Raw genomic sequence first — 57,007 nt, forward strand, 5'->3', positions numbered from 1 at the left:
GTCGGCGCGGTCGTATCCACGGTGACGTTGAATGTGGCGGAAGCCGGGCTCTGGCCGCTCGCAGGCGCCGTTGCGACCGCGGTGAAGGCATGCGCGCCCTCGCCAAGTTCTCCGGTATCGAAGCTCCAGTCTCCCGCCCCGTCCGCCGTCGCCGTGCCGAGCGATACGCCGTTCCGGAAGATTTCCACCGTGGCATCTGCCGCGCTGGTGCCCGACAGCGTCAGGTTCGTATCGCCGGTGCGGAAGTCGCCAACCGTGCCGGTATCGTCGGTAAAGCCCGTGATGGCGGGTGCCGGCGTCGCCGGGACAGTGACGGTCACCTCAAAAGCATCGCTCGGATCCGAGACGTTGCCCGCCGCATCGGTCGCACGGGCGGTAAAGCTGTGGATCGCCTGCGCGAGTTCGCCCGTATCGAAGCTCCAGTAGCCTGCGCCGTCCGCCGTCACGGTGCCGAGGAGAGAGCCCTGGTCGAAGATGGCGATCCGCGCATCGGCCTCCGCCGTACCGGAGAGGGTCAACGTCGTGTCGGCGGTCATGCCGTCTCCCGCCGCTCCCGTATCGTCGCTGAAGCCTGTAATGACGGGCGCATCCGGCGCCGCGGTGTCGATGGTAACGTCGAGCGCCGCTGTCTTGCCGCTTTCATTGCCTGCGGCATCGCGCGCCGCCACGGTGAAACTGTGATCGCCGTCGCCGAGGTCCCCAGTGGCGAAATCCCAGCTTCCGCCGGCCGGGATCGCCGTTCCGATTTCCACGCCATTGTCGTAGATCGCGATGCGCGCGGCATCCGCGGGCGCGGTACCGGAAAGGGTGAGGTTCGCATCCGAAGTCACGTCGTCCGCCGCGCCCGTATCCTGCGAATAGCCGGTAATCGTCGGCACGTCCGGCGCCGCGGTGTCGATGATGACGATATAGGGATCGGAACTGCCGCTTCGGTTGCCCGCCTCGTCCGTGGCCCGCGCCGTGAAGCTCGCATAACCGTCGGTGATCGCGCTCGTCGTCGCGCTCCAGTTGCCGTCGCCATCCGCGACGCCCGTCGCCACGATGTTGCCTGCAAAATAGACGTTCACCGTCGCATTCGCTTCCGCCGTGCCGGTGAAGGTAAGCGTGTTGTCGCCCGTCTGCTGGTCGCCCGGCGTGCCCGTATCGGCGGAGAACCCGGCGATGACGGGCGCGGCCGGCGCGGCGTTGTCGAGCGTAACCGCCGCGTCCACCGTGCCGGAGCGGTTACCGGCCTGGTCCACCGCATAGGCCTCGACCGTGACACCGCCGTTCTGAAGTCCGGAGAGGTCGATCCCCGTTGCCGTCCACGTGCCCGCGCCGGTAACGACCGCCTCCCCGGTCGCGGTTGCCCCGCCTTCATCGGTAAAGGTGAGGAAGACGCGCTGGCCGCCCGCCGCCGTGCCGGACACGGAAAGCGAGCCGTCTTCCGCGGCATTGACAATGTTATCCACCGCGATTGGCGTCGTGATAACGATACCCGGCGGGGTGGTGTCGACGGACAGCGTCATGTTTGCGGAGGGACCGCGATTGCCTGCCTCGTCTACCACGCGCACGGTCAGGCTGTGAGATCCCTCCGCCAGGGTACCTGTCGTAAAACTCCAATTGCCGCTCCCGTCGACATTCGCCGTGCCAAGCAGCACCGCGCCATCGCGGATTTCCACCGTCCCGTTCGCCTCCGCCGTGCCGGCAAGCGTGGGCGTGGTGTCGCTGGTGCGGTTATCGCCGGGATTACCCGTATCGTCGGTAAAGCCTGTAATGACGGGTGCCGCGGGCATGACGTTGTCGAGCGTGACGGTCTCGTTGACCGTGCCCGACCGGTTGCCCGCCTGATCGACCGCATAGGCCTCGATCGTGATACCGCCGTTCTGAAGACCGGAAATATCGATCCCGTTCAGGGTCCATGTCCCCGTGCCCGAAACGGCCGCCTGTCCGGAAACGAAACCGCCCGCCCCGTCGGTCAGGGTCACGAAGACGCGCTGGCCGCCATCCGCCGTTCCGGAGAGGGTGAGCACATTGTCTTCACTCGCATTCACGAAGCCGTCGCCCGAAACCGGCGAGGCAAGCGTGACGCCCGGCGCAAGGGTGTCGACCTCGACATTATAGGAGAGGGAAGAAGGGCTCTTGTTGCCGGCCGCATCCTCCGCCCGTGCGGTAAAGGTGTGACTGCCGTCCGCGAGAGGCTGTGTCTCGAAGCTCCAGTTTCCGGCCCCATCCGCCGTCGCCGTCCCCAGAGAGGTCGCGCCGTCGAAGATCTCGACCGTCATGTTCGCTTCGGCCGTACCGGTGAGGGTCAGCGTGTCGTCGCTGGTATGGCCATCGTCCGGGGCACCGGTGTCGTCCGAGAAACCGGTGATCGCAGGCGTTCCGGGAGCAAGGCTGTCATGCGTGAAACTCGCGGTCGCCGTGCCGGAACGATTGCCTGCCTGGTCTTCCGCATAGGCCTCGACCGAGATCGTGCCTTCGTCGAGCCCGGACACGTCGACATGCTGCAGCAGCCAGTTGCCTGCGCCGTCCACGAAGGCAATGCCGTCGACTTCCGCGCCGCTGCCATCCGTAAACGTCACGAAGACGCGCTGACCGCCCGCCGCCGTGCCGGACACCGAAAGCGAACCGTCTTCCGAGGCATTGACGGCTCCATCGCCGGACAAGGGTGTCGAGATCGCGATGCCGGGGGCTTCCGTGTCGATGGTGAGCGCGAACGACGAAGAGGACGCGCTCTCGTTGCTCGCCGCGTCCCGCGCCGTGGCGGTCAGGCTGTGCAATCCGTCGGAGAGCGCGGCCGTCGTGAAGCTCCAGTCGCCGTTCCCGTCCGCCATTGCCGTTCCGAGAAGGGTATTGCCGTCATAAATCTCGATTTCGGCGCCCGCCTCTGCCGTGCCTGAGAGCGTGGGCGTCGCATCCGCGGTCAGACGGTCGGCCGGTCGGCCTGTGTCGTCCGCATAATCCGTAATGACGGGTGCCGCGGGCGCCACGTTGTCGAGTTCGAATGTTTCCGACGTTGTCGCCGAGCTGTTTCCCGCCGCATCGACGGCATAGGCCTCGACGGTGATCGTCCCGTTTTCAAGGCCCGAGATGTCGGCTCCCGAGATCGTCCAGTTGCCGTTGCCGTCGACATGCCCGCTCTCCGAGACGGTCGCACCGCTCCCGTCGCGAAAGGTCACGAAAACTTCGCTGCCGCCCGAAGACGTGCCGGAAAGCGTCAACGCCGCGTCGTCGGCACCGCTGACGATACCGTCGCCGAAGAGCGGCATCGCAATCGCGATGTCAGGGGCCTCCGTATCGACCGTGACATCGACCGGGCCGGAGGACGTCCCGGCGCCGCCTTCATTCTCCGCCGTCGCGGTAAAGCTGTGCGCTCCATCCGCGAGCGCGCCGGTGGTGAAACTCCAGTCTCCATTGGCATCCGCGGTCGCCGTACCGAGCCGTATAGCATCACCGTAAATCGTAACGGTTGCGCCTGCTTCCGCCGTTCCGGTCAGCGTGATCGTGTTGTCGGCGGTAATCCCGTCGCCCGGAAGCCCCGTATCGTCCGAGAAGGAGGAAATCGAGGGCGCATCGGGGGCGGACGCCAGGGAATCGTTCGAGCTGTCTAGCGGCGGCGGCGTATCGTCGGCGGCGGGCGAAGATTTTTGATGGCCGGTATCGCCGAAGGCGTTTCCGTTCGTACCGCCCTCGTCCGATGTGTCGGTCCAGCCGAAAAACCGAGCGAAACCCGCCGGCAGCGGCCCGTCGATCCCGATGCCGTCGATCGATGCCGCTTCGGCAAGGAAGTCGGCCCCGAACCCCGCAATGCGGATCGTTCCGCCGGAACCGCTCAGAACGAGTTCACCCGCCTCCACATGAAGATCCTTCACGCCGTCCAGCGAGACGATCTCCGCCGTCACACCATCGGGTATCGTGAAATTCTTCCCGGCCTCGACCGTGACAAGTTCCACGTTTCCGCCGACGCTCGTCAATTGAAGGACGATCTTCATCGCTTGTTACTCCGGTTGAGCCTTTTGCGCGTTCATCGGGCAGTTCTGGCGGGGGGCGGTCGAATTTCGGTCAATCGTCTCCGCTTGCGGCGGCGGGGGCGAGTTCGCCCATCGCCGCGACGACGCCGTAAGCGGATCGCAGTTTGTCGAAGCGTGCGTCGAGTTCGGCGCGGTTCGCCGCGCGTTCCTCGTTCAACACGAAGAAAAGGTCGAGAAGGTCTCGCTGGCCGCCGATGAACTGCGCGTCGTAAACACGAACGAGTTCGCTCGCCGCGGCCTTGCGGCGCAGCAGCACCTGATACGTATCCCGGGCGGAACGATAGTTTTCCAGCGCCTTCAGAACGCCGAGCCGCACGTCGCGCGCGACATCGTGAATGCGGATCGACGCCGCCTGCTCGCGATAACGGGCAGCACTCGCATCGTAGAAAGCAGCCCCGCCCGTCGCGAAATTGTAGGTCAGCCGGAGACCGACATAATAGTCGTCGTCGGGCCCGGAAATGCCTTCGATATTGCGCCCGTTCCGCGCCCGCGCCTCGGCATCCAGGCGAGGGTAGAAGCTGGCTTTGGCAGCGTCGTGCGAACCGTCCGCCGCCAGCGCGCGGGCGCGCGCCGCGGCGAGCGCCGGGTGATGCCGCTCCGCCCCGGCCACGGCTTCGTCGGGTGTCAGATCCACGATCTCCACAGGCTCCACCGGCGGTTCGAGCGCGTCCGGCGCCGCGCCGATCAGCTCTCGGTAGCGCGTTTCCGCTAGGACGAGTTCGCGTTCGGCGTTCATGACGAGATAGCGCGCTTCTTCCGTCTGGCTGCTGCCGACGACGGTGAGCGAACGAAGCCCCGGGTCCGCCTTCGCACGGCGCTCGATACGGTCGGCGATATTTCGCGCGCGTTTCTCATGATCTTTCAGTAGGGCCAGCCTCTGCCGCGCCTCGAGAACGGAGAGATAGGCATCCGCCGCGTCGAACGCGACATCGTTGAGCTTCGACTGGGCGGTGAGGGTCTCGGCCTCCGCATCCGCCTTCGCGGCGGAAACGCGAGCGGGCGTCCGCATACCGTCGAAAATCGGCTGCGTCACGGTCAGCGAATATTCCTTGGCCGTCAGGGTGCGCTCGAAGGTCGGACGATCCGTGTTCTCCCGCCGGATGGATCCGTCGAGCGAAACCGTGGGGAAATAGCCGGAACGCGCGGCCCCGACCTCCCGCTCCGCCGCCTTCGCCTCGAGCCGTGCCGCCTTGGCGCCCGGATGGTCGCTGATGGCAAGGCCCATCGCGTCATCGATTGTGAATGCCTGCCCGTTCGACGCGAAGACTGCCGTCGTACACAGCGTAACGATCATCCCGAGACCGGGGAGCGCACCGGCCCGCCGGCTGCCCCGCCGGACACATCTTCCACTCTTCATTTCGGGATTCCCTTTCAGCCGCCCTGTCTGCAAGAGCTGCATCAAAATGAGAATCCCCCCGATATTCAACGATTTTTATTGATAATGATTAATAAACGAGACTCAATTCATCGGGTTGATAACAAAATCATGGCAATAGATATTATATTCAATTTATGAATACTTACAATTCATGCCATGAATGAACCCATACTTTCGGTCTACCCGGACCAAAATGAAAAATGCATGCAAGATGCGGTTTTTGAGGTCGCGATTTTATGTATGGTGACCGCTGTTTGATGCGAGGCTTCGGGAGCTACGACGCGTGAATATCCGTGAACTGGATCTGAACCTGCTGCTCGTTTTCGATGCGATCTATATTGAGCGAAGCATCAGCAAGGCCGCGGCCAAACTGGGCATGTCTCAGCCCGCCGTCAGCAATGCGCTGCGGCGCCTCCGCCACTTCACAGGCGACACCCTGTTCTACAAGGCAGGAACCGGCGTCGCCCCCACCCGCACCGCCATGACACTGGCCGTCCCCATCGGCCACGCGCTCGACACCGTGGAGCGCGGGTTGTCGTCGGTGCGCAGTTTCGATCCGGCCACCTCGACACGCACGTTCCGCATCGGCGTGAACGATGTCGTTCACAATACGCTGGTGCCGGCCCTGGTGGGGCTTACGCGCCGGGAAGCCCCGCATATCATGCTCGAATTCGTGTTGCAGGACAGCGACCGCGCGGCCGATTCCCTGAAGGGCGGCGAACTCGATATCGCGCTGCTTCCCGGCTTCGTCATCGGCAACGACCTCGCCTCGCAGAAAGTGTGGGAAGAGAGATTCGCCATCATCATGTCCCGCTCCCACCCTTTCGCCAATCGGGACCGGCTCACCAAGGACGATCTGCGCGAATTGAATTTCGTGGCGACGACGCATGTCAAACGCCTGCGCGGCTTCCTCGACGAGGTGTTCCGGCAGAACGGTGTCGAACGGACGGTCGCCTGCGCCGTTGCCGACACGCAGAACCTTTATCCCCTGGTCGCCGTATCGGATCTCGTCGCGTTGGTCGGCGTCTATTTCGCGGAGCAATACAACACGGATGGCAGCCTAGTGATGTTCGATACGCCCTTCCCGGTTCCGAATATCGACGCCCATATCGCCTGGACCAGCGAGGCGGATGCCGATGAAGGGCATAAGTGGATCCGCGACCATGTCATCGACATCCTCATCACCGGCTCCAGAATGCGCGACAGGGCAAGGCCGGCCGACCTCCTCGGGTAGCTCCCGTAAACGCGCGCCAACGCATATGTGAAGCAGGCGCCGCCCCAACCCGAAAATCCGAGTAAATTACTGCGACTATCTGCGAGCGGCCCTTTCCGCCGACGGGAAAGCCCCCGAAGCGGCTGCTTTCTGCCGAACGGGACGGGCATATCGAATGAAGGAAAGGGATTGGCTGGGGCGGCAGGATTCGAACCTGCGCATGACGGGATCAAAACCCGTTGCCTTACCACTTGGCTACGCCCCAAAAAGAGGGCCGGAACATAGCCTCATGGCATCGGCCGCGCAAGCGGCGGCGCGCCGCCCGAGGCGCGGAAAAGCTCGGAATCCGGCCTTGCAGCGCGCGCGCGCAGGCGATATAACCCCGCCTCCAGAGAACGTCGGAGTGTAGCGCAGCCTGGTAGCGCACCTCGTTCGGGACGAGGGGGTCGGAGGTTCGAATCCTCTCACTCCGACCATTCTCTGATTTCCCCCTCTCCCTGCCTGAAATTTGCCTGCCCCCTCGCGCAGATGTGTCTTTGCATCCCCTGCCGCGATGTGGATCATGTCGCCCATGGCAATCCGCGCAAACAAGCGGCCTTCAGGGAGAACATCATGAAACCCGTCCTTTACGACTACACCGCCGCGCCGAGCCCGCGCCGGGCGCGCATCCTGCTGGCGGAAAAAGGCATCGAGCACGAAAACGTTCAGGTGGACCTTGCCAGGGGCGAACAGCTTTCCGACGACTACAAGAAGATCAATCCGGCCTGTACCGTCCCGGCGCTGAAGCTCGAAAGCGGGACGATTCTCACCGAAAATCTCGGCATCGCGGCCTGGGCGGAGGCGGTGAAGCCCGAGCCCCCGCTTCTGGGCACCACGCCGGAGGAAAAAGGCCTGGTGCTGGGCTGGAATGCGCGGATCGAGTTCGAAGGCTTCATGCCCATCGCCGAGGTGCTGCGCAACACCTCCAAGGGCATGGCGGACCGCGCCCTTCCCGGCCCCGTCAATCTTGCGCAGATTCCCGAACTGGCAGAGCGCGGCGCGGTGCGCCTCACCCGGTTCTTCGACGTTTTGAACGAGCGCCTGAAAGGCCGGAACTATATCGCCATCGACGGCTATTCCCTCGCCGACATCACGGCGCTTGTCTGTGTGGATTTCGCCAAATGGGTGAAGCACGAGCCGAAACCCGAGCATGAAGACCTCAAGCGCTGGCACGCAGCGGTTTCGGCCCGGCCCAGCGCCAGGGCATAATCGTCGGCCTCAAACGAGCGTGTACCGTCGCGATGATCGAAACAGCCCGGACAAGACTTAGGCAGTGGCGAGAATCGGACCGGGACGCGTTCGCCGCCCTCAACGCTCATCCGGAGGTCATGCGGGATCTGGGCGGCCCTATCGGCAGGCGTTCGAGCGATGAAAAGTTTGATCGCTATGCCGAGGCCTATGAAACGCACGGCTTCACCCGCTGGGCGATTGAAACCTTCACGGGAAAGTTTCTCGGTTATGCGGGCATCATGCCGTCGCGTCCCGGACACCCTCTCGGCCCGCATACCGAGATCGGCTGGCGGTTGCGGCGCGAGGCATGGGGGCACGGATATGCCACGGAAGCCGCCGCTGCCGCGCTTGTGGACGGCTTTGAACGCTGCGGGCTGACGAAAATATTCGCCTATACCGCTCCCGACAATGTGCGGTCGCAGGCGGTGATGGACCGGCTCGGCCTCGTTCGCTCCGTCTCGCTCGACTATGAGGAACCCCATAATGGCGGCTTGTGGCGGGGGCTTGTGTGGGTCGCCGAGCACCGGCCCTCAATTGACACCTAGAACCGCGCCCCTATAGTGCCGCTCGCTTTTATGGTTCTTCCCGTATGTCGGAAACGGCAAGGAAGAGGCAAGAGGGAACAGGGTGCGGCGCGCCGAAGCGCGTCAAGTCCCTGGCTGCCCCCGCAACTGTGAGCGGCGAGGCCGCGTTTCATGACATGCCACTGGCCGTTGGTCCGGATTTCCGGATCGGCCGGGAAGGCGAGACGCCGCCGACGACCCGCAAGCCAGGAGACCTGCCAGAAAGCGCGTCATCTGCCGGTGGCCGGGGTGTGCCAGCGGGGCGGTGATTTCCGCTGATGGTGACGCGTCGGGTCGATGCGCGTCGCCGGAGCCTTTTCCCGGCAGACCATTGCCTGCCGCGTTTCCCGACAAGCGGCACTCTCTCGCTTCCCGTATATGCGCCTCCCCGCCGGTTCCTGCGGCCCGGGGTTTGCCGCGATCATGTTACGGGGGTTCACCCATGTTGAAATTCGAGCGGCGTTCCATCGCCCTTCTCGCCGTCGCAGCCTGTGCCGCGACAACGACCGCCACCTACGCCCATGCCGAAACGGACGCGATTTCCGACGGCATCCTGATTACCGGCGGCCTCGAACCGCTTCCCACGAAGGAAGTCACTTCGAGCTATACGATCATCACTGCGAAAGACATTGAAGAGCATCAGTACCGCACAGTAACGGAAGCTCTGCGCGCGGTGCCCGGTATCCATGCCGTACAGCAGGGTGGCCAGGGCACCATCACCAGTGCCTTCCTGCGCGGCGCCAATTCCAACTAAACGCTTGTGATGATCAACGGCCAGCCGGTCAACGATCCTTCATCGCCGACCAACGCTTTCAATTTCGCCGACCTCACGACGGAGAATGTCGAGCGCATCGAAATTATGCGCGGTCCGCAGTCTGCTCTTTACGGCAGCCAGGCCATGGGTGGTGTCATCAACATCATCACCAAGAAAGGCGCTGCTGCGCCAGGCGGAAGCCTCCGCCTCGAAGCGGGTACGCGCGGCCGCTTCAATGCGGCGGGCACGAGCGGCGGCAGCTTCGGAAGCCTGTCCTATTTCGCCTCTCTGTCCCGCCAATACACGCATGGCACCGACATAACGCCCGGCAAATACCGTTTCGGCGTACCGCGTGAGCGCGACGGCTATGAAAACATTACCGGCTCGCTACGCCTCGACAACAGGTTCGGCGAAAACCTGAGGGGCACGCTCTTCACGCAGTTCAGCGACACCGATACCGATCTCGACAATTTCGGCGAGGATATCAACTACAGGGGACGGACATGGCAGTTCACCAGCAATGGTTCGCTGTCAGGTTCCTATTTCGGCGGCAAGGTGCGCCCCACCCTGTCGGCCTCCTTCATGCAGATACGCCGCAATGACGAGAACCCGCCGGACACGTATGCGCCGACGACCAATGTGAACACCACCTATTTCGGACGACGCTATACGGCCAGCATCGACACTGCGATCGACCTGCTCGAATGGAACACGTTGGTCGTCGGCGCCAAATGGTCCCGGGACGAACTCGACTCCACCGGCTTTTCCAATAGCTCCTGGTCGTCCGCAGTGCAGAATTCCCACGCACGCGAAAATGCCACAGCCGTCTACGCCACCGAAAATCTGAATTTCGGCGAGCGCGTCTTCGCACTTCTGAGTGTGCGTTACGACATGCCGGAGAAATTCGACAATCAGGCCACGTTCACCATCGCGCCCGGCTACTACCACCCGGAAACGGACACACGCATCACGCTGAGCTACGGCACGGGCTTCAAAACACCGTCTCTCTATCAGCGTTTCGGATTCACGCCGGATTCTCTCACGAGCGGCGCATTCACCGGCAACCCGAACCTTTCTCCAGAGCGGAGCCAGGGATGGGAAGTCTCCGTCGATCAGGGCCTGTTTGCCGAACGGGTCCGCGTCGGCGTCACTTATTTCATGAACCGGGTCAAGGATCCGATCATCACCCAGTACGATACCTTCTATATCAACTCGACATCCGTGAACGGACCCGACTTCCGCAGCCATGGAATCGAGAGCGAAGTCGATGCCCAGATCCTCGACAATCTGTCGGCGACCCTCTCCTATACCTTCACGGTGATGGAGCCGGGCAACACCAATGCCACATCCCGTCGGCCGCGCCACAAGCTCTCCTTCTCGGCGAACTGGGCACCGGACGAGCGCACCACGGTTGCGACGGATGTCAATTTTGTCGATGTCTATGCCGATCCGGGGTTTTATGGCGGCATTGTCAATCCGACACCCTATACAACGGTCGACGTCGCCGTGACGCGCAAACTCACCGACATGATTTCAGTGTCCGGCAAGGTGTCGAACCTGCTTGACCGCACCTACTACCCCGCCGACGGCTATGAGGCCCCCGGCTTCGAAGCACTCGCGGGCGTGACCGTCTCGTTCTGACGGCACGCGCGGTAAAACGTAAGATGCCCGCTCCTTCCGGGGAGCGGGCATTTTTTTGCGCGTCGACCGCTTCTTCCTCAGCGGCCGGTGAAGTTCGCCGCGCGCTTTTCCACGAAATGCGCGACGCCTTCCTTGAAGTCCTCGCTCGCAAAACTCTTCTGCATCTCATCGTCGCCGATGGCGAGCGCTGTGTTGAAGTCCTGGAACATCGCCTTCCAGACCTGCCGCTTCATCACCGTCATGGAACGCGGCGACACGCTTGTGGCCAGCATGCGGGCATAATCCATCACATTGTCCATGAAATGCTCGGCGTCGAAGCTGCGATTGACGAGACCGATACGCTCGGCCTCGCGCCCGTCGAATTTGCGCGCCGACATCAGCAGGTCCATCGCGTGGGCGGGCCCCACCAGATGCGGCAACAACCATGAAACGCCATGCTCGGCCACGAGCCCGCGGCTCGCAAAGGCGGTGGTGAATTTCGCATCCGTCGCGGCGAAACGCATATCGGCATAAAGCGCCACGACAAGGCCGAGCCCGGCGGCGGGTCCGTTGATCGCGGCGATGACGGGCTTGGGCACGTCCATCAGGAAGCCGAAGCGCCCGCCATAGGCGCCTTCGAGATCGGGGCCGGCGGCGGCCCTGAACGCGGCCTCCGCATTTTTTTCGTCGGACACTTCGCGCTTTTCGCCGCCCTCCGCCTCGATCTTCTGGAGAAGGTCCATATCGGCACCGGCGCAGAAACCGCGCCCGGCTCCGGTCAGCACGATCACGCGCACTTTCTCGTCGGCGCTGGCCTCGGCCATGGCGGCCTTTACGCTCTTCTCCATCGCGCCGGTCCAGGCATTCAGCTTGTCCGGCCGGTTGAGCGTGACCACGGCCACGCTGTCCTCCACCGCATAGAGGACATCCTCATAAGCGCTCATTGTCGTTCCTCCCTCGTCCCGTTCCAGTAAGGAGGACTATAGCGCTCAAGGCGGGGGCCCGCGAAAGGGGCTTTCGGGCGCGGATTATTCGGCGTCGGTTTGCGCGGCAGGCGCCTTGTCGTTTTGCTGCCGGCGCACCTGCCAGGCATCCTTCAGCGCAGCGCGGCAAGGTTCGGAAAACTGCGAAGCGTTGTCGCGCACGCAGTTGCGCATCTTCTCTTTTCCGCCGCCGATCGCGGACTGGCAATATTGCTGAATGTCCTGACCGCAACTCTGGCGGACCTGGGCGCGCGTGTCGGCCTTGCCGGCGCTCACGGCGGCCAGCACCAAAAAGAAACCGGCTATTACGGATATCGTGGATTTGCTGAGCAGGGATGTCATCGCCGTACCCCGAAAATGGTTGCCGTGCCTGTGTCTGCTACGGCCGGAGAGGGTGTTTCCGTCGCACCGTCCTATCTCTTTGCGCGTCGGACAGCGTCCTGTTTGAGCGCCAATCGCGGCAAAAGGCGGGCGGGTCCAAGGCCATTCCGGGGAAATCCGGGAAGCGCGCGCCAGGAATGTGAACCATATTCACGCTTTTGTTGCCGCATGCGCCGCCCGCCCTCATAATCGGCGCGAACAAAATCCTGAATACAGAGGGGAACTGGGACATGCGAATGCCCGAACATGGAACCGCCTGGGACGTGCTGCGCCAGGAGATGCTGGAGCGCGGCAGGAACGACGTGAAATGGCGCGAGGGCAAGACCGCGGTCTATGTGTTCAATGCCGGCGAGGACGTGGCGCAGGTCCAGAAGGAGGCCTACACCATGTATATGTCGGAGAACGGCCTCGGCCCGCTCGCCTTTCCCAGCCTGAAGCAGATGGAAGACGAAGTCATCGCCATGGGGCTCGGCCTGCTGCACGGGCCGGACGGCGCGGTCGGCAACATCACCTCGGGCGGCACCGACAGCATCAACATGGCGGTCAAGGCGGCGCGCGACTATGGCCGCCAGGTGAAGGGCATGACCGGCACCCTGAACATCGTCGCCCCCTGGTCGGCGCATCCCGCCTTCGACAAGGCGGCGAAGATGATGGAACTGGAAATCCGCCGCGTGCCGGTCGGCGACGACCTCAAGGCCGATGTGGCGGCCATGGCCGAAAAGATCGACGGCAGCACCATCATGCTCGTCGGTTCCGCTCCCTGCTTCCCCTACGGCCTCATCGACCCCATCGAGGCGCTCGGCAAGCTCGCCGAGGAAAAGGATGTCTGGATGCATGTCGATGCCTGTGTCGGCGGCTATATCGCACCTTTCGTGCGCATGAATGGCGGCGACGTCCCGCCTTTCGACTTCGAGGTGCCGGGCGTCAAATCCATGTCGGCGGATCTGCACAAATACGGCTATTGCGCCAAGGGCGCCTCGACCGTTCTTTACCGCTCCGAAGAGCTGCGGTCCTACATGATCTTCGACTGCGACAACTGGCCGGGCGGGCGCATGGTCACGCCCACGCTGGCCGGCACCCGGCCCGGCGGCGCCATCGCGGCGGCCTGGGCCGTGATGAATTTCCTCGGCGTCGAGGGCTACCGCGCCAAGCACAAGCTCGTCACCGATGCACGCAAGAAGATCGAAGCGGGCGTGAAGAAGCTCGGCTTCCATATTCTCGGGCACCCCCAGCTCGGCATCGTCGCCTTCGGCCATGACGAGGTCGACCCGATGGCCGTCTGGGGCAAGATGTTCGAGCGCGGCTGGTTCACTTCCGTGTCGACCAAGCCCGCTGGCCTTCACCTGATGCTCTCTCCCTTCCATGCGCAGGTGGCCGACACCTATCTTGCGGACATCGAATGGGCGCTCGGCGAGGTAAAAACCGGCAATAAGGGCGAAAAGCGCGAAGCCCGCTACAGCTGACCCTGCGGCACCCCCTTTTCGGCATTCTTCCGCCTGCTACACTCCTCCCAAAGACATAACCATCGAACTTTGGGAGGAGACGATGGGCACGAAAGTAAGGTCCGGCTCGCGGGCCGTGGAGGTGACGTCCGTTCAGGAACGGGCCGCGCGCGCGGCGAGCGGTTTCAAGAGTCTCGGCATCGGCAAGGGCGATGTCGTCGCGGTCTATCTCAGAAACGACTTTCCCTTTTTCGAGGCTTCCGTTGCGGCAGGTCTTTGCGGCGCCTACAACACGCCGGTGAACTGGCACTACACGCCGGAGGAAGCGCGCTACATCTTTTCCAACTCCGGCGCCAAGGCGATCGTGATTCATGCCGATCTTTATCGCGGCATCGAAAGCGCGCTGCCGGCGGATGTGCCGGTCTTCGTCGTCGAAACCCCGCCCGAAATCTGCGCCGCCTATGGCCTCGACCCGGCGCAGGGCTCACTTCCGGAGGGAACGACCGAATGGGGCGCCTGGCTTGAGGGCTTCGATCCCGTCGCCGCGCCGCCCGACGAACCGCCGGGCTCGATGATCTACACCTCCGGCACGACCGGCCATCCCAAGGGCGTGCGGCGCAATCCGCCCACCGCGGACCAAGCGGTCGTCTGGCAGGAAATCATCGGCAAGGTGATGGGCTTCAGCGCCGATGTCGCCTCGCCCGACGAGTCGGTCACCGTGGTCACCGGGCCGATGTATCACTCCGCGCCGAATGCCTATGGGCTCTTTGCGCTTCGCTATGGCGCCAACATCATCCTGGAGCCGCGTTTCGATCCGGAAGAGCTTTTGCAGTTCATCGACCGCGAGCGCGTCACCCATCTCCATATGGTGCCGACCATGTTCGTCCGTCTGCTGAAGCTGCCCGACGAGGTGAAGGCGAAATACGACCTCTCCTCACTGCGCTTCGTGGTGCATGCGGCCGCGCCCTGCCCCGTCCATGTCAAACAGGCCATGATCGAATGGTGGGGGCCGGTGATCTACGAATATTACGGCGGCACGGAAACCGGCGCCGTGGTCTTCTGCGATTCCGCAGAATGGCTCGCGCATCTCGGCACGGTCGGCAAGTCGTTCAACGGCGCCGACATCCGCGTGCTGGACGATGACGGCAAGGAACTTTCCCAGGGGGCGACCGGGGAAATCGTCTGCCGCATGCACAGCATTCCCGATTTCACCTATCACGGCGACGACGAGAAGCGTCGGCGCTCGGAGAAAAGCGGCCTGATCGCGCTGGGCGATATCGGCTATCTCGACGATGACGGCTTTCTCTATCTCTGCGACCGCGCCAAGGACATGGTGATTTCCGGCGGTGTGAACATCTATCCCGCGGAGATCGAGGCGGAGCTTCACAAGATGCCGGGCGTGGAAGACTGCGCCGTCTTCGGCATCCCGAACGAGGAGTTCGGCGAAGCGCTTTGCGCGGTGGTTCAGCGCCGGACGGGCGCCGATATCGGCGAGGACGATGTGCGGGCCTTTCTGCGCGAGCGCGTGGCCGGCTTCAAGGTGCCGCGCACCGTGGAATTCAAAACCGAACTGCCGCGCGAGGATTCCGGGAAGATATTCAAGCGCAAGCTGCGCGAACCCTATTGGGAGGCGGCCGGGCGGCAGATTTAGCGCCGATTTCTGCGACATTCAGCCTCATGTTGCATTGCAAAAATATTTGCGCTGACATCTTGTCAGTTTGTGCAATGCAACATATCTTTTGATCGAACGAGGCCGATGGCGATTCGCCCTGAGGCCACCCGACGGAAACCTGCAGGACAGGCTACGCCAACCGTTTGATCCAAGAGGTTCAGAATGTCTACCGCTCAAGAAATCGCCAATCAGGCCGCGTCCCGGATGGGCTCTGTGGGCCATGACATTGCCGCCAGGGCTCAGAAGGCGCTCGACTCGGGCAAGCAGATCGCCCGCGACAAGGCCGGCATCAAAGTCGATCAGGCTGTGATCGCCGGGGGTTATGCCATCCTGTCGCTCTACGCGATTGCCATTGTTATTCAGGTGCTTAGCAACTTCTAAGCCCCTCTGAACGGCTCGCCGATCACGTCGCGAGGCCCTTGAACCGGCCTCGCGATTTTTTTACTGCCATTAGTAAGCTACTTATATTATATCTCCTGCACTCGATAACAATGATGGCAAAGTTCTCCTATGGACAGCCCCAATCCACACCGCAGCCTCGGTTTCCTGCTCAGTGAGTGCAGCAGCCTGATCCGGCGCATCTTCTATGACCGTCACAATGCCGGCTCCATGACGCAAGCCCAGTGGCGCGCGCTCGCCTATATCTCCCGCCATCAGGGGATCAACCAGGTCGGCCTGTCCCAGTTGCTGGAAGTGCAGCCGATCACGGTCGCGCGGTTTATCGACCGGCTTGCCGAGCTGGGTCTGGTCGAGCGGCGTCAGGACCCCTCGGACCGGCGCGCGCAGAAGCTCTACCTCACCGAAAAGGCGATGCCGAGCATCGACCAGATGTGGGAGACGTCCGAAGAGCTCTACCAGATCGCCTTTCGCGGATTTACCGAAGAAGAAGCCATGCAGCTTATGAATGCGCTTGTTCGCATTCGCGCCAATTTCGCCCAGGAAACGCCGCGCCATCCGAGCGCCCAGGCCCCGGATGAAGACGCGCTGGCCCTTGGACAGCGTCAAGAATCCTGAACCACCAAAGGCAAAAACAATGTCGGATAGTACAAATGGCGGGAGCGAGACCCGGCCAGGCTGGCTGCGATCCATCCCCCCCGGGCGCATGCGCACGGCCCTCTTCCTCGGCCTGCCCGCGCTCCTTCTCCTTGCCGGCGGCGCCATCTATTTCCTGTCGGGCCGCTATGTGAGCACCGACAATGCCTATGTGAAGGCCGACATGGTGACCGTCAGCCCTGAAGTGGCGGGCAAGATCGCGCAGGTCTTCGTGCATGAAAACCAGCAGGTCGCGAAAGGCGATCCGCTTTTCAAGATCGATCCGGAAAACTACCGCATTGCGCTTCAGGAGGCCGATTCCCAGCTGAAGCAGGCCGCGGCGACGGTGAAGGGGCAGCAGGCCCGCTATCGCATGACGCTGGAGCAGATCGATCTGTCCAGAAGCAGCGCGGAATATTACCAGCGCGAATTCGACCGGCAGAGCAAGCTGGCGCGGCATGATTATGCAAGCCAGCAAAAACTCGACGAGGCCCGGCACAACCTCGATACGGCGCAGCATCTGGCCAAGGTGCTGGCGGCCAGCATGGGTCAGATCGTCGCCAGTCTCGACGATGCGCCCGAAGCGCCGGTGGAGGAACATTCCGCCTATCGATCCGCCAGGGCTGCGCGCGACAATGCGGCCCTCAATCTGAAACGCACAACGGTGCGCGCGCCCTTTGCCGGAATTCTCGGCAGGAAACCGCAGGTCGGCGACGCGGTTGCGCAAGGCGCGCCCGTGGTTTCGCTGATTTCCACCTCCGATGTCTGGGTCGAAGCGAACTTCAAGGAAACCCAGCTCACCGATGTCCGCCCCGGACAGGACGCCGTCGTGACCATCGACACCTATCCCGGCCGGGAATGGCACGGCCATGTGGCCTCCATCGCGCAGGGCACCGGATCGGAATTTTCGGTGCTGCCCGCGCAGAATGCGACCGGCAACTGGGTGAAGGTGGTGCAGCGCATTCCGGTGCGCATCGAGATCGAGCATGAGAAGAACGATCCGCCGATCCGCGCGGGCATGAGCTGCGAAGTCGAAATCGACACCGCTTCCGGAAACGGCACCGGACTGCACTCATGAGCGAACAGGACGCCCCTCTTGCACTGGACGGGATGCAGCGCAAGGTCGTGACGGGCTCGATCATGGTCGCCACGATCATGCAGACGCTCGACTCCACGATCGCCAATGTGGCGCTGCCTCATATGCAGGGCTCCTTTTCCTCCACCCAGGAGCAGACGGCCTGGGTGCTGACCTCCTATATCGTGGCGGCGGCCATCGCCACGCCTGCGACCGGCTGGCTGGCCGGGCGCTTCGGCCGCAAGAACCTGCTCGCCTTCGCGGTTGTGGGGTTCACCCTGTCCTCCATGCTTTGCGGCGCCGCCACGTCGCTTGAAGAAATGGTGCTGTTTCGCGTCTTGCAGGGGCTTTCGGGCGCCGCTTTCGTTCCGCTTGCCCAGTCGATCCTGCTCGACATCTATCCTTTCGAGCAGCGCGCCTCCGCCATGGCGATGTGGGGCGTGGGCGTCATGGTCGGCCCCATTGTCGGCCCCGCTCTGGGGGGCTACCTGACCGACGTCTACAACTGGCGCTGGGTCTTCTACATCAACGTCCCCTTCGGCATCGCCGCGCTGATCGGCATTCTGGCGAGCGTTCCCACCACCGATCTCGACCGGACGCGACGCTTCGACTGGTTCGGCTTCGCCTTCCTCAGTCTCGGCATCGGCGCGCTGCAGATCATGCTCGACCGCGGCAATCATCAGGACTGGTTTTCCTCCACGGAAATCGTCCTGGAAGCGACCTTTGCCGTGGTCGGGTTCTATCTCTTCGTCTATCACGCGGCGACCGTCAAAAACCCGTTCGTGGAGTTGCGCATTTTCAAGGACCGGAACCTGACCATCGGCCTCGTCATCATTTTCATCGTCGGCATGATCCTCTATGCGACGATGGCGCTGCTACCGCCCTTCCTCGAAACGCTGATGGGATACCCGGTGACGCTGGCCGGGCTCGTGCTCGCCCCGCGCGGCGCGGGCACCATGCTCGCCATGCTGATTGCCGGGCGCATCGCCAGCAAGGTCGATATGCGGCTGATGATCGCCTTCGGGCTTTCCCTGGCAAGCCTCTCGCTGTGGGAAATGGCTCAGTTCAATCTCGAGGTCAGTCAGTGGACGATCATCGAAACGGGTATCGTTCAGGGGTTCGGTCTCGGCTTCATCTTCGCCCCGTTGACGACGATCACCTTTGCCACCCTGCCCCCGGACCTGCGAACAGAAGGCACGAGTTTCTTCAGCCTTTTGCGGAATGTCGGGTCCAGTGTCGGCATCTCGATTTCCGAAACCTTCATCGCCTATATGACGCAATACAATCACGCGGAACTTGCGGCCCATGTGTCGCCGCTCAATCCGGCGATACGGGATACGTCGAACCCGATCTGGAGCCTGACCACGCCGGAATCGCTCGCCATGGTCAATGGGGAAGTGACGCGGCAGGCGGCGGCGATCGCCTATCTGAACGACTTCCGGATGATGATGTATATGACGCTGCTGGCTCTCCCCCTGCTCTTTTTCCTGCGCACCAAACCGCATGATGGCGACGAGGTGGCCGAACAGGAAAACGAAATGGCGGAAGTGATGCACTGACACCGCTCGGCAGATGTACCTTGCACCGGGGCCGCGCTCGCGCCATGTTCGGTGAAAAGGGAGGACATCTTGGCCGTTCAGATACCATTCGTGCGCGACATCACCTTCGAATATGGCGAATGCGACGAGTTGTCGCCGCTCATCCGCCGCGTCGTCGCGCGCAACCCCTCCGCTTTCACCTATCTCGGCACGGGCACCTATATTATCGGCCGGGGCAATGTCGCAGTGGTCGATCCCGGCCCGTTGGTCGAAGAGCATATCGATGCGCTGATGAAGGCGCTTGAGGGCGAGACCGTTACCCATATCCTCATTACCCATACGCATACGGATCATTCGCCCGCCGCGGCGCCGCTGAAAAAGCTCACCGGTGCCGAAACCTACGCCTTCGGACCGCACGGATCCGGCGGCGGCGCGGAAGTGAAAGTGGAAGAAGACGGCGATACGGATTTCGTGCCGGACGTAATGGTCGCGCATGGCGACATCATCGAGGGCGATGGCTGGACCATCGAATGCGTGCATACGCCCGGCCACACCTCCAACCATATGTGTTTCGCGCTGCGGGAAGAGAAGGTTCTCTTCTCCGGCGATCACGTCATGGGCTGGTCCACCAGCGTCGTCAGCCCGCCCGACGGCAACATGAAACAATATATGGATTCATTGAAGCTGCTGCTGGCGCGCGACGACGAGGTCTACTGGCCGACGCACGGTCCCGCCATCACCGACCCGAAGCCTTTCGTGCAGGCCTTCATCGCCCATCGCGAGGACCGCGAAAAGCAGATCGTCGAGCAGTTGAAGGCCGGCCATCGCACCATCGCCGAGATGGTACCGGTGATGTATGCGGCCGTGGACAAGCGGCTGCACCCGGCCGCCGCGCGGTCGGTCTTTGCGCATATGGAGCATCTGGTGGAAACGGGAAAGGTCGTTTGCGAGGGCGAGCCCAAGCTCTCCAGCGTTTACTCGCTCGCCTGACACTCAAAACCGTCATGCCCCGGACAAGCCGGGGCATGACGAGTGAGATTGACCTACTTCTCGAAGCCGAGCTTCTGCTTCAGCGCCACCATGAAGGTGCGGATACGGTTGGCGTTGGCGCCGAGATCGCTTTGGCCCACGCGCGAGACCGAACGCATATCGACCGCGCTGCCGCCCTCCTGCGTTTGGGAAACGCGGATCGCCACATCGTCCCGGAACTGCATGACGAGCGTCGTCGCCGTCGCCTCGATGCGCCCGGCATCGGGATCGGTGTCGACGATCTCCCAGCCCATATCGCGGGCGGTGGCCAGCGCGGCGTCGAACACCCTGGCCGGGGCCATGTTGATCGTCACCGTCCGGATGTCGGGATAGGCCGTTTCCTGCAATGCCGCGAGGTCGGCGGGCGCGGTCCGGTCGAGCGGATTGGCGTAGTCGCCGCGATTGCCTTTCAGCGCCGCGAATTGCGGCGGGTCGGCCAGGTCGGTCGTGATGTCGTGAATGCGCGGGACCTGCGATCCCACGATCACGCCCTGTGCCACCGGCGCGGCGATGCCAAGTCCGAGCACGAGGCCGACAATCGCCTTGCGCGCGCCCTTTCGTCCGGTAACGAGAGCCATCAGCAGTCCGGCGGCGGAGACAAGGATCGCCAGCACGCCCACCACCGCGCCGAACGCGACGGCGCCCAGCGCAATCTGGAAGGAGGCCGGGGCCATGCGGCTGACCGCCACGCCCGCCGCCGCGAGAACGAGCCCGAGAATGCCCAGGCGAAACCCCCAGGCCGCCATTGCCGAACGCGCCGCCATATCCGATGCCTTTCCGTTTGAGGGAGACGCGGCGGACAGGCCCGCCGCGTTATCCTGCAATGAGACCGGCGTTGCCCTGCCCGGCGCGCCTTTCTATTCGGCGGCCTGCGCGGTGGGCAAGGTGTAGTCCTTGAACATCTTGCGCAGTTCGAGCTTCTGGATCTTTCCGGTCGCCGTATGCGGAATTTCCTCGACGAAGGCCACATCGTCCGGCATCCACCATTTGGCGATCTTGCCTTCCATATATTCGAGGATGTCTTCCTTGGTGACGTCCTCTCCCTCGTTTTTCACGATGATGAGCAGCGGACGTTCGTCCCATTTGGGATGCGCGATGCCGATGACCGCCGCTTCCGCCACCTTGGGATGGCCGACGGCGAGATTTTCGAGTTCGATCGACGAAATCCATTCGCCGCCGGACTTGATCACGTCCTTGGCGCGGTCGGTGATCTGCATGTAACCGGACTCGTCGATGGTGGCGACGTCGCCGGTATCGAACCAGCCATCCTCATCCAGAATGTTGCCGCCCTCGCCCTTCAGATAGGCTCCGGCAATGGCCGGCCCGCGGACCATCAGATGGCCGAAGGCTTCGCCGTCGCAGGGCAGCTCGTTGCCGTCATCGTCGGTGATCTTCATTTCCACCGTATAGATGGCGCGGCCCTGCTTGACCTTCACGTCGATCTGCTTGTCGAGCGGCCAGTCTTCCATGCCCGCCTTCAGGCTGCCCAGCGTACCCATGGGCGACATTTCCGTCATGCCCCAGGCGTGGAACACCTGTACGCCGTATTCCTTCTCGAAGACCTCGATCATCGAACGCGGCGCGGCGGAGCCGCCGATCACCACGCGCTCGAGATGCGGCAGGTCGAGCTTGTTCTTCTGCAGGTGCTGGAGAAGCATCAGCCAGACGGTCGGCACCGCCGCCGTCGCCGTCACATTCTCGGTGCTGAGAAGTTCATAGATGCTTTCGCCGTCCATGTTCGCGCCCGGCATGACGAGCTTTGCGCCCACCGCCGGCCCGGCGAAGGAAATGCCCCAGGCATTGGCATGGAACATCGGCACCACCGGCAGCATCGCATCCGTCGACTTCATGCCGAGCGCATCGCCCATATTCACGGCCAGCGCATGCAGCACGTTGGAGCGATGCGAATAGAGAACGCCCTTCGGGTTGCCCGTCGTGCCGGAGGTGTAGCAAAGGCCGCAAGCATCGTTCTCGTCGCCTTCGGCCCATTTGAAGTCGCCGTTCTCCGCCTCGACGATTTCCTCGTAGCAGAGCGCATTGGGCAGGCTCGTCTCGGGCATATGCTCCCGGTCCGTCATCACCACATAGGCCTTCACCTTCGGCAGCTCGTCCTTGATGCCTTCCAGGATCGGCACGAAGGTGAGGTCGAGGAAGATGACCTTATCCTCGGCGTGATTGATGATGTAGACGAGCTGTTCGGCGAAGAGGCGCGGGTTCAGCGTATGGCAGACCGCGCCGAGCCCCATGATGCCGTACCAGGCTTCCAGATGGCGGGCCGTGTTCCAGGCCATGGTCGCCACCACATCGCCCTTTTCGACGCCGAGCTTTTGCAGCGCCTGCGCCACCTTGCGCGCGCGCAGGTGAATTTCCGAATAGGTGGTCCGCGCAATCGGCCCCTCGATGGTCCGCGTCACGACTTCCCGGTCGCCATGGAACCGCGCAGCATGATCGATAATGGTCGTCACGCGCAGCGGCCAGTCCTGCATCAAGCCCTTCATGGATGTTCCTCTCTCATTCCCCGTTAACCGGCTGTCGCCGGCTTGCTCCCGGCCTCTATCGTTCGATGGGCCAGCTTCTTCATTTGCGCGAAGTCTAGTGGGAAAGGCGCAATCTCACAATATTTTCCCCCTGCGCGCTTCCCAAAAAACCCCGGCCGACGCTGGGTTTTTGTCCGCCCGCCTTTCGCTTGCCTTGGGGGCCGCCACCGCCGTCTAATGTCGGCAAAGCAATCGAAACTAAAAGGGGGATTCCATGGAGGAGCTTCATTTCCGCTCCGCATCCGAACTCGGCCGGATGCTGCGCGCCCGCGAGATCGGCTCGGCGGAACTGACCGAACATTTCATTTCGCGCATCGAAACCCACAATCCGCGGATCAACGCGGTGGTGGCGACGGATTTCGACGGCGCGCGGGCGGCGGCGAAAGAGGCGGACGAAGCCCTGGCAAAGGGCGAGGACAAGGGTCCGCTTCACGGCCTCCCCTTCACCATCAAGGATGCCTATGAGGTCGAAGGCATGGTCTCCACCGGCGGCGTGCCGGAATGGAAAGACCATGTGCCCGCGGCGAGCGCCGATCCGATCCGGCGTTTGCAGGATGCGGGCGCCATCGTGATGGGAAAGACCAATGTGCCTTTCATGTCGGCGGATCTTCAGAGCTATAACGACATTTACGGCACCACTAACAATCCCTGGAACCTCGAATGCGGTCCCGGCGGGTCGTCGGGCGGGTCGGCGGCTTCGCTGGCGGCGGGCTTCACCGCGGCCGAGTTCGGCTCCGACATCGGCGGCTCCATCCGCACGCCCGCGCATCTTTGCGGCGTTTTCGGCCACAAGCCCACTTACGGCATCGTGCCCAAGCGCGGCCATCTGGGGCCGCCGCCCGGCTGGCTTTCGGAGGGCGACCTTTCGGTTGCCGGGCCGCTTGCCCGCAGCGCGGAAGACCTGCAGATGCTGCTCGACATCGCAGCGGGCCCCAACTGGACCGGCACACCGGGCTGGAAGCTCGACCTGCCCCCCGCCCGCGCGAAAACGGCGAAAGACCTGCGCGTTGCCGTCTGGATCGACGAGCCCTTCTGCGACATCGACCGGGAGATGGCCGCCCTGCTGACGGGCGCCGCCCATGCGCTGGAAGACGCAGGCGCGAAAGTGGACTGGAAGGCCCGGCCCGGCTTCAGCTTTGCCGAAAGCACCGAGGTCTATCTGATGCTGCTCCATTCCCAGACCGGCGCCGGTATGCCGGACAAGGTCAAGGACCGCTGGCGGAGCATGAAGGAGGCCGCGTCGCCCGACGACAAGTCCCACGCCATCCTCCAGGCGCGGGGCGGCACGATGACCGTCGCCGAACGCCTCCAGTGGAAAGAACGTCAGGCGCAGCTCCGGTACAAATGGGCCGAGTTCTTCAAGGATTACGACGTGGTGCTGTCGCCCGTGCTGTTACGCGCCGCCTTCAAGCACGACCAGCAGTCCAACTGGTCGAAGCGCGTGCTGACGGTGAACGGCGTCGAGCGGGAATATATGGACGTGCTGCTCTGGGCGGGCCCGGCGGTCGTCTCCTATCTCCCCGCCAGCGTCGCCCCGGTGGGCATCACCTCCGAAGGCCTGCCGGTGGGCATCCAGATCATCGGCCCGCATCTGGAGGACAGGACGCCCATCGCGGTCGCGGGCATGCTGGAAGAAATCCTCGGCGGGTTCCGCGCCCCGCCAGGGTGGTGATCGCCTAATCGTCATTGCGAGGAGGTCGCAGACCGACGAAGCAATCCAGCGGCGACGGCGCAAGAACTGGATTGCTTCGCTTCGCTCGCAATGACGACCAAAACCGGCTTTGACTTCCCCCGAGGCCCAGCCGCATTATGCGGCATCCGCTCACACCTACCCATTCTAGGAGCGCTCCCATGTCGAGCCTGTCCAACGCCGCCGTTCGCGATATCGAAACGGTCATCCATCCCTATACCAATCTCGAAACCTTCCGCGAGACGGGGCCGATGATCCTCGAGCGCGGCGAGGGCATCTATGTCTATGACAGCCATGGCAAGCAGTACATCGAGGGCATGGCCGGGCTCTGGTGCACTTCTCTGGGCTATAACGAGAAGGAACTGATCGACGCGGCGACGGAGCAGCTCGAGCGCCTGCCCTTCACCCATGTGTTCGGCGGCAAGAGCCATGAGCGCGCGGCGGAGCTGGCCGAAAAGCTGAAGGCCATCGCGCCGCATCCCGCCTCCAAGGTGCTGTTCTGCGGTTCGGGCTCGGAAGCGAACGACCAGCAGGTGAAGCTCGTCTGGTACTACAACAATGCGCGCGGCAAGCCTGAGAAGAAGAAATTCATCTCCCGCATCCGCGCCTATCACGGCGTGACGGTGGCGTCGGCCTCGCTCACCGGCCTGCCTGCCAACCATCGCGATTTCGACCTGCCTATCGAGGGCGTGCTCCATACCGACTGCCCGCATTACTACCGCTATGCGGAGCCGGGCGAGACGGAAGACGAGTTCACCACGCGGCTGGCGAAGAACCTCGAAGACCTCATCGTCAAGGAAGGCCCGGACACGGTCGCCGCCTTCATCGCCGAGCCCATCATGGGCGCGGGCGGCGTCATCATGCCGCCGGACGGTTATTTCGAAAAAATCCAGGCCGTCCTGCAGAAATACGATGTCTATTTCATCGCCGACGAGGTGATCTGCGGCTTCGGGCGCACCGGCAACATGTTCGGGTCGGAAACCTTCAACATGAAGCCGGACAGCATCTCCGTCGCCAAGGCGCTCTCCTCCGCCTATGTGCCCATCGGCGCCGTCACGGTCGGCGAAGACATGTATCAGGCGATGCTGGATGAAAGCCGCAAGATCGGCACCTTCGGCCATGGCTTCACCTATACGGCGCATCCGCTGGCCGCCGCCGTCGCCTCCAAGACGCTCGACATCTACAAGGAGCGCGACATCGTCGGCCATGTGCGCGCGCAGCAACCCAAATTCGAAGGCCATGTGCATCGCCTTGCCGACCATCCGCTGGTCGGCCATGTCCGCGCCAAGGGACTTATCGGCGCACTGGAACTCGTCGCCCAAAAGGACTCCAAGGAGAGCTTCGATCCGGGCGCGGGCATCGGCGCGAAGGTCGTGGCGGCCAGCGAGAAGCGCGGCCTCATCCTGCGTCCGCTGGCCGGCGACATCATCGCCATCTGCCCGCCCCTCATCGTCACCGAGAGCCAGGTCGACGAGATCTTCAAGACCCTTGAAGAAGCGCTGGACGAAGTGACGGCCCATGCCCGCAAGGAAGGGCTGATGAAGTGAGCGGAACGCAGGGATGACACGCGAAATCCGCTTCCAGATCGAGCTCACCGGCAAGGCCTCGCCCGAGGATGCCATGGGCGAGCGCATGAATATCGAGACTTCCGCCGTGCTGCCGCCGGATTTCGATCCGGCGCTGGCCGGCGACGGCCTCAAGGTTTCATGCGAGGCGCAAGTCGCAAATGACGAGTTCGGCGGGTTCAGCGAAAGCGGTACGCTCGCTTTTGGCGGCGGCACGCTTTCCTATGAAAGCGTGCGCGAAGGCTATCTCGGCGAGACGGCGGACCCGAGAACGCAGCTCGGCCATGTCGTTTTTCAGGTGACGGGCGGCACAGGCGGCTTTACCGGCGCCAGCGGCTTCATCGTTTCAGCCTTCACCGTGAACGAGGATGCACAAGTCCGCGACAGCCAGAGCGCGGTGTTGTTTTTGCCCTGAACGATCCGTCATTGCGAGCGAAGCGAAGCAATCCATCCTTCGAGACGGCCCTTCGGGCCTCCTCAGGATGAGGCTCGCATATCAACAAACCTCATGCTGAGGAGCGGCGAAGCCGCATCTCGAAGCATGGCGCCTGCCCTCAAACGTGCTGGCCGCCATTGATCTGGATTTCGGTGCCGTTGATGTAGCTCGACTGGTCCGTGCACAGAAAATAGATCACCCGTGCCACTTCCTCGGGCGTGCCGAGGCGGTGCATGGGGATTTCTTCCACGATCTTTTCCGTGCCCGGCGAAAGGATCGCCGTGTCGATTTCGCCCGGCGCGATGGCGTTCACGCGCACATTGAGCGGCCCGAACTCGGCGGCCATTTCCCGCGTCAGCGCCTTGAGGGCGGCCTTGGAAGTCGCATAGGCGCTGCCTGCGAAGGGATGTACGCGCTCGCCCGCGATGGACGAGACGTTGACGACGGACCCGCTCGCCGCCTTCAGCTCTTCCACCAGCCCGCGCGCCAGAATGACGGGGGCGAAGAAGTTCACCTGAAAGACCTTGTACCAGAGCTCCTGGCTGGTATCGAAAACACCGAGCCGCGAGCCCCCCTCGCCCTTGGGCGAGATGGCGGCATTATTGACGAGCGCATTGAGACGCCCGCCCTGGTCCTTCAGCCGCTCGTGGATTTCCTCGATCGCCGCGGCGGTATTGTCCGGATCGGCCAGATCGACCTGGATATGGTCTTCCGGCCCCGCTTCCCAGGGGCAGTCCTCGGGAAAAGCGTGGCGCGAACAGGTAATCACGCGCCAGCCCGCGCTCGAGAAGCGCTTCACCGTCGCATGTCCGATGCCCCGGCTGGCGCCGGTCAGCAGCAATGTCTTTCGTTCCGCATTGGGGATCTGTGCCATGGGCGCAATCTACTGAAATGCGGGGCGGAGAGCCAGCGCGCATTCACAGGGGGCAAGGGTCAGTCTCCTGCGACCAATTCCCCCGCCCGGGCGGCGATGCCGTCCGGCGTTCCGGCCGCGTCGAGCCGGTGCCAGTCCAACGCGCCGAGATCATAGGCGAGCTGGCGGCGCAGCACGGCCACATCGGCATCGGAGGCATCGTCGGCCTTCTCGGAGCGGGCGCGCACCCGCGCCTCCAGCACCGCCGGATCGGCCTCGAGCCAGATTCCGGTAAAGGGCACGCCCCTCTCCCTTGCCAGCGCGGCGGCCCGGTCGCGTTCCTCCGCCTGCGCGAAAACGGCGTCGGTCACCACGCTGACGCCCGCCTCCAAAGCATGACCCGCCAGGCGAAACATCTCCGCATAGACGCGCGCGCCCACGTCCGGCGCATAGGCCTCTTCGGGCAGGCGCTCCAGCGGACCGACATTGAAAAGGCGCTTGCGGATGATGTCGGTCCTGAGATGCAGCGCGCCCGCGGGCCGTCCGAGGCCCGGCGCGAGCTTCTTCGCCACGGTGGATTTGCCCGTACCGGACAGGCCACCGATGGCGACGAGGCGCGGCCCGCCCGTTTCAAAGGACGCCATGGCGAAATCGAAAAAAGCGCGAGCCCTTTCCCTGAGCCCGGCGTCGCCGCCCTGCTCCACCTGCATCGCCGTGACCTTGGCGCGGACCACGGCGCGCACCGCCACGAAGAGCGGCAGCAGCGGCAGGCCGCCGATCATGTCGTCGATATCCGCCTCGACGATATGGTCGAAATAGGCGTTCAGGGCGCGGTTGGCGAGGAACGTCTCGTCCCCCTCCCGGAAGGCAAGGTCCATCAGCAGGAAAGCGAGATCGTAAAGCACATCGATACAGGCGATGTCCTCATTGAACTCGATGCAATCGAAGATGACCGGCTTGCCGTCGATCTCCACCACATTGCCCAGATGCAGGTCGCCATGGCAGCGGCGCACCCAGCCCGCATCGCGGCGACTGTCCATGAGCCCGCGATGCCGTTCGATCAATGTGTCGCACAGCGCTCTCATGCGCTCGGCTTCTTCGCGCGAAAAGGTGCTGCCCGCCTTTTCCAGCATGTCATGGGCATTGTCGGCGACGATCCTCGCAAAGGCGGTGGCACCGCCGAAATCCCGCGTCACTTCGGCATCGGCATGGAAACGCGCGACACGCGCGGCCAGATCTTCCACGAGTCCGGTTTTCAACCGGCCTTCGTCTTCCTGCCGCGCCAGAAGCCCGGCATTGTCGAAGCGCTTCATCTCGACGAGCCAGTCCACCGTGCCATCCGGGGCTTTCGCGCCCGGTTCCACCGGCACGAGCCGGAAACCGTCCTCGCCCTTCGTCACGGCCGCGAGCCCCAGATAGAGTTCGGGCGCGGTCCGGCGGTTGAGCGCCAGTTCGGACTCGCAGGCTTCGCGGCGCTTTTGCGGGGTCGAGAAATCCAGAAAGCTGAAACGGATCGGCTTTTTCATCTTCCGGGCGAAATCGCCCGCCAGAAAGATGTGGTTCGCATGGGTTTCGATATGGTCGACGGCCTCCCCCGCCCCAAGCCCGTAGGCGTCGGGCCGGGAGAGAAAGCCGATCGTTTCCTGTGTGTCGGTTTCGGAGGTCAAAACGTCCTTGTGCTCATACGCGTTCGAGACGGCTCAGCGGTTCCAGCCCCGCCGGATCCTGATGGATCAGCACTTCGGAGCCGGGAAATTCCTTCATGATCTCGTCTTCCACCTCGTCCGAAATCCGGTGCGCCTTGGTCAGCGTGATTTCGGGATCGAGTTCGAGGTGGAACTGGATGAAGCTCAGCACGCCGGAAGTTCTCGTGCGAAGGTCGTGGATGTTGATGACATCCGGATGAGAGAGCGCCACCGTCTTGATGCGCTCGCGCTCGTCCTCCGACAATTCGCGGTCCATCAGCTGGTCGAATGCGTTGGAGGCGATCTGCGCCGCCGCCCAGGCGATAAGCCCGGCAATAAGAATGCCGAAAACCGGATCCGTCCACTCCCAGCCGAGGAAACCGGACAGAACCAGCGCTGCGATCACCGAGAGGTTCATCAACAGGTCGCCGCGATAGTGGATGGAATCCGCCTCGATGGCGAGCGACCTCGTGCGGCTCACGACATGGCGCTGGAAGGCGACGAGGCCCAGCGTCATCCCAATGGCGATCACCGTCACGACGATGCCCCATGCCGAATGCGACACGGGCTGGGGCGTCATGATGCGCTCGACCGATTCATAAACGATATAGCCCGCCGATCCGAAGATGAAGAACGACTGGCCGAGCCCCGCCAAAGCCTCCGCCTTGCCATGGCCGAAACGGTGTTCCTGGTCGGCGGGCGTCAGCGCATGGCGCACCGCGACGAGGTTCAGAAGCGAGGCCGAGCCGTCCAGCAGGCTGTCGAGCAGCGTGCCCAGCATGGCAACCGATCCGGTGAACCAGAGCGCGCCGGCCTTGAGAACCACGAGCAACACGGCCACGCATACCGCGGCATAGGTTGCCCGCTTCATCAGGGTGGCGTTCTCCGCCGCCGTCTTCGCGTCCAGTGGCATGCATCCGCCTTACGGGAAAAGCCGCATCGTCTTCCACGCCGCCGAAGGGTCGTCGCGGTGGAAGACAAGGCGATCGTGCAGGCGGAACGGGCGGTCGCGCCAGAACTCGATACGGACCGGCGCGATGCGGAAGCCGGACCAGTGTTCGGGGCGCGGCACCTTGCCGAGCCCGAATTTGGCGGCGTAGCGCGCCACTTCCTTTTCCAGCTCGAAGCGGCCTTCCAGCGGGCGCGACTGGCGCGAGGCCCAGGCGCCGATCTGGCTGTCGCGGTGGCGGCTGGCGAAATACTCGTCCGCCTCTTCCGGGCTCACCGGCGACACGACGCCGCGCACGCGCACCTGTCGGCGCTGCGACTTCCAGTGAAAACAGAGCGCAGCGCGCATATTGGCCTGCAGTTCGCGGCCCTTGTCGCTTTCGAGATTGGTGTAGAAAACGAAACCGCGTTCGTCGACATCCTTCAAGAGCACCATGCGCACATCGGGAAAGCCTTGCGCATCGGCCGTCGACAGCGCCATGGCATTGGGGTCGTTCGGCTCGCTGGTGGCGGCCTTTTCCAGCCATTCCCTGAAGAGCTGGAACGGATTGTCCGAGGTGAAGACATCCTCCGTCGTTTCGGTGCCGGCGGCTTCGTCAGTCATGCTCCAGATGGCCTTCCAGATCGAAAAAGGGGCCGAAAACGGCTCGTTTTCGCGGCAATGAGCGGGCTTTGACGCTGCTCAATTCTTGCCACAATCGGTTCCTTATATAGTTACCAGAAATCGATTTGTCGCGTCCCGCGCCTAGGGGCCGGGACGGAAATCACGCTTCCTCCGGGAAGCAGAAAAGACAGGAAAGCGCATGAAACTCCTCAAAGCACTTGCAATTGCCGGTATCGGTCTGTCGCTGGCGGCCTGCGATCAGGGCATCTACAATGGCGGCATGGGCGGTATGGGTCCCAAGCAAACGGTCGGCACGGGCGCCGGCGCGCTGGCGGGCGGTGTGATCGGCTCGCAATTCGGCGGCGGCGAAGGCCGGCTCTGGGCCACGGGTGCCGGCGTGCTGATCGGTGCGCTCATGGGCAGCGAAATCGGCAAGTCGCTCGACCGCGCCGACCGCGCCTATATGGGCCGCACCACCTACAGTGCGCTGGAAAACAACCCCTCGGGCCAGTCCTCGCGCTGGAACAATCCCGATAGCGGCCATTACGGCACGGTCACGCCGCAGCCGGCCTATACGACGTCTTCCGGCCGCCCCTGCCGCGAATACACGCAGACGATTTATATCGACGGTCGCAGCCAGCAGGCGCATGGTACGGCCTGCCGGATGCCGGACGGGTCCTGGCAGATCCAGAACTGATTTCGACGACGCGAAGACGGACAAGCCGAGTGAAAAAAGACCTTCCCAGCTATGTCCGCCTGATTCTGGCGTCCGCCGCCTTTGCCGCGGCGGGCGTCTTTCTCGTGCCGCCCGCGGCACAGGCCGAAGGGCTCACCGTCAAGGAAGCCATCGAGAATTCCCCGGGCCGCCGCAGCGGGCCGGACGAGGCCCGCTTCCAGCGGGGCGTGAAAGCCTATGACGAGGGCGACTACGCCGCCGCCTTCAGGGACTGGCTGCCGCTGGCCCAGCGGGACGATCTGGCTGCCATGCGCAATGTCGCCCTGCTGCTGCGCAAGGGGCTCGGCACTGAGCGCGATCCGGAACGCGCGCTCTATTTCTACGAGCGCGCGGCGGAGGCGGGGTTCGCTCCCGCCCAGCTCAACGCCGCCTTCATGTATCTGGAAGGCGACGGCATTCCCCGCGACTACAAGAAGGCCAGCTTCTGGCTGCATCTCTCCGCGGTCGCGGGCGCACCCATCGCGCAATACAATCTCGGCGTGATGTTCGAGAAGGGCCTTGGCGTCTCGCGCGACCTTCCCCGCGCCATGGGCTGGTATGCGCTGGCGGCAAGGCAGGGCCACAGCATGGCGCTCGGCCGGCTGGCGCAGCTCGTGCCGACGCTTCCGCCGCCCAATCCGGCACCCGGCGAGGCCGCCGCCAAAGCCGTGAAACCGGCACCGGCGCCGCCGCCCGTGCACATCATGCTCCCGGATACCGATATTCATGCGGATATGGATGCGGGCGACGGGCTGCGCGCGCCCGACGCCTCCATCCAGCCGCCGGACAAGGCGCCGCCGGCGGATCCGGCCCCCTGAGCGCAACTTTGGCTTAACGGTTTCGTAGAGGGGCGCACCCTATCCTGCCTGCCCTGTCCTGCGGCATCGGGAGAGAGGCCGGTTGCGCGATCCGTATGAAACCCTGGGCGTCGAGCCCCATGTGAGCCTGGCCGAGATCAAGGCGGCCTACAGGCGGCTTGCGCGCAAACTCCACCCCGATGCGCTGAGCGGCGCGGCGGCCCCGGACCGGCGGCGCGCGGAGACGCATTTTCAGGAAGTCACCGCGGCCTACAATCTGCTGAAGGACACCGATGCGCGGCGGCGCTATGACGCCCTCCGCCACGCCGCCGCCAGACCGAATTTCGAAAAGGCCGCCGCCCATGGCGCGGGCGCGCGGGCCAATGGCGCGAAAGCCCGGGCCGGAACCGGCTCGAAGGCGGAAGACGCGACATTCAAACCGGCCTCCAGCGCCGCGAGGGGCGCTGAGAAACCCCGCTCCGACCCTTCCGGCCTCAACAGGGAACCTCTCAAGGCCCGCCCGCTCACCGAAGAAGAGCAGGAAGGGGTCTTCAGCGAGTTTTACGAAGGCCTTCGCGATGCCGGGCGCCGGGTTTTCCGGGGGCGCGGGCGCGATGTCGCCTATGCGCTGGAAATCCCCTTCGTCGACGCCGCGAAAGGCGGTATGCGCCGGGTCTCGCTGGGGCCCAGGACGCTCGATATCCGCATCCCCGCCGGCCTGGAGACGGGCCGTCAGATCCGGCTGCGCGGCCAGGGCGAGGCGGGCAGCGGCGGCGCGCCCGCGGGCGATGCGTTTCTGGAGGTCCATGTCCTCCCGCATCCCTCTTTCCGGCGCGAAGGCAACGACATTCACCTCACCCTGCCCGTCACGCTTGCCGAGGCCGTCATCGGCGGCAAGGTGGATGTGCCCACGCTTTCCGGCGCGGTCAGCCTTACCGTCCCGGCCGGGTCGAACAGCGGTACGCAGCTTCGGCTCCGGGGCAAGGGGATAGCCCCGGAGGACCGCAAAGACGCGCCGGGCGACCAGTATGTGACGCTTTCCATCACCCTGCCCGAAAAGCCCGACCGGGCGCTTCGGGACTTCGCCGCGGGCTGGGCGCAAGGCCTCGCCTCGAGTGTGAGGCAGCATCTTTTCAAGGGGTGACATATCGCTACGGAATCTCCCAAGTTTCGGAGAATGCTGGGATTTTTCGTGGACCGGGTGTGCCTTTTATGCAAAATGCGCCACTGTTCGGGTCGCCCGCCCGGAGCGACATTTCGAGGGGATAGAAAATAATGAGTGAAGCCGCCAGCAACGCCAATACCGCACAGGGTGGCTCCAACCTCATGGCCGGCAAGCGCGGCCTCATCATGGGGGTTGCCAACAACCGGTCCATCGCCTGGGGCATCGCCAAGGCCTGCGCCGCCCATGGCGCGGAGCTTGCCTTCACCTATCAGGGCGACGCGCTGCTCAAGCGCATCACGCCGCTTGCCGAATCCATCGGCACCGACACCGATCTCATCATGCCCTGCGACGTGACCGATGCGGCCAGCATGGATGCCGTCTTCGACACGCTGAAAGAGAAATGGGGCAAGATCGACTTCTTCGTCCATGCCATCGCCTATTCCGACAAGTCGGAACTGGACGGACGTTATGTCGACACCTCGCTCGACAATTTCACCGCCTCCATGGCGATCTCCTGCTATTCCTTCGTCGCGCTCTGTCAGCGCGCGGAAAAGCTGATGACGGATGGCGGCTCCATCGTCACCCTCACCTATTACGGCTCCGAGAAGGTGATCCCGCACTACAATGTGATGGGCGTCGCCAAGGCCGCGCTGGAAGCCAGCGTGCGCTATCTCGCCGTCGATCTCGGCCGCGACAATATCCGCGTCAACGCCGTGTCCGCCGGTCCGATCAAGACGCTGGCGGCGTCGGGCATCGGCGATTTCCGCTACATCCTGAAGTGGAACGAACTCAATTCGCCGCTGAAGCGCGTCGTCTCCATCGAGGAAGTGGGCAATACCGCGCTCTATCTCCTCTCCGATCTCGGCTCCGGCGTTACCGGCGAGGTGCATCACGTCGATGCGGGCTATCACGTCGTCGGCATGAAGGCCGAAGACGCGCCGGATATGAGCATCGTCTGATTTCCGCTATGGTCGCTTTCAGACCTGCCCCGGCGCAGGCGCGGAGTGATTCCGGCAAACGAATTTAGGTCATGTCGCACAACACATTCGGCCATCTGTTCCGCGTGACGACCTGGGGCGAAAGCCACGGGCCGGCGCTCGGCTGCGTGGTCGACGGCGTGCCGCCGCGCATTCCCGTCACGGCTGAGGAAATCCAGACCTGGCTCGACCGCCGCCGGCCGGGCACCTCGCGCTTCACCACGCAGCGCCGCGAACCGGATCAGGTGAAGATCCTTTCCGGCACCTTCTTCGACGACGATGCGCAGCGGGAGCTGACCACCGGCACGCCGATCTCGCTGATGATCGAGAATGTCGATCAGCGCTCCAAGGATTACGGGGACATCAAGGACAAGTTCCGCCCCGGCCATGCGGATTTCACCTATCTGTCGAAATACGGCATTCGCGACTATCGCGGCGGCGGACGTTCTTCCGCGCGTGAAACGGCGGCGCGCGTGGCGGCCGGCGGCATTGCGCGCAAGGTGCTGCCGGGCATTTCCATTCGCGGCGCGCTGGTGCAGGTCGGCCCGCACAAGGTCGACCGCGACAACTGGGACTGGGCCGAAACGGAAAACAATCCCTTCTGGTGCCCGGACGCCAAGGCCGCCGCCGAGTGGGAAACCTATCTCGACGGCGTGCGCAAGGCGGGCTCGTCCTGCGGCGCGATCATCGAGGTGGTGGCCGAGGGCGTGCCCGTCGGGCTCGGCGCGCCCATCTATGGCAAGCTCGATTCCGACCTTGCCGCGGCGATGATGAGCATCAACGCGGTAAAGGGCGTCGAGATCGGCGAGGGCTTCGCCTCCGCCGCGCTCACCGGCGAGGAAAACGCCGACGAGATGCGCATGGGCAATGAAGGTCCGGCCTTCGCCTCCAATCACGCAGGCGGCATTCTGGGCGGCATTTCCACCGGCCAGCCCGTCGTGGTGCGTTTCGCGGTGAAACCTACCTCCTCCATCCTGCAGCCGCGCAAGACGGTGTCGCGGCAGGGAGAGGATGCGGAGATCGTCACCAAGGGCCGTCACGATCCTTGCGTGGGCATTCGTGCCGTGCCCGTGGGCGAAGCCATGATGGCCTGCGTCCTTGCCGACCACCTGCTGCGCCACCGTGGCCAGACGGGCGGCACCTGAAGGAACCCGACATGACCGATGAGATTTCCATCCCTCCCGGCGCCACGGTGACGGCGCGCTACAGCCGGGAAAAGGGACAGGCCATCGTCTATGGCGGCTTGCTGATCGGCGTGGGGCTCATCCTTCTGGTCACGCCGCGTATCGGACACGCCGCTCTCTTCCTCGCAGCGATCTCCTTCGCCGTGGCCGCGTTTCACTGGCCCTTCGTCGCACGCAACAATGAAGCGCTGAAGATCGGCCCTGCGGGCATCGAGGTCGGCGGACTGGGCCGTTTCCCCTGGCCGGATATCGGCGAGGTCGCCATCCATGACAGCTTCGTGCGCAACATCCGCAATGCGGAACTGCGCATCGCCCTGTCCCGCAGCGTGGAGGAAGCGGCGGTCCCGCCGGAAAATCCGCAGGCCGTGTGGCGCCAGTATATGTACAGGTGCTGGCGCCAGGTGGGCGGCAATGGCGTGCATGTGAAGCTCGGTATTCTGAACCTGTCGCCCGAACTGGTCGCCAAAGCGATCGCGCAATATCGCAGCATCGACATCCCCACCCCGCCGGAAAAGCCGGGCATGGGCGTCTGAGCGGCCGTTCAGTCCCGCGAAAAGATCCCCACCAGCTCCACATGGGCGGACCAGAGAAACTGGTCCACCGGCGTCACCGATACCAGCCTGTATCCGCCATCCAGCAATATACGCGCATCGCGGGCGAAACTCGCCGGACTGCATGACACGAAAGCGATGCGCGGCAGGCGCGATTTCGCCAGTTCGGCGGCCTGCGCCTGCGCGCCCGCGCGGGGCGGATCGAGGACCGCCGCATCGTATCTATCGAGTTCGCTTGCCAGCAGCGGACGGCGGAAAAGATCGCGCCGTTCCGTGGTCAGCGGTTTCAGCTTGAGCCCCGGCCCCTGATCGCGCACCGCGCGCTCCAGCCGTTTCAGCGCTTCCGCATCGTTCTCCACCGCGTGAACGGCGGCGGTCTCGGCCAGCGATGCCGCGAACGTGCCGGCACCTGCGAAGAGGTCGACAACGTGGCGTGCCTCCCCCACCGCCGCCGCGACGCGGGAGGAAAGTGCCGTCTCGCCGTCTTGCGTCGCTTGCAGAAAACCGCCCGGCGGTAGCGAGATGTCGAGCTTGCCGAGCCGGATCATGGGCGGGCGGCGCTCCGCGACGATCTCGCCCTCCCAGCTCAGCCGGGCCAGGTCCATCTCGTCGGCGCCCTGCGCGAGCTTTGCACGCAGCCCGCTGTCCTCCGCATCGTCCAGCGCCTTGGCGCCCGTCACCGACACGTCGAGCCCGCTTCGCGTTGCCGTGACGGCGATGGCCGCGCGCCCCTTGCGCGACAGGCCGGGCGCAACCAGGGCGGCAAGCCCCGTCAATGCGCTTTCGATCTCGGGCGCGACGAGCGGACATTGCTCGACGCCGACGATGTTGTGCGTACCGCGCGCGTAATAGCCCAGCGTCACCGCCTTCTTCGTGCGGGTCGCCGCGAATGTCGCACGGCGGCGGCTATGCGGTTGCGCACCGACAAGCGGCTCGATTTCCGCGTCGATCCCGCGATGGGCAAGCGCTGTCTCCACAAGACCGCGTTTCCAGCCGCGATAGCTCTCCCCGTCCAGATGCTGGATCGAGCAGCCGCCGCATTGGCCGAAATGGCGGCAGGGCGGTTTCACGCGATGCGGCGACGGCGTGACGATCCGCTTCAGCGCCGCGCGGCCGGCCTCCAAAGGTTCCACATCCACCGTTTCGCCCGGCAGCGCATAGGCCACATAGAGCGGACCGCTCTCCGTTTGCGCGATGCCGTCACCCTGCGCACCCAGCGCCTCTATGTCGATCCGCATGTCAGTCATGATGAGCCGCGATCAGAAATTCCCTGTTGCCGTCGCCGCCTTCGATGGGGCTCGGCGTGATGCCCGTCACCGTCCAGCCCGGCAGAGCGGACAGCCATTCGGCGATATCGGCGCATACTTCCTCATGCAGGCCTTCCTCCTTCACAACGCCGCCCCTGCCGAGCCTGCCCTTGCCGACCTCGAATTGCGGCTTGATGAGGGCGATGAGATCGGCGCCGGATGGCGCGAGCGACAAGGCTGCGGGCAGCGCCTTTTTCAGACTGATGAAACTGAGATCGCAGACGATGAGATCGAACGGTTCGCTCACGGTCTCCGCGCCGATATCTTTCGTATTGAGCCCTTCGATTGCCGTCACGCGCGGATCGCGCCGCAGGCTTTCATCGAGCTGACCGTGCCCCACATCGATGGCGATCACATGGGCCGCATCGCGCTCCAGCAAAACTTGCGTAAAACCGCCCGTCGAGGCCCCGAGATCGAGCGCATGGCGCCCCGCGACCGCGACAGCGAAACGGTCGAGCCCGTGCACGAGCTTCAGCGCCGCGCGCGAGACGTAAGGATGTTCGAGACCGCTGAGATCGATCTCGTCCGACGGCAGCGCCTGCGCGGCGGGTTTTACGACGGTCCGGCCGTTCACCGATACATGCCCGGCCCTGATCGCGCCTTGCGCGCGAGCCCGGCTCGGTGCGAGACCCCGCTCGACCAGCGCCTGATCGAGGCGGCATTTTTCGGTCTGCATGGGAAATCAGGCGCGCCCTGGTGCGAGCGCGGCGTCGGAGAGGTCGCGCGCCTTCGCCTCGAGCCCCAGCGCCGCGAGCGCCGTTTCGACGATCTGCGGCGCATTGAGCCGCGCCAGATCGTACATCTTTTCTGGCTTGTCCTGATCGATGAAGAAATCGGGCAGCGTCATGGGCCGCACCTTGAGCCCGCCGTCGAGAAGCCCCGCGCGCGCCATGAAATCGAGCACATGGCTGCCGAAACCGCCGACCGAACCTTCCTCGATGGTGATGAGCACTTCATGCTCGCGCGCCAGACGGGCAATCAATTCCTCGTCCAGCGGCTTGGCGAAACGCGCATCCGCCACGGTCGCGGAAAGGCCCAGCGCGCCGAGCTGTTCAGCCGCCTTCAGCGCTTCCTGCAACCGCGTCCCGAGCGAGAGGATCGCGACCTTGCTGCCCTCGCGGACGATGCGTCCCTTGCCGATTTCGAGCGGGATGCCGCGTTCGGGCATGTCGACGCCCACGCCCTCGCCGCGCGGATAGCGGAAGGCGGAGGGCCGGTCGTCGATGGCCACGGAGGTCGCCACCATATGCTTCAGTTCCGCCTCGTCGGCCGCCGCCATGACGACGAAATCCGGCAGGCAGGTGAGATAGGTCACGTCGAAGGAGCCGGCATGCGTCGCCCCGTCCGCGCCGACAAGTCCCGCCCGGTCGATGGCGAAACGCACCGGCAGTTTCTGGATCGCCACGTCATGCACGACCTGGTCGTAGCCGCGCTGCAGGAAGGTCGAATAGATGGTCGCGAACGGCTTGTAGCCTTCGGTGGCAAGGCCCGCCGCGAAGGTCACGGCGTGCTGCTCGGCGATGCCGACATCGAAGGTGCGCTCGGGAAAGGCCTTGCCGAACAGGTCGAGCCCGGTGCCCGACGGCATGGCGCCGGTAATCGCGACGATCTTGTCGTCGCGTTCGGCTTCCTGAATGAGCGATTGCGCGAAGACCTTGGTATAGGCGGGCGCATTGGCGGGCGCCTTGGACTGCGCGCCGGTGATGACGTCGAATTTGGAGACGCCGTGATATTTGTCCTCGGCGGCCTCGGCGGGCGCATAGCCCTTGCCCTTCTGCGTCACGCAGTGAACGAGGATCGGCCCCTCGCCCGCGTCGCGCACATTCTTCAGCACGGGCAGCAGATGTTCCAGATTATGGCCGTCGATGGGACCGACATAATACATGCCGAGTTCCTCGAACAGGGTGCCGCCGGTCGCCATGCCGCGGGCGAATTCCTCGGCGCGGCGCGCGCGTTCCTCGAAGCTCTTGGGCAGCAGGCGCGCCAGCTCCTTGGCGATATGGCGCACCGAGCGATAGGTGCCGCCCGACAGCAGCCGTGCGAGATAGGCGCTCATCGCGCCCACGGGCGGCGCGATGGACATGTCGTTGTCGTTCAGGATGATGATGAGGCGGCTGTCCATGGAGCCCGCATTGTTCATCGCCTCATAGGCCATGCCGGCGCTCATCGCGCCGTCGCCGATCACCGAGATCACATTGTTGGTGCCGCCGGACAGGTCCCGCGCCACTGCCATGCCCAGCCCCGCCGAAATGGAGGTGGAGCTGTGCGCGGCGCCGAAGGGGTCGTATTCGCTCTCCGCGCGCTTGGTGAAACCGGAGAGCCCGCCGCCCTGCCTCAGGGTGCGGATACGGTCGCGCCGCCCGGTCAGGATCTTGTGCGGATAGCACTGATGGCCGACATCCCAGATCAGCCGGTCGTCGGGCGTGTTGAACACATAATGGAGCGCCACGGTCAGCTCCACTACGCCGAGCCCCGCGCCCAGATGGCCGCCCGTCTGCGACACGGCGTCGATCGTCTCCGCCCTCAGCTCATCGGCGAGCTGACGCAGGTCGGATTCGTCGAATTGGCGCAGATCGGCGGGCGTTTTGACCCGGTCGAGCAGGGGTGTGTCAGGCTTAGTGCTCAATACAAACCTCGGCAAATGTGCCGGCCGGAACGGAACGCGATAAAATCCGGCGGAAAACGGCGCGCCAGCTCAAGGCGGCGGCCTAGCTGCGGCGGTTTATAACGAAAACGGCCGCCTCCCGCAAAAGGTCGGCCTTTTGGTCGAACAAATCAAGGTGGCGGACCGCCTGCTCGGCCAGCATGGCCGCCTGGGCCCGGGCCCGTTCGGGGCCCAGAATGGACACGAAAGTGGCCTTTCCCGCCGCTTCGTCCTTGCCCGGCGTCTTGCCGAGATCGGCGGAATTTCCTTCCACATCGAGGAGATCGTCGGCGATCTGGAAGGCCAGCCCCATATCGTGTGCATAGGCGTGAAGCGCGTGGAGCGCAGCCGCCGAGGCATGGCCCAGCACGCCGCCCGCCTCGCAGGAAAAGGCGATCAGCGCGCCCGTTTTCAGCTGCTGGAGCCGCGTGATGGCGTTCATCTCGAGCGGCTGGCCCTCGCTGCCAAGATCGATCATCTGGCCGCCCACCATGCCGTGCCCGCCAATGGCCAGCGCCAGACGCCGGGTCAGCTCGCAGCGCACCCGGGCATCCTCATGCGTCGCCTCGTCGGCGATCAGCTCGAAGGCGAGCGATTGCAGCGCATCGCCCGCCAGCACCGCCGTCGCCTCGTCGAAGGCCTTGTGGACGGTCGGCTTGCCCCGGCGCAGATCGTCGTCGTCCATGCAGGGCAGATCGTCATGAACCAGCGAATAGGTATGGATGCATTCCACCGCCACGCCGGTGCGCAGCGCCGCTTCCTCATGCACGTCGAAGAGTTTCGCGCTTTCCCTCACCAGAAAGGGGCGGAAGCGCTTGCCGCCGGCCATCAGCGCATAGCGCATCGCCTCGAAAACACGGGCCTCGGGGCCTTCCGGCGAGGGGACCAGACGGTCCAGCGCATCGGCGACCTCAAGCGCGCATGCCTCCATCGCGCCGTCTATGGCCCGAACCTCGCGAGGGTGGTCTGCCATGCGGGAGAGACCTTCCTATTCGACGTCCAGCGGCTCGGTGCCCGCCGGATCTCCGCTTTCGGAGAGGCGGATCTTTTCCACCTTGGCCTCGGCCGCCTTCAGCCGGGCCTCGCAATGGGCTTTCAGCGCATTGCCGCGTTCATAGAGGTCGATGGATTTTTCAAGCTCCACATCGCCCGATTCGAGGCTCGCGACGATCTTCTCAAGCTGCGCCAGCGCTTCCTCGAAGCTCAGTTTTTCGATGTCCTTCTGAACGTCGGATTTCGCTGCGGCCATGAGGTCGGTCCTTCTTTCGGGCAGTGTCTTTTCGGGCGCGATTCGCGCCTTACATGGTCAGCATCAGCGCGCGCACATGGGCCCGCGCGGAAGATGCCAGGGCCCCCAAGTCATACCCCCCCTCAAGAGCAGAGACAATTCGGCCCTCGCAGAGATCGTCGGCGCAGCGGACCAGCTCCGCGGTGGCGAAGGCGAAATCGTCCTCGGTGAGGTTCATATTCGCCAGCGGATCGGCCGCATGGGCGTCGAATCCGGCCGAAATCATGATGAGACCGGGCTGGAACGACCGAAGCGCCGGCATCACCTCTTCCACGAAACTCTCCCGGAAGGCGCTCGAGCCGGTGCCCGGCGGCTGGCAGGCATTGAGGATATTGCCGAGCCCCCGCTCGCTCGCCCGGCCCGTGCCGGGATAGAGCGGCCATTGATGCGTCGAGGCATAAAAGAGCGAGGGATCGGTCTCGAAGGCGGCCTGCGTCCCGTTGCCGTGATGCACGTCGAAATCGATCACCGCCACCCGGTCGATCCCGTGGACCGCGCGGGCATGCATGGCGCCGATGGCGATGTTGTTGAACAGGCAAAAGCCCATGGCGGTGCCGGGCTCGGCATGATGTCCGGGCGGGCGCACGGCGCAAAAGGCGTTGCGCGCCCGCTTCGCCATCACTTCATCGACCGCGTAGACCACCGCGCCCGCCGCGCGCAGGGCCGCCTCGTAGGATCCCGGCGACAGGAAGGTGTCGGCATCGACACGCTGATAGCCCTCCGCCGGGACGCCGCCTTCCACGATCTCGATGAGTTCCGGCGTATGGACGCGGGCGATCTGCTCATGCGTGGCGCGCGGCGCTTCCACACGCTGCAGCATCATGAACTCCTCGGCCTCCAGCGCGCCCAGCACGGCCCGCAGCCTGTCCACGCACTCGGGATGACCGTCGGGGGTCACATGGTTGAGGCAGGCGCTGTGAGAAACGAGGAGTGTGTCCATTTTCAGCTTCGTCGATACCAGTCCACGCCGTTTTCGTCGCGCTCGACGGTCGCCAGCCCCCTGCCGATCAGGCAGCGCAGATGAGCCAGCGATTCGCCCGTCGCCATGAAGAAGACGTCCGCCGTGATCTTGCGCTTGAAGAGCGCGGGGAACACGTCGATCGCCCGGCGCGGTTCGTCGAGCATGTCGTGAAGCTTTACGAGGTTTTCCTCATGCTCGTCTATGAGCTGCGTCATACGGGTATGCAATCCGTAGAAAGGCTCGTTATGCGCCGGCAGCACGAATGTGTCCTCCGGCAGCTCGTCGCGAATGCGGCGGCAGCTCGCGATCCACTCCTCCAGCGGATTTTCGTAAGCCTCCGTCGGATGGACGCTGACGATGGAGGAAATACGCGGCAGCACCTGGTCGCCCGAAATCAGGATCTTGTCGGCTTCGGAATAGAGGCAGACATGCTCCGGCGCGTGACCGGCGCCGATCACCACGCGCCATGTCCGCTTGCCGATTGTCAGTTCGTCGCCTTCCTTCAGCCGCGCAAAGACATCCGGCAGGCGCGAGACGCGCTCGCCGAAATTGCCGAACCGCTTGGCATAGCTGTCGATGCCGCGCTGGGAAAACCCCGCCGCGCGATAGAAGTCCAGCGCCTCTTTCGGCGCGTCGCGCCCCGTGTCGAGCACGAGGTTGCGGCATTGCAGGAAGTCCGTGCGGGACATCTGAAGCGTGATGTCCCATTTGCGCGTGAACCAGCCCGCGAGCCCCACATGGTCGGGATGAAGATGGGTGACGATCAGGCCGGTGACCGGCTTTCCCTCCAGCTCGTCGGCGAAAATCCGCCGCCAAAGCGCCTTCACCTCGTCGTCGGAGACACCCGTATCGACGACGGTCCAGCCGTCCTCGTCCTCGAGTAGCCACAAATTGATATGGTCGAGGGCGAAGGGTAGCGGCATGCGCGCCCATTTGATGCCCGGCGCCACATCGACAAGTTCCGCGGGCTGCGGCAGCGCGTCCTGCGGGAAAGTCAGGCCGCCCTTTTCGCGCGGCATTTTTACGGATTTGCTCATCCCACACTGATAGGCGCGGGCCGACAGATCGTCAAATCGCCGTTTCAGGACGCTGCGTCAGGCAAGGCTTTTTGCCTCACCCCGCAAGCGCATCCGCGTCCAGCGCATAAAGCGGCGCTGCGCCGTCCATCACCGCGCCCTTCAGGCCCGCCGCGCCGGACAGAATGCTGCCGGCATAGAAAGCCCCCGTCGCCAGACGCGATTTGGCGAAGCTGTCGCCCTCTGGCAGCGTTGCGGCCTTCAGCGCGCCGCGCGTCAGGAAATGGCCGCCCGCCACCGTGCCGAAGAGGCGCAGATAGGGCGTCGCGCCTGCCATCGCGTCGGCGGGCGCGGATTTGAGTTTCTCCGCGATGTAATCGGTCGCCTCTTCCAGCACGGCGATGCCTGCTTCCAGCGCTTCGCCCATTTTCGGCAGTTCGGGCCGGTTGGACTTGCGGGCTTCTTCCGCCGTCTCGCGCATTTCGGCGATGAACTCTTTCACCACCTCGCCATTGCCGAGCGGCAGCTTGCGGCCCACAAGGTCGATGGCCTGGATGCCGTTCGTGCCTTCATAGATCGGCAGGATGCGCGCATCGCGCAGATATTGCGCCGCGCCGGTTTCCTCGATGAAGCCCATGCCGCCATGGATCTGTACGCCGGTGGACGCGACCTCGACCGCCGCGTCGGTGGAGAACGCTTTCGCAATCGGCGTCAGCAGATCGGCGCGCGCCTGCCCCTTCGCCTTTTCCTCGTCGCTCGCGCCATGATGCGCATGGTCGAGCGCCACGCCCGTCGCATAGCAGATGGCGCGGCAGGCTTCGGTCAGGCTTTTCATGCTCATCAGCATACGGCGCACATCCGGCAGCATGATGATGGGCGCCATCTCGCCGGCGGGCACATCGTCCGCGCCCGGCACGCCTTTCGGCGGACGGCCCTGCTTGCGCTCCTGCGCATAGGCCAGCGCATGCTGATAGGCCGCTTCGGCCACCGCCACGCCCTGCGTGCCGACCAGCAGGCGGGCATTGTTCATCATGGTGAACATGCAGGCGAGGCCCTTGTTTTCGGAGCCGATCAGCCAGCCCTTCGCACCGCCCTTCTCGCCATAGGACATGACGCAGGTGGGCGAAGCGTGAATGCCGAGCTTTTCTTCCAGGCCGATGCAAAAGGCATCGTTGCGCTCGCCCAGCGAGCCGTCGTCATTGACGAAGAATTTCGGCACGAGGAAGAGCGAGATGCCCTTGGTGCCGGCGGGCGCATCCGGCAGGCGGGCAAGCACCAGATGGACGATGTTCTCCGCCATGTCGTGGTCGCCATAGGTGATGAAGATCTTGGTGCCGGTGATGAGATAGCTGCCGTCTTCCTGCGGCACGGCCTTCGCCTTGAGCGCATTGAGGTCGGAGCCCGCCTGTGGCTCGGTCAGGTTCATCGTGCCGGTCCACTCGCCCGCGATGAGCTTGGGCAGGTACTTCTCGCGCAGCTCCGGCGCGCCATGAACGGTCAGCGCCTCGATGGCGCCCTGCGACAGGATCGGACAGAGGCCGAAAGAGAGGTTGGAGGCATTCCACATTTCCTGCATGGCGACCGCCAGCGCGCCGGGCAGGCCCTGCCCGCCATAATCCGGCGTCGCGGCGAGGCTGCCCCAGCCGCCTTCCACCCATTGCCGGTAGGCGTCCGCAAAACCTTTCGGGGTCTTCACGCCCTCGCCCTTTTCGAGCCGCGCGCCTTCCTCGTCGCCCGACCGGTTCAACGGGGCCAGCACATCGGCGGCGAGCTTTGCGCCTTCTTCCAGCACCGCCTCCACGAGGTCGGGGCTCAGTTCGGCAAAATCCCCCTTGCCGGCAAGCTCCGACAGGCCCGCCACATCGTTCAGAATGAAGGCCATGTCACGAACGGGCGCACGATAGGTCATGGGGGGAGACTCCTGAAATCACGGTGGATAAACAAAACGGGGAAGCCACATGGCGGTCCCGGCCAGTTTTACGTATTGTCGGGCCGGATTGTAACCCTCCGTCATGCCGCAGCCTGCCGTTTCCGCGGCGGGCGGTATGGCGAAATCGCGCTTTGCGAGGCCCAATATGACGATTGCCTATGAAGGCAAGGGAAAGCGCGCCCTTATCACAGGCGCCTCGGCGGGTATCGGGGCGGAGCTTGCCCGGGTTTTCGCCGAACATGGCTTCGATCTCGTTCTGGTAGCCCGCCGCCGCGAAAAGCTGGAGGCGCTGGCCGAGGAACTCGCCCGGGACATGAAGACCGACTGCCACATCATCGTGGCGGACCTCGCCGACCCCGCCGCGCCGCGCGCGATCTTCGACGAGGTGACGGCGCGCGGGTTGCGGGTGGATGCGCTGGTCAATAATGCCGGCTATGGCATTCCCGGCTATTTCCGCGACACGGCATGGGAGGATCAGGCCGCCTTCATTCAGGTAATGGTCACCACCGTTGCCGAGCTTTGCCATTTTTTCGGCCCCTGCATGAAGGCGCGGGGGTATGGCCGCATCCTCAATGTCGCCTCCGTGGCGGGCCATCTTCCCGCGTCGGCGGGCGGTACGCTCTATTCCGCCAGCAAGGCATTCGTCATCAGGCTCTCCGAGGCGCTGCATTTCGAGTATCTCGGCACGGGAGTCCATGTGACCGCGCTCTGCCCGGGCTTCACCCGGTCGGAATTTCACGATGCGATGGGCAGCCGCCAGAAAATGAACCGCCTGCCCGAATTCCTCTGGCTCGACACCAACCGCGTCGCGCGGGAAGGCTTCCGCGCGGTGATGGAAAACGATCCCGTCTACACGAACGGCTTCATCTACCGTCTGGCCGCCTGGCTTGCCGACATCATCCCCGACCGCCTTCTCTACCGTCTCATCGGCCGGCAATCGGGACGGACACCCATCGCATGACCGTCCCTTGCGTGACAGCGAGCGACGAAACCATCGCGGAGGCCGCCGAGGCTCTGTGCGAAGGGCGACTCGTCGCCTTTCCGACCGAAACCGTTTACGGGCTCGGCGCGGATGCCACCGACGACGAGGCGGTCGCCCGTATTTTCGAGGCCAAGGGCCGCCCGCATTTCAATCCGCTGATCGTCCATGTGTCCGGTAAGCCGGAAGCCGAAACTCATGCGATCTTCACGCCCGAGGCGGAAAAACTCGCCGCCGCCTTCTGGCCGGGCGGACTGACGCTCGTCCTGCCGCGCCGCGCCGATACGCCGCTTTCCCTTCTCGTCAGCGCCGGGCTCGATACGGTGGCGATCCGCGTGCCCGCGCATTCCGTCGCGCAGCGTCTCATCGCGGCGGCGGGCCGTCCGCTCGCCGCGCCTTCCGCCAATGCGTCCGGCAAGGTGAGCCCCACCCGCGCCGAGCATGTCGTGGAATCGCTCGGACACTCGCCGCTGCTGGCCATGGTGCTCGATGGCGGCCCCTGCGCGATGGGGCTGGAATCCACCGTGATCGGTTTTCCCGAAGGCGGGAGGCCCACGCTGTTGCGCCCCGGCGCGGTGGCGCGCGGCGACATCGAAAAAGTGCTGGGTGCGCCGCTTGCCGAGGCCGCGCCGCAATCGGACGAAGCGGGACGTTCCTCCCCCGGCCAGCTTGCCAGCCATTACGCGCCCAATGCGCCGATCCGTCTCAATGTGCGCGAAAAAGAGGATGACGAGATATTGCTGGGCTTCGGGCCCGACGCCCCGTCGCTCGGCGCCTCGCTCAATCTTTCCGTGAAGGGCGACCTCACCGAGGCCGCCGCCAATCTCTTCGCCATGCTCCGTGCACTGGACGATGAAGCCGAGGGCCGCCGCCTCGCCGTGATGCCCGTGCCGCATGAGGGATTGGGCGAAGCGATCAACGACCGTCTGTCCCGCGCGGCGGCGGACCGTAAATAGGCTATCTCCATGTTTCTCACCTCCCCCCTTGCGGGGGAGGTCGCCCGCCGAAGCCCGCAGGGCGAAGGCGCGGCGGGTGGGGGGCCGGCCTATCGGCAAATCTCCACGCATATGATTGCCGCATCACCCCCTCCCAACCCTCCCCCGTCAAGGGGGAGGACTTGAGCAGTACGCTCCGCCTCTACCCCGCTTCCCCGATCAATATTGTCGGCACATTGCAGGTGGGCTTGCGGATGGTCGCGACGAAGCTGCCCTTCTTCCGGCCCGTCTTCACATCCGACACGTCATAGCCCTGCGCGGCGAGGCGCGCTTGCACGGCATTGATGCGATGCGCTTTCCAGGCGAGCCCCCAGAAATGATCCACCTTGGGCGCGCGCGTTTCGTCCAGCGGCTGCACCACTTCCAGCGTCATGCCGCCCGTGCGGAAGAAGAGCTGGCGCACACCCCATTCGGGTTTCGAATGGTCGAGCGCGAGGCGGATATTCATTTTCTCCTCGAAGAGCGCCTTCACCGCCTCGGCATCGGGCGTCATCACCACCACATGGTCGGCGGCCTGCACGGCTTCTTCCTCCCGAACGCCCGCGCCGAGCGGTGCCATGGGCAGCGCATCCGCCGGACCCAGATGTTCGATGGCAAAGACCGTCAGCCCGCGCGTTGCTTGCCCGTCGATGAAGAAGCTCTTCCATTCCCGCTTCGCACCGGTCATCTCGTCGACGCCCCCGGCCGTCGCGACCTTGCCCACCGGCAGGCCCCGCGCGGCAAAGGCGTCCCGCGCGTCCTCGGCATTTATCACCTGCAGCGCGATGCCGAAAATGCCCTCGCCGTTTTCCTCCAGGAAAGCGTTCACCGCCGTCGCATTCGGTCCCTCGCCGGTCGCGGCCAGCAATTCCACATAGGTGTTCTCCAGCCTGTAAAGCACGTTGGAGGTGCCCCCGCCCGGATGCCCGCCCCGCCATGAGGGCGTGCGCCCGAAAATGCCGGAATAGGTCTTTTCGGCCTTGGCGAGATCCCGCACGGCGAGGATGACATGGTCGATGGCCGAAACTTCGCGGGTCTCATCGCTTGGATGGGGCATGGCGTTTCTCTCCCTTTTGGGGCAAGAGACTAGGCACGAAACGCGACAAAGGCCATGTTAGGCTTGCGCAAAACGATTTGCAGAGCCGTCATGCCCTTACCCGACCAGACCCTTCTCCAGGAAACGCTTGCCACCGCCATCGAGGATTTCGGCGTGCCCGGCGCGACGCTGCTTCTCTGGAACGGCACCGGCTTTGCCGAGGCGAGCGCGGGTGTCTGCAATATCGACACGAAAGTGCCGGTGACGCCGGACACGCTCTTCCAGATCGGCTCCATCACCAAGCTCTACACCGCCGCGCTCTGCCTGCAACTTGTTGAGGAAGGCAAGCTGAAGCTCGACGCGCCGGTACGCGAGACGCTGCCCGATTTCGCGCTTGGGGACGAGGACACCGCGGCGCGGGTCACGCTGCGCCATCTCCTCAACCATACGAGCGGGCTCGACGGCGATTTCTTCAAGGATGCCGGACGCGGCGAAGACCGGATCGAAAAATATGTCGGCCTGCTCAAGGACGTCCGGCAGATCCATCCGCTGGACCACATGTTCTCCTACTGCAATGCGGGCTTCGTCGTGGCGGGCCGCATGGTGGAAATCGCAAGCGGCATGGGCTGGGACAAGGCGGTCCGCACGCGGCTGGCAAAGCCGCTGGGCACGCCGTCCTTTTCCACCCTGCCGGAACAGGCCATGCGCTACCAGACCGCCATCGGCCATCTGGGCGTGCCCGGCTCGCTCATCGTCACGCCGATTGCCTATCTGGCTCAGTCCAACGCGCCTGCCGGCTCCATGCCCATGGCGCGGGCGCGCGACGTGCTCGCCTTTGCCCGCATGATGATGAATGACGGCAAGACGCCGGACGGGACGCCCATCCTGTCGCCGGAAAGCGTTGCCGCCATGCACGGTTTCACCGCCGCCTGCCCGGCAGGCATGAATATCGACGCCATCGGCCTTGCGAGTTTCATGTGGGACTGGGACGGCGACGGCACTTACGAGACCTTCGGGCATGATGGCTCCACCATCGGGCAGGCCGCCTGGCTGCGCTATCACCCGGCGAGCGGCGCGGCCTTCGTGCTGCTGACCAATGGCGGCAATGGCAAGGGCATGGCCGACAAGCTGATGGCGGAGTATTTCCCGGCGCTCGGTCATATCGCCCCGCCGCCCATGCCGCAGGCCGACCCCACGCTCGACTATGCGGCGAACCCGCTTCTCGGGCGCTATGGCAAGGCGAGCGGCACCATCGACATCTCCCAGAAAGACGGCAAGCTCATCGCCCATCATGCGCCCAGCGCCGAATTCGCGGCGCTGCAGGGCATTTACGATGTGGAGCTTTCTCCCGCCGCGCCCGGGCTTTTCGTCGGCGTGCCGCCTGGCTATACGCGCCCCGTGACCTATCATTTCCTGGAAGAAGACCGTTTCGGCCGCGCGCGCTATCTGCATTACGGCGTCCGCGCACATCCCAGAATCGACGAATAGACACCGACAAACAGATTTCATGCCCAGCCAAGAGACATTGCAGCGCTTCCGCGAGATCGTCGGTCCCAAGGGATATACCGACGATCCCGATGCGCTCGCGCCGCATCTTGTCGAACAGCGCGGCCTCTACAAGGGCAAGACCGTCGCCATGCTGAGCCCCGCGACGGTGGAAGAAGTCGCCGCCATCATGAAGCTCGCGCAGGAGACGAAAACGCCCATCGTGCCGCAGGGCGGCAATACCGGGCTTGTCGGCGGGCAGCTTCCCTTCGAGGCTGGAGAAGAACTTATCCTCTCCCTTTCGCGCATGAAGGCGGTACGCGCCATCGACACCGACAACAACACGCTCACCGTGGAAGCAGGCGTCACGCTTCTGGACGCACAGGAGGCCGCGGAAGAGGCCGACCGGCTCTTTCCGCTCAGCCTCGCCTCGGAAGGCTCCTGCCAGATCGGCGGCAATCTTTCGACCAATGCGGGCGGCACCGCCGTGCTGCGCTATGGCAATGCGCGCGACCTCGTGCTGGGCCTTGAAGTGGTGCTGGCCGACGGGCGCATCTGGCACGGGCTCAAGGGCCTCAGGAAAGACAATACGGGCTACGACCTCAAGCAGCTTTTCATCGGTTCGGAAGGCACGCTCGGCATCATCACCGCCGCCGTGCTGAAACTGTTTCCCCGCCCGCGCGCGGTGGAGACCGCCTTTGCCGCGGTGCCGAGCGTGGAAGCCGCCGTTTCGCTGCTGCGCGTCGCCGAAGCGGAGTCGGGCGGCATGGTCACGACCTTCGAGCTGGTGCCGCGCATCGGCGTGGAGTTCGTCACACGCCATCTCGACGGCGCGGAAGACCCGCTCGATGCTCCCTCGCCCTGGTATGTGCTGATCGAGATGACGGCGGGCCGCAAGGATGCCGGGTTGAGAGAGACCATGGAGGCCGCGCTCGCGGCGGGCATGGAAAAGGGGCTCGTCGCCGACGCGGCGCTTGCGCAGTCCGATACGCAGCGCGCCGCGCTCTGGGCGCTCCGCGAAAGCCTGTCGGAAATCCAGAAGCGCGAAGGCGGTTCCATCAAGCACGATATCTCCGTGCCCGTCTCCGCCATGGCCGCCTTCATCGCCAGGGCGAGCGAAGCCGTTAAGCGGGAAATGCCCGGCATCCGCCCCGTCCCCTTCGGCCATATCGGCGACGGCAATGTGCATTTCAATCTCAGTCAGCCGGAAGGCATGGACAAGGAAGAGTATCTCGCCCAGTGGGACCGCATGGCGGGCATCGTCCACGACATCGTGCGGGAGATGGGCGGCTCCATCAGCGCCGAGCACGGCGTCGGCCGCATGAAGCGCGACGAGATCGCCGCCACCAAGGATCCGGTGGAAATCGGGATGATGCGCACGCTGAAGCACGCCTTCGACCCGGCGGGCATTCTCAATCCGGGCAAGGTGGTGCGGGCGGAGTAGCTTTGGCCTGCATCCTTCGAGACGCGGCTTCGCCGCTCCTCAGGATGAGGATTTAACTCAGAATTCGTCCCTCATCCTGAGGAGGGCTGAAAGCCCGTCTCGAAGGATGAAGGCCCCCACATTCCGTCATTGCGAGGCGTGAAACGACGAAGCAATCCAGCGCTGAGTCTGCCGCCCTGGATTGCTTCGCTGACGCTCTCAATGACGTTGCGGAAAGCGCCTCAATCCGCCCCGCGCTTCATCGCACTGCCGATGGGAAGGTTCTGCGCCGCCACGATCAGCACCTTGTCGATGCGCGGCCCGTCCATGTCCACGACCTCGAAGCGGTAGCCGTTCCAGCCGAAATACTCGCCCTCGCGCGGCAGCCGTCCGAACCAGTTGTAGAAGACGCCCGCCAGCGTGTTCACTTCCGGGCTGTCGTCGCCGGGCAGCTTGGTTAGGCCCAGCAGGCGTCGCACCTCGTCCACCGAGACGACACCATCGATGATGTAGGAGCCGTCTTCGCGCTGCACCACGGCGTCGTTCGCCACGTCGGCATGTTCGGAAATGTCGCCGATCATGGCGAAGAAAATGTCGCTCATGGTCAGCGTCCCGACCACATCGCCATATTCGTCGATGATGAGCCCCATGAACATCTGGTTCGACTGCAACACCGACAGCGCCTTCAGCGCGGAAGCGGTGCGCGGGATATAGAGCGGCGGCGACATCTTCTGGAACAGCACCTCGTTCGTCTTGGGGGCTTCGACATGGAAGAGGTCCTCCACGCGGATCATGCCGACAGGCGGCCCGTCGGGCCCGCGCCGCACGGGATAGCGCATATTCTGGTAGCGCCTGATGGCTTCCAGATTGTCTTCCACCGGCGCGGTCGTATCGAGCCAGACGAGTTGCACGCGCGGCGTCATGATCTCGCTGACATGCATATCGCCCATGCGGAAGACGCGATGCACGATGTCGCGTTCCACGCCCTCGATGGCGCCGGTCGCCGCGCCCTCTTCCACCAGATGCTTGATCTCGTCTTCCGTGACCTTCGGCACCTGCTGGCCGGTCACGCCGTAAAGCCGCACCACGGCCTCGGTGGACCAGGACAGGAAGGTCACCGCGGGCGAGAGGATGCGCGAGAGCCCGTGCATGGGCCGAGCGATCCCCGAAGCGATCCCTTCCGGGTTCGACAGCGCGATGCGCTTGGGGACCAGTTCGCCCAGAATGAGCGAAAGATAGGTGATGGTGACGACGACCAGCGCGAAGGCGGCGGGCACGGCATAGGCCCCGACATAGGGCAGCGGCTTCAGCACCTCGGAAACCGGCTCGGCAAGCGTCGCACCGCCGAACGCGCCGGTAAAGACGCCGACCAGCGTAATGCCGATCTGGACGACGGAAAGGAAGCGGCCCGATTCCCGTTGCAGCCTGAGCGCCGTGTCCACGCCGCCCGTCACCCCGCCGTCGCGCTTGCGGGCGCTTTTCAACGCAAGCAGGCGCTGGCGGCTGGATGAGACCACCGCCATTTCCGACATGGAGAAGAACCCGTTCAGCAGGATCAGAACGAGAAGGATGATGACGTCAGACAGCATGGGGACCCCGGCGGCGCATGGTCGCCCAATTATAGGGTAGGACCGGCCCTTGCGCGACAGCGCTGAATTCCATGCGGCCGAACCGGGCTTTCATGCTAGCGTCACGCGCTTTCCCGGATCGCCTTACGGAGAAAGCGAATGACCGAAAAACGGCCCGAAACCGCCCCTGAAACGTCCAATGCGGAGGACTTCACCCTCCGGGAGGCGACCCTCCGCGACGCCGCCACCCTCGACGCATTGTGGCAGGCGGCGGGCCTTACCCGTCCATTCAACGATTCACGGCAGGACATTGGGTTTGCCCTTTCGGGGCCCGCCTCCACCATTCTCCTGCTGGAGCGGGAAGGCCATATCGGCGCCAGCGTCATGGTCGGTTATGACGGGCACAGGGGCACCGTCTACTACGTATCGGCAGATCCGGGCTTGCGCCATCTGGGTCTCGGCACCCGCATCATGCGGGCGGCGGAAGACTGGCTGACCGCTCGGGGCGTCTGGAAGCTCAACCTGATGATCCGCCCGGAAAACGAGGGCGTGCGCCGGTTTTACGAGACCCTCGGCTATGAGGTGGAAGAGCGTATCGTGATGTCGCGGCGGCTCGGGGATTGAAGCCCGGTCCACCGCAAGCCGTCACCCGGGATCCATTCCGAATTCGGCACGCTGCACGGATGGCGGACCAAGCCCGGCATGACGAAGAAGCAAGAAGTCAGAACAGATCCATCTGGTTCGCGTTTACGGGCTTTTCCGTCGCCTTCGGCGCGGGCTGCGCCTGCGCCTCGTCCTCGACCTCATGGCGCTCCCACAAGGAGGGATCGTCATTCGCCACGCGGTTGATCCGTGTACCGATGGGGACCGCCTCCATGAGATCGTCGGGCGCGGGGCGCAGCAGTTTCTGCACGTCCCTTGCTTGCGTCTCCGGGTCCAGCCACGCCGCCCAGTTCTTCTCGTCGAGGATCACCGGCATGCGGTGATGAATGGGCATCAGCGTTTCGTTCGCCTCCGTCGTCGCCACGGCGCAGGTGTCGACCTCGCTGCCGTCCGCGCCCATCCAGTTGCTGGCAATGGCCGCCATGGCAAAGCACTGCCCGTCGCGCCGGCGGATGAGAAAAGGCTGCTTCGGCCCCTTGCCCTTCGCCTTCCACTCGTAAAAGGCGTCGGCCGGCATCAGGCAGCGGCCATGGCGAAAACCGCCGCGAAAGCTCGGCTTTTCGTCGACCGTCTCGGCACGGGCATTGATGAGCAGCGATTTCGGCTCCTCCCTGGCCCAGGACGGGATCAGCCCCCAGCGCATCAGCCGGAAATGGCGTTCCCCGCGCTCCAGCGTCACGACGGGCACGGGCTGGGTCGGCGCGATGTTGTAGCGCGCCGGGAAATTGGGCTGCTCTCCATAGCCGAAGAGTTCCTTCATGGCCTTGGGAGGCGTGGTGATGGCAAATCGTCCGCACATGGGCGCGCAGTCTAGGCCGATTCCACCCCGCGCCGTCAGGCGGTCTCGCCGACCGGTCTCGTCAGGCAGCCTCATCCTGTTATATTGTTTCATCGAGACGTTCCGGGGGACGACCCGAAAGGACGGCAATGGCCGAGACGATCGAGACCGATACAGCGCCCAAGGCCCACAGCTCGCACAATCATCGCGCCTGCGTGGCCGATGCCATGGCGCGCGCGCAGGAAATCTGCGCGGAACGGGGCGTGAAGCTCACGCCGCTGCGCGAACAGGTGCTGCAGATCGTCTGGCGCTCGCACAAGCCCATCGGCGCCTATGAGGTGCTGGATACGCTGTCGGCAACGCATAAATCGGCCCGGCCGCCCACCGTTTATCGTGCCCTCGACTTCCTGATGGCCGAGGGCCTCATCCACAAGATCGAATCGCTCAATGCCTATCTCGGCTGTACGGATGCCGGCGCGCCCCATAGCGGCCATTTCCTGATCTGCCGGCAATGCGGCGGGACGGAGGAAATTGTCGATCCGAAGCTCGAACGCGCCCTTGACGCAGCGGCGGCCCATGCGGGCTTCCGGGCCGAACGCAAAACGGTCGAAATCACCGGCCTTTGCGCCCGGTGCGCCCGGTAATCCCGGGCCTGTACGGATCGCCTGTTCCACCGTTTCGGTAGGCATCGCGGATTGAACGGACGCGCTCATCCGTTAAGATCGCCCCTCATCGACAGGGTCTGGGCAGCCCCGCCGCCGTCACGACGACCTTAATCTGGGGAGAAAACATGATCCGCCGCACCGCGATGCTCTTCAGCCTCGCCCTTGTCATGCTCGCGCCCTTCATCGCCGCCCCTGCCCGGTCGGCGGAGGGAAATGCGCCCGGCGCCCGCTCCGGCCCCTTCGTCGTCACCGATCGCAGCCTCGCCGACCTCGCCGCCGACGGCTATGAGGTCAAAACCGGCTTCGGCCGCGCCCTGATCCTCCAGAAGGACGCATCGATCTATTCCTGCGAAGTGCCGCCCGCGCATGAGACGCTTTCCTATGCCTCCTATTTCATCTGTTCGCAGCTGAAGGAAACGAAACCCGGCGCGGCCGAAAACGAACCGGCCGGCGACGACGCAAAAGACGACAACCAGAAAAACTGAATCCCAACCAGAAAAGACAAACCTTCAGGGAGACAACATGACCTACACACCTTTCGATCTTTCCGGAAAGGTCGCCCTCGTGACCGGCGGCAATCGCGGCATCGGGCTCGGCATGGCGGAAGCCATGGCGCAGGCCGGCGCGGATATCGCCATCTGGGGCACGAATGAAAGCCGCAACAAGGAAGCGGAAGAAAAGCTCAAGGCCTATGGCGTGAAAGTCTATGCGCGCCAGGTCAATGTCGCCGAGGAGCAGGAAGTCGTCGACGGCATCGACGCCACCGTGGCCGAACTCGGCCGCATCGACAGCGTCTTCGCCAATGCCGGTATCGGCTATGGCGCGCCCTCCTTCGTGGAGATGAAGACCGACGTCTACCGCAAGGTGCTGTCGGTCAATCTCGACGGCGTGTTCTGGACGCTGCGCGAGACCTGCCGTCACATGGTGGAGCGCGCGAAGGACGGCGATGCGGGCGGCTCGCTCGTCGGCATTGCAAGTCTCGCCGCCATCGAGGGCGCCGGCAAGAACGAAGCCTATGCCGCCACCAAGGGCGCCGTTATTTCCATGATCCGCGCCATCGCGGTGGAACATGCGCGTTACGGCATGCGGGCCAACGCCATTCTGCCGGGCTGGATCGCCACCGACATGACGCAGGGCGCGCAGGACAATCCCGCCTTTGCCGAAAAGGTCATTCCCCGCGTGCCCGCGCGCCGCTGGGGCGAGCCGGAAGATTTCGGCGGCATGGCCGTCTATCTGTCGTCGGATGCGTCGTCCTACATGTCCGGCCAGACGCTCGTCATCGATGGCGGCTATTCGATCTTCTGATCGGACCCCGACAGCGCAAAAAGAGAAAGGCGGAGCATCGGCTCCGCCTTTTTCACTCCGGGGGAGCGCCGCGCGTGACCAGGACGTCGATGGCGTCGAGGCCCGCGCCCGAAAGCTGGATGATGGCACGTCCCGCCTTCAGCGGAAAATAGACCGTCTTCCCCTCGCAGGCGGGACCGCGCTCGTGACCGCTGGAATCGATGAGCTGCCCCCGCTGCACCAGGTCGATCCAGACCATGCCTCTCGCGCTGACGGCATAGGACCCGTCCTCCGGCACGTCGAAAACCGCCATTCCCGCGAAACCGTCCTCCATCGTTTCCGTCGCGGAGCCCGGCAGCGTTGCAAAGGTAACATCGGTCTGCCGATGGAAACGGAGATGCGTCTGCTTGCCCAGCGCCATCTTCACGCCGTCCGCCGCGTCGACTGTCTTCGCCGTGAGACGGACCGGGGTGTCTTCGGCCCATGACAGGCCGTCCGCCTTGCGCACGCATTGCGATCCGTCCGTCTGCATGGCATCGGCGAACGCCGGCACGCTTACCGACAGGCAGGCCGCTGACAGACAAGCCATCAGCACGCCCATACAGAACACGATCCTTCGCATCATCCGGCTCTCCCTCTTAAACGATATGTTTTTGTGTATATAACGCAAAATTCGTTATATCCATTAGAATATATCGAATCGCCCGGGGGTCCCATGTCCAAATCGAAACTCGCGCCGTTTGCCGCGGCGGTCGTCCTTGCCGCCCTTCCCGCCAACTCCGCCCGCGCCGGTGACGCATCGTCCGCGGACGACACCTTCACGCTGGGCAAGATCTATGTCAGCGCGGAACGCCCCTCGGAGGCCGCCGACGATGTGAATACGGCCACCGTCGACGCGGAGGAGATCGAGACCTTCGACCGCAAAAGCGTCGACGAAGCCCTGAAGCTCGTGCCGAGCGCCGATGCGATGAATTCCGGCGGCTCCCGCAACGAGGCCCTCATCTTCGTGCGCGGCTTCGATCGCTTTCAGGTGCCCTTTTCCATCGACGGCATCGTGATCTACCGCCCGGCCGACAACAGGCTCGACTATTCGCGCTTCCTCACCGCCGACATCGCGGAGCTGCAGGTCGCCAAGGGCTATGTCTCGGTGCTGAACGGTCCCGGCGCGCTTGGCGGCGCGGTGAATATCGTCACCCGAAAGCCGAAAAAGGCTTTCGAGCTCGACGCGAAAACCGGCATCGCCTTCGACAGCCAGGGCAAGGGGAACGGCTATCTCTACCAGGGCCGGATCGGCACGAAGCAGGAGCGCTTCTATCTCCAGGCGAGCGGCGCGAAGC

The 57,007-nt window shown here is 64.2% G+C and carries 51 protein-coding genes, 2 tRNA genes, 1 pseudogene and 1 riboswitch (2 of these 55 only partly in view); of the genes and pseudogenes, 31 read left to right on the plus strand and 23 right to left on the minus strand.

What is annotated here, in order from left to right; all coding sequences use genetic code 11:
* Both FHS78_RS14185 and FHS78_RS14190 read right to left on the minus strand, forming a co-directional pair.
* Positions 1–3,974: the 5' portion of an Ig-like domain-containing protein gene (locus tag FHS78_RS14185; protein ID WP_167095027.1), read on the minus strand. Its footprint begins 5,146 nt before the window's first position; only the first 3,974 of its 9,120 coding nucleotides appear in the window; the start codon lies at positions 3,972–3,974; its stop codon lies off the left edge, out of view.
* Between the two features lie 70 nt (positions 3,975–4,044).
* Positions 4,045–5,370 carry a TolC family outer membrane protein gene (locus FHS78_RS14190; protein WP_167095028.1) on the minus strand — a complete coding sequence of 442 codons (1,326 nt, stop codon included), beginning with the start codon at positions 5,368–5,370 and terminating at the stop codon, positions 4,045–4,047.
* A gap of 304 nt (positions 5,371–5,674) precedes the next feature.
* Between FHS78_RS14190 and FHS78_RS14195 the strand changes: the two genes are divergently transcribed.
* On the plus strand, positions 5,675–6,625 hold the full coding sequence (locus FHS78_RS14195; RefSeq protein WP_167095029.1) for a LysR substrate-binding domain-containing protein: 951 nt from the start codon (positions 5,675–5,677) through the stop codon (positions 6,623–6,625).
* Positions 6,626–6,794: 169 nt separating this feature from the next.
* Here FHS78_RS14195 and FHS78_RS14200 read toward each other — a convergent pair.
* Positions 6,795–6,869, minus strand: a tRNA-Gln gene (locus tag FHS78_RS14200).
* A 134-nt stretch (positions 6,870–7,003) separates the two neighbouring features.
* Here FHS78_RS14200 and FHS78_RS14205 point away from each other — a divergent pair.
* The 5 genes and pseudogenes from FHS78_RS14205 to FHS78_RS14225 all read left to right on the plus strand — a co-directional run bounded on the left by FHS78_RS14205 (position 7,004) and on the right by FHS78_RS14225 (position 10,831).
* A tRNA-Pro gene (locus FHS78_RS14205) sits at positions 7,004–7,080 on the plus strand.
* A 136-nt stretch (positions 7,081–7,216) separates the two neighbouring features.
* The gene (locus tag FHS78_RS14210; RefSeq protein WP_167095030.1) at positions 7,217–7,852 is read left to right on the plus strand and encodes a glutathione S-transferase family protein; all 636 of its coding nucleotides are present in this window, start codon (positions 7,217–7,219) and stop codon (positions 7,850–7,852) included.
* A 32-nt stretch (positions 7,853–7,884) separates the two neighbouring features.
* On the plus strand, positions 7,885–8,418 hold the full coding sequence (locus tag FHS78_RS14215; RefSeq protein WP_167095031.1) for a GNAT family N-acetyltransferase: 534 nt from the start codon (positions 7,885–7,887) through the stop codon (positions 8,416–8,418).
* Between the two features lie 13 nt (positions 8,419–8,431).
* Positions 8,432–8,673, plus strand: a riboswitch (cobalamin riboswitch).
* 205 nt (positions 8,674–8,878) lie between these two features.
* Positions 8,879–9,334 (plus strand): annotated as a pseudogene (locus tag FHS78_RS14220) (TonB-dependent receptor); the annotation flags it as partial.
* A complete protein-coding gene (locus FHS78_RS14225) occupies positions 9,335–10,831 on the plus strand; it encodes a TonB-dependent receptor plug domain-containing protein (protein ID WP_246220524.1) in 1,497 nt (498 codons plus the stop codon).
* 77 nt (positions 10,832–10,908) lie between these two features.
* Here the strand turns inward: FHS78_RS14225 and FHS78_RS14230 are convergent, their stop codons facing one another.
* Positions 10,909–11,754 carry an enoyl-CoA hydratase gene (locus FHS78_RS14230; RefSeq protein ID WP_167095034.1) on the minus strand — a complete coding sequence of 282 codons (846 nt, stop codon included), beginning with the start codon at positions 11,752–11,754 and terminating at the stop codon, positions 10,909–10,911.
* 84 nt (positions 11,755–11,838) lie between these two features.
* Complete coding sequence (locus tag FHS78_RS14235) at positions 11,839–12,084, minus strand: hypothetical protein (RefSeq protein ID WP_167095035.1); 246 nt, start codon at positions 12,082–12,084, stop codon at positions 11,839–11,841.
* Positions 12,085–12,410: 326 nt separating this feature from the next.
* Between FHS78_RS14235 and FHS78_RS14240 the strand changes: the two genes are divergently transcribed.
* From FHS78_RS14240 to FHS78_RS14270, 7 genes are all read left to right on the plus strand, one after another.
* On the plus strand, positions 12,411–13,637 hold the full coding sequence (locus tag FHS78_RS14240; RefSeq protein ID WP_246220517.1) for a pyridoxal phosphate-dependent decarboxylase family protein: 1,227 nt from the start codon (positions 12,411–12,413) through the stop codon (positions 13,635–13,637).
* 82 nt (positions 13,638–13,719) lie between these two features.
* Positions 13,720–15,267 (plus strand): acyl-CoA synthetase, encoded by a 1,548-nt coding sequence (locus FHS78_RS14245; protein ID WP_167095037.1) that lies wholly within the window; start codon positions 13,720–13,722, stop codon positions 15,265–15,267.
* 183 nt (positions 15,268–15,450) lie between these two features.
* A complete protein-coding gene (locus tag FHS78_RS14250) occupies positions 15,451–15,669 on the plus strand; it encodes a hypothetical protein (protein ID WP_167095038.1) in 219 nt (72 codons plus the stop codon).
* A gap of 129 nt (positions 15,670–15,798) precedes the next feature.
* Positions 15,799–16,302, plus strand: coding sequence for a MarR family winged helix-turn-helix transcriptional regulator (locus FHS78_RS14255; RefSeq protein ID WP_167095039.1), 504 nt, complete (start codon positions 15,799–15,801; stop codon positions 16,300–16,302).
* A gap of 19 nt (positions 16,303–16,321) precedes the next feature.
* Positions 16,322–17,398, plus strand: coding sequence for an HlyD family secretion protein (locus FHS78_RS14260; RefSeq protein WP_167095040.1), 1,077 nt, complete (start codon positions 16,322–16,324; stop codon positions 17,396–17,398).
* Positions 17,395–18,954 (plus strand): DHA2 family efflux MFS transporter permease subunit, encoded by a 1,560-nt coding sequence (locus FHS78_RS14265; RefSeq protein WP_167095041.1) that lies wholly within the window; start codon positions 17,395–17,397, stop codon positions 18,952–18,954. The genes FHS78_RS14260 and FHS78_RS14265 overlap by 4 nt, the downstream gene beginning before the upstream one ends.
* A 69-nt stretch (positions 18,955–19,023) precedes the next feature.
* The gene (locus tag FHS78_RS14270; protein ID WP_167095042.1) at positions 19,024–19,923 is read left to right on the plus strand and encodes an MBL fold metallo-hydrolase; all 900 of its coding nucleotides are present in this window, start codon (positions 19,024–19,026) and stop codon (positions 19,921–19,923) included.
* Positions 19,924–19,976: 53 nt separating this feature from the next.
* Here the strand turns inward: FHS78_RS14270 and FHS78_RS14275 are convergent, their stop codons facing one another.
* Together FHS78_RS14275 and FHS78_RS14280 are read right to left on the minus strand one after the other, a co-directional pair.
* Positions 19,977–20,726: a DUF1499 domain-containing protein gene (locus FHS78_RS14275; protein ID WP_167095043.1), complete on the minus strand. Its 750-nt coding sequence runs from the start codon at positions 20,724–20,726 to the stop codon at positions 19,977–19,979.
* Positions 20,727–20,819: 93 nt separating this feature from the next.
* Positions 20,820–22,460, minus strand: a complete 1,641-nt coding sequence (locus FHS78_RS14280; RefSeq protein ID WP_167095044.1) for a 3-(methylthio)propionyl-CoA ligase — start codon at positions 22,458–22,460, stop codon at positions 20,820–20,822.
* A 253-nt stretch (positions 22,461–22,713) separates the two neighbouring features.
* On the opposite strand from FHS78_RS14280, the gene FHS78_RS14285 reads away from it, so the two are divergent.
* The 3 genes from FHS78_RS14285 (at position 22,714) to FHS78_RS14295 (ending at position 26,169) form a co-directional block, all read left to right on the plus strand.
* Positions 22,714–24,171 (plus strand): amidase, encoded by a 1,458-nt coding sequence (locus FHS78_RS14285; protein ID WP_167095045.1) that lies wholly within the window; start codon positions 22,714–22,716, stop codon positions 24,169–24,171.
* Between the two features lie 179 nt (positions 24,172–24,350).
* Positions 24,351–25,736 (plus strand): aspartate aminotransferase family protein, encoded by a 1,386-nt coding sequence (locus FHS78_RS14290; RefSeq protein WP_167095046.1) that lies wholly within the window; start codon positions 24,351–24,353, stop codon positions 25,734–25,736.
* A gap of 13 nt (positions 25,737–25,749) precedes the next feature.
* Positions 25,750–26,169, plus strand: coding sequence for a hypothetical protein (locus FHS78_RS14295; protein WP_167095047.1), 420 nt, complete (start codon positions 25,750–25,752; stop codon positions 26,167–26,169).
* Between the two features lie 139 nt (positions 26,170–26,308).
* Here the strand turns inward: FHS78_RS14295 and FHS78_RS14300 are convergent, their stop codons facing one another.
* From FHS78_RS14300 to pdxH, 4 genes are read right to left on the minus strand one after another with little or no spacing between them, the layout of a single operon-like run.
* Entirely contained in the window at positions 26,309–27,064 is a 756-nt protein-coding gene (locus tag FHS78_RS14300) for an SDR family NAD(P)-dependent oxidoreductase (RefSeq protein ID WP_167095048.1), read from the minus strand.
* Between the two features lie 59 nt (positions 27,065–27,123).
* Positions 27,124–28,710, minus strand: coding sequence for a bifunctional aminoglycoside phosphotransferase/ATP-binding protein (locus FHS78_RS14305; RefSeq protein WP_167095049.1), 1,587 nt, complete (start codon positions 28,708–28,710; stop codon positions 27,124–27,126).
* A gap of 13 nt (positions 28,711–28,723) precedes the next feature.
* The gene (locus FHS78_RS14310; protein WP_167095050.1) at positions 28,724–29,641 is read right to left on the minus strand and encodes a cation diffusion facilitator family transporter; all 918 of its coding nucleotides are present in this window, start codon (positions 29,639–29,641) and stop codon (positions 28,724–28,726) included.
* Positions 29,642–29,650: 9 nt separating this feature from the next.
* Positions 29,651–30,280, minus strand: a complete 630-nt coding sequence (pdxH, locus tag FHS78_RS14315) for a pyridoxamine 5'-phosphate oxidase (RefSeq protein ID WP_167095051.1) — start codon at positions 30,278–30,280, stop codon at positions 29,651–29,653.
* Positions 30,281–30,479: 199 nt separating this feature from the next.
* Here pdxH and FHS78_RS14320 point away from each other — a divergent pair, with 199 nt between their 5' ends.
* The 6 genes from FHS78_RS14320 to FHS78_RS14345 all read left to right on the plus strand — a co-directional run bounded on the left by FHS78_RS14320 (position 30,480) and on the right by FHS78_RS14345 (position 35,651).
* Positions 30,480–30,977, plus strand: a complete 498-nt coding sequence (locus tag FHS78_RS14320) for an RT0821/Lpp0805 family surface protein (RefSeq protein WP_167095052.1) — start codon at positions 30,480–30,482, stop codon at positions 30,975–30,977.
* Positions 30,978–31,006: 29 nt separating this feature from the next.
* Positions 31,007–31,813 (plus strand): SEL1-like repeat protein, encoded by an 807-nt coding sequence (locus tag FHS78_RS14325; protein ID WP_167095053.1) that lies wholly within the window; start codon positions 31,007–31,009, stop codon positions 31,811–31,813.
* 82 nt (positions 31,814–31,895) lie between these two features.
* A complete protein-coding gene (locus tag FHS78_RS14330) occupies positions 31,896–32,936 on the plus strand; it encodes a DnaJ C-terminal domain-containing protein (RefSeq protein WP_167095054.1) in 1,041 nt (346 codons plus the stop codon).
* A 131-nt stretch (positions 32,937–33,067) separates the two neighbouring features.
* Complete coding sequence (gene fabI / locus FHS78_RS14335) at positions 33,068–33,916, plus strand: enoyl-ACP reductase FabI (protein WP_167095055.1); 849 nt, start codon at positions 33,068–33,070, stop codon at positions 33,914–33,916.
* Between the two features lie 71 nt (positions 33,917–33,987).
* On the plus strand, positions 33,988–35,079 hold the full coding sequence (gene aroC / locus FHS78_RS14340) for a chorismate synthase (protein WP_167095056.1): 1,092 nt from the start codon (positions 33,988–33,990) through the stop codon (positions 35,077–35,079).
* An 11-nt stretch (positions 35,080–35,090) separates the two neighbouring features.
* Positions 35,091–35,651, plus strand: coding sequence for a hypothetical protein (locus FHS78_RS14345; protein WP_167095057.1), 561 nt, complete (start codon positions 35,091–35,093; stop codon positions 35,649–35,651).
* Positions 35,652–35,659: 8 nt separating this feature from the next.
* Here FHS78_RS14345 and FHS78_RS14350 read toward each other — a convergent pair whose 3' ends face one another.
* From FHS78_RS14350 to FHS78_RS14385, 8 genes are all read right to left on the minus strand, one after another.
* Entirely contained in the window at positions 35,660–36,916 is a 1,257-nt protein-coding gene (locus FHS78_RS14350) for a class I SAM-dependent RNA methyltransferase (RefSeq protein ID WP_167095058.1), read from the minus strand.
* On the minus strand, positions 36,909–37,652 hold the full coding sequence (locus tag FHS78_RS14355) for a TlyA family RNA methyltransferase (protein WP_167095059.1): 744 nt from the start codon (positions 37,650–37,652) through the stop codon (positions 36,909–36,911). Before FHS78_RS14355 ends, FHS78_RS14350 begins: the two co-directional genes overlap by 8 nt.
* 6 nt (positions 37,653–37,658) lie before the next feature.
* Positions 37,659–39,602, minus strand: a complete 1,944-nt coding sequence (gene dxs, locus FHS78_RS14360) for a 1-deoxy-D-xylulose-5-phosphate synthase (protein ID WP_167095060.1) — start codon at positions 39,600–39,602, stop codon at positions 37,659–37,661.
* A gap of 82 nt (positions 39,603–39,684) precedes the next feature.
* Positions 39,685–40,593: a polyprenyl synthetase family protein gene (locus tag FHS78_RS14365; RefSeq protein ID WP_205305324.1), complete on the minus strand. Its 909-nt coding sequence runs from the start codon at positions 40,591–40,593 to the stop codon at positions 39,685–39,687.
* 15 nt (positions 40,594–40,608) lie between these two features.
* Entirely contained in the window at positions 40,609–40,869 is a 261-nt protein-coding gene (locus FHS78_RS14370; RefSeq protein ID WP_167095061.1) for an exodeoxyribonuclease VII small subunit, read from the minus strand.
* Between the two features lie 49 nt (positions 40,870–40,918).
* Positions 40,919–41,848, minus strand: a complete 930-nt coding sequence (locus FHS78_RS14375; protein WP_167095062.1) for a histone deacetylase family protein — start codon at positions 41,846–41,848, stop codon at positions 40,919–40,921.
* Between the two features lie 2 nt (positions 41,849–41,850).
* Positions 41,851–42,906: an MBL fold metallo-hydrolase gene (locus tag FHS78_RS14380; RefSeq protein ID WP_167095063.1), complete on the minus strand. Its 1,056-nt coding sequence runs from the start codon at positions 42,904–42,906 to the stop codon at positions 41,851–41,853.
* 76 nt (positions 42,907–42,982) lie between these two features.
* Positions 42,983–44,794, minus strand: coding sequence for an acyl-CoA dehydrogenase (locus tag FHS78_RS14385; RefSeq protein WP_167095064.1), 1,812 nt, complete (start codon positions 44,792–44,794; stop codon positions 42,983–42,985).
* Between the two features lie 103 nt (positions 44,795–44,897).
* Between FHS78_RS14385 and FHS78_RS14390 the strand changes: the two genes are divergently transcribed.
* Positions 44,898–45,776 carry an SDR family NAD(P)-dependent oxidoreductase gene (locus FHS78_RS14390; RefSeq protein ID WP_205305325.1) on the plus strand — a complete coding sequence of 293 codons (879 nt, stop codon included), beginning with the start codon at positions 44,898–44,900 and terminating at the stop codon, positions 45,774–45,776.
* The gene (locus FHS78_RS14395; RefSeq protein ID WP_167095065.1) at positions 45,773–46,750 is read left to right on the plus strand and encodes an L-threonylcarbamoyladenylate synthase; all 978 of its coding nucleotides are present in this window, start codon (positions 45,773–45,775) and stop codon (positions 46,748–46,750) included. Before FHS78_RS14390 ends, FHS78_RS14395 begins: the two co-directional genes overlap by 4 nt.
* A 181-nt stretch (positions 46,751–46,931) precedes the next feature.
* Here FHS78_RS14395 and FHS78_RS14400 read toward each other — a convergent pair whose 3' ends face one another.
* Positions 46,932–47,825: a VOC family protein gene (locus FHS78_RS14400; RefSeq protein WP_167095066.1), complete on the minus strand. Its 894-nt coding sequence runs from the start codon at positions 47,823–47,825 to the stop codon at positions 46,932–46,934.
* Between the two features lie 90 nt (positions 47,826–47,915).
* Between FHS78_RS14400 and FHS78_RS14405 the strand changes: the two genes are divergently transcribed.
* A complete protein-coding gene (locus FHS78_RS14405) occupies positions 47,916–49,292 on the plus strand; it encodes a serine hydrolase domain-containing protein (protein ID WP_167095067.1) in 1,377 nt (458 codons plus the stop codon).
* 19 nt (positions 49,293–49,311) lie between these two features.
* A complete protein-coding gene (locus FHS78_RS14410; protein ID WP_167095068.1) occupies positions 49,312–50,733 on the plus strand; it encodes an FAD-binding oxidoreductase in 1,422 nt (473 codons plus the stop codon).
* 221 nt (positions 50,734–50,954) lie between these two features.
* Here FHS78_RS14410 and FHS78_RS14415 read toward each other — a convergent pair whose 3' ends face one another.
* Positions 50,955–52,301, minus strand: a complete 1,347-nt coding sequence (locus FHS78_RS14415; RefSeq protein WP_167095069.1) for a hemolysin family protein — start codon at positions 52,299–52,301, stop codon at positions 50,955–50,957.
* Between the two features lie 138 nt (positions 52,302–52,439).
* Between FHS78_RS14415 and FHS78_RS14420 the strand changes: the two genes are divergently transcribed.
* Positions 52,440–52,904, plus strand: coding sequence for a GNAT family acetyltransferase (locus FHS78_RS14420; RefSeq protein WP_167095070.1), 465 nt, complete (start codon positions 52,440–52,442; stop codon positions 52,902–52,904).
* Between the two features lie 97 nt (positions 52,905–53,001).
* Here the strand turns inward: FHS78_RS14420 and FHS78_RS14425 are convergent, their stop codons facing one another.
* Positions 53,002–53,742: an SOS response-associated peptidase gene (locus FHS78_RS14425; RefSeq protein ID WP_167095071.1), complete on the minus strand. Its 741-nt coding sequence runs from the start codon at positions 53,740–53,742 to the stop codon at positions 53,002–53,004.
* 128 nt (positions 53,743–53,870) lie between these two features.
* Between FHS78_RS14425 and FHS78_RS14430 the strand changes: the two genes are divergently transcribed.
* The 3 genes from FHS78_RS14430 to FHS78_RS14440 all read left to right on the plus strand — a co-directional run bounded on the left by FHS78_RS14430 (position 53,871) and on the right by FHS78_RS14440 (position 55,691).
* Positions 53,871–54,365: a Fur family transcriptional regulator gene (locus tag FHS78_RS14430; protein WP_167095072.1), complete on the plus strand. Its 495-nt coding sequence runs from the start codon at positions 53,871–53,873 to the stop codon at positions 54,363–54,365.
* 146 nt (positions 54,366–54,511) lie between these two features.
* Positions 54,512–54,871, plus strand: coding sequence for a hypothetical protein (locus FHS78_RS14435; RefSeq protein ID WP_167095073.1), 360 nt, complete (start codon positions 54,512–54,514; stop codon positions 54,869–54,871).
* Positions 54,872–54,908: 37 nt separating this feature from the next.
* Positions 54,909–55,691, plus strand: a complete 783-nt coding sequence (locus FHS78_RS14440) for an SDR family NAD(P)-dependent oxidoreductase (protein ID WP_167095074.1) — start codon at positions 54,909–54,911, stop codon at positions 55,689–55,691.
* Positions 55,692–55,743: 52 nt separating this feature from the next.
* Here the strand turns inward: FHS78_RS14440 and FHS78_RS14445 are convergent, their stop codons facing one another.
* Positions 55,744–56,295 (minus strand): hypothetical protein, encoded by a 552-nt coding sequence (locus tag FHS78_RS14445; protein ID WP_167095075.1) that lies wholly within the window; start codon positions 56,293–56,295, stop codon positions 55,744–55,746.
* 90 nt (positions 56,296–56,385) lie between these two features.
* On the opposite strand from FHS78_RS14445, the gene FHS78_RS14450 reads away from it, so the two are divergent.
* Positions 56,386–57,007, plus strand: the beginning of a protein-coding gene (locus FHS78_RS14450) for a TonB-dependent receptor plug domain-containing protein (protein WP_167095076.1). 1,451 nt of this gene lie beyond the right edge of the window; the window shows 622 of its 2,073 coding nt (coding positions 1–622); its start codon is at positions 56,386–56,388; its stop codon lies off the right edge, out of view.

The sequence above is a fragment of the Parvibaculum indicum genome (genome assembly GCF_011762095.1).
GTDB lineage: Bacteria > Pseudomonadota > Alphaproteobacteria > Parvibaculales > Parvibaculaceae > Parvibaculum > Parvibaculum indicum.

Coding starts and splice junctions, on each gene's coding strand:
- FHS78_RS14190 (WP_167095028.1), bottom strand. CDS start 5,370: ATGAAGAGTGGAAGATGTGTCCGGCGGGGCAGCCGGCGGGCCGGTGCG.
- FHS78_RS14210 (WP_167095030.1), top strand. CDS start 7,217: ATGAAACCCGTCCTTTACGACTACACCGCCGCGCCGAGCCCGCGCCGG.
- FHS78_RS14215 (WP_167095031.1), top strand. CDS start 7,885: ATGATCGAAACAGCCCGGACAAGACTTAGGCAGTGGCGAGAATCGGAC.
- FHS78_RS14225 (WP_246220524.1), top strand. CDS start 9,335: ATGGGTGGTGTCATCAACATCATCACCAAGAAAGGCGCTGCTGCGCCA.
- FHS78_RS14230 (WP_167095034.1), bottom strand. CDS start 11,754: ATGAGCGCTTATGAGGATGTCCTCTATGCGGTGGAGGACAGCGTGGCC.
- FHS78_RS14240 (WP_246220517.1), top strand. CDS start 12,411: ATGCCCGAACATGGAACCGCCTGGGACGTGCTGCGCCAGGAGATGCTG.
- FHS78_RS14245 (WP_167095037.1), top strand. CDS start 13,720: ATGGGCACGAAAGTAAGGTCCGGCTCGCGGGCCGTGGAGGTGACGTCC.
- FHS78_RS14250 (WP_167095038.1), top strand. CDS start 15,451: ATGTCTACCGCTCAAGAAATCGCCAATCAGGCCGCGTCCCGGATGGGC.
- FHS78_RS14255 (WP_167095039.1), top strand. CDS start 15,799: ATGGACAGCCCCAATCCACACCGCAGCCTCGGTTTCCTGCTCAGTGAG.
- FHS78_RS14260 (WP_167095040.1), top strand. CDS start 16,322: ATGTCGGATAGTACAAATGGCGGGAGCGAGACCCGGCCAGGCTGGCTG.
- FHS78_RS14265 (WP_167095041.1), top strand. CDS start 17,395: ATGAGCGAACAGGACGCCCCTCTTGCACTGGACGGGATGCAGCGCAAG.
- FHS78_RS14275 (WP_167095043.1), bottom strand. CDS start 20,726: ATGGCGGCGCGTTCGGCAATGGCGGCCTGGGGGTTTCGCCTGGGCATT.
- FHS78_RS14280 (WP_167095044.1), bottom strand. CDS start 22,460: ATGAAGGGCTTGATGCAGGACTGGCCGCTGCGCGTGACGACCATTATC.
- FHS78_RS14285 (WP_167095045.1), top strand. CDS start 22,714: ATGGAGGAGCTTCATTTCCGCTCCGCATCCGAACTCGGCCGGATGCTG.
- FHS78_RS14290 (WP_167095046.1), top strand. CDS start 24,351: ATGTCGAGCCTGTCCAACGCCGCCGTTCGCGATATCGAAACGGTCATC.
- FHS78_RS14295 (WP_167095047.1), top strand. CDS start 25,750: ATGACACGCGAAATCCGCTTCCAGATCGAGCTCACCGGCAAGGCCTCG.
- FHS78_RS14300 (WP_167095048.1), bottom strand. CDS start 27,064: ATGGCACAGATCCCCAATGCGGAACGAAAGACATTGCTGCTGACCGGC.
- FHS78_RS14310 (WP_167095050.1), bottom strand. CDS start 29,641: ATGCCACTGGACGCGAAGACGGCGGCGGAGAACGCCACCCTGATGAAG.
- pdxH (WP_167095051.1), bottom strand. CDS start 30,280: ATGACTGACGAAGCCGCCGGCACCGAAACGACGGAGGATGTCTTCACC.
- FHS78_RS14320 (WP_167095052.1), top strand. CDS start 30,480: ATGAAACTCCTCAAAGCACTTGCAATTGCCGGTATCGGTCTGTCGCTG.
- fabI (WP_167095055.1), top strand. CDS start 33,068: ATGAGTGAAGCCGCCAGCAACGCCAATACCGCACAGGGTGGCTCCAAC.
- aroC (WP_167095056.1), top strand. CDS start 33,988: ATGTCGCACAACACATTCGGCCATCTGTTCCGCGTGACGACCTGGGGC.
- FHS78_RS14345 (WP_167095057.1), top strand. CDS start 35,091: ATGACCGATGAGATTTCCATCCCTCCCGGCGCCACGGTGACGGCGCGC.
- FHS78_RS14350 (WP_167095058.1), bottom strand. CDS start 36,916: ATGACTGACATGCGGATCGACATAGAGGCGCTGGGTGCGCAGGGTGAC.
- FHS78_RS14355 (WP_167095059.1), bottom strand. CDS start 37,652: ATGCAGACCGAAAAATGCCGCCTCGATCAGGCGCTGGTCGAGCGGGGT.
- FHS78_RS14365 (WP_205305324.1), bottom strand. CDS start 40,593: ATGGCAGACCACCCTCGCGAGGTTCGGGCCATAGACGGCGCGATGGAG.
- FHS78_RS14370 (WP_167095061.1), bottom strand. CDS start 40,869: ATGGCCGCAGCGAAATCCGACGTTCAGAAGGACATCGAAAAACTGAGC.
- FHS78_RS14375 (WP_167095062.1), bottom strand. CDS start 41,848: ATGGACACACTCCTCGTTTCTCACAGCGCCTGCCTCAACCATGTGACC.
- FHS78_RS14380 (WP_167095063.1), bottom strand. CDS start 42,906: ATGAGCAAATCCGTAAAAATGCCGCGCGAAAAGGGCGGCCTGACTTTC.
- FHS78_RS14385 (WP_167095064.1), bottom strand. CDS start 44,794: ATGACCTATCGTGCGCCCGTTCGTGACATGGCCTTCATTCTGAACGAT.
- FHS78_RS14390 (WP_205305325.1), top strand. CDS start 44,898: ATGCCGCAGCCTGCCGTTTCCGCGGCGGGCGGTATGGCGAAATCGCGC.
- FHS78_RS14395 (WP_167095065.1), top strand. CDS start 45,773: ATGACCGTCCCTTGCGTGACAGCGAGCGACGAAACCATCGCGGAGGCC.
- FHS78_RS14400 (WP_167095066.1), bottom strand. CDS start 47,825: ATGCCCCATCCAAGCGATGAGACCCGCGAAGTTTCGGCCATCGACCAT.
- FHS78_RS14405 (WP_167095067.1), top strand. CDS start 47,916: ATGCCCTTACCCGACCAGACCCTTCTCCAGGAAACGCTTGCCACCGCC.
- FHS78_RS14410 (WP_167095068.1), top strand. CDS start 49,312: ATGCCCAGCCAAGAGACATTGCAGCGCTTCCGCGAGATCGTCGGTCCC.
- FHS78_RS14415 (WP_167095069.1), bottom strand. CDS start 52,301: ATGCTGTCTGACGTCATCATCCTTCTCGTTCTGATCCTGCTGAACGGG.
- FHS78_RS14420 (WP_167095070.1), top strand. CDS start 52,440: ATGACCGAAAAACGGCCCGAAACCGCCCCTGAAACGTCCAATGCGGAG.
- FHS78_RS14425 (WP_167095071.1), bottom strand. CDS start 53,742: ATGTGCGGACGATTTGCCATCACCACGCCTCCCAAGGCCATGAAGGAA.
- FHS78_RS14430 (WP_167095072.1), top strand. CDS start 53,871: ATGGCCGAGACGATCGAGACCGATACAGCGCCCAAGGCCCACAGCTCG.
- FHS78_RS14435 (WP_167095073.1), top strand. CDS start 54,512: ATGATCCGCCGCACCGCGATGCTCTTCAGCCTCGCCCTTGTCATGCTC.
- FHS78_RS14440 (WP_167095074.1), top strand. CDS start 54,909: ATGACCTACACACCTTTCGATCTTTCCGGAAAGGTCGCCCTCGTGACC.
- FHS78_RS14445 (WP_167095075.1), bottom strand. CDS start 56,295: ATGATGCGAAGGATCGTGTTCTGTATGGGCGTGCTGATGGCTTGTCTG.